The 57671-nt window shown below is 42.2% G+C and carries 42 protein-coding genes (2 of these 42 cut by a window edge); 21 read left to right on the top strand and 21 right to left on the bottom strand.

Annotated elements, in window-relative coordinates; translation table 11 throughout:
* Both DYU05_RS06595 and dinB read right to left on the bottom strand, forming a co-directional pair.
* On the bottom strand, positions 1-23 hold the 5' end (the start) of the coding sequence (locus tag DYU05_RS06595; protein WP_117382163.1) for a DNA polymerase III subunit alpha. The gene continues 2920 nt to the left of window position 1, outside the view; only the first 23 of its 2943 coding nucleotides appear in the window; it begins with the start codon at positions 21-23; its stop codon lies off the left edge, out of view.
* Positions 24-27: 4 nt separating this feature from the next.
* On the bottom strand, positions 28-1185 hold the full coding sequence (gene dinB, locus DYU05_RS06590; RefSeq protein WP_117382162.1) for a DNA polymerase IV: 1158 nt from the start codon (positions 1183-1185) through the stop codon (positions 28-30).
* 94 nt (positions 1186-1279) lie between these two features.
* Here dinB and DYU05_RS06585 point away from each other — a divergent pair, with 94 nt between their 5' ends.
* The gene (locus DYU05_RS06585; protein WP_117382161.1) at positions 1280-1768 is read left to right on the top strand and encodes a hypothetical protein; all 489 of its coding nucleotides are present in this window, start codon (positions 1280-1282) and stop codon (positions 1766-1768) included.
* A 4-nt stretch (positions 1769-1772) separates the two neighbouring features.
* A complete protein-coding gene (locus tag DYU05_RS06580; RefSeq protein WP_117382160.1) occupies positions 1773-2576 on the top strand; it encodes an SOS response-associated peptidase in 804 nt (267 codons plus the stop codon).
* Between the two features lie 43 nt (positions 2577-2619).
* Here the strand turns inward: DYU05_RS06580 and DYU05_RS06575 are convergent, their stop codons facing one another.
* The 5 genes from DYU05_RS06575 to DYU05_RS06555 form a co-directional block, all read right to left on the bottom strand.
* Positions 2620-3891, bottom strand: coding sequence for a DNA-processing protein DprA (locus DYU05_RS06575; protein WP_117382159.1), 1272 nt, complete (start codon positions 3889-3891; stop codon positions 2620-2622).
* Between the two features lie 2 nt (positions 3892-3893).
* Positions 3894-5987 (bottom strand): DEAD/DEAH box helicase, encoded by a 2094-nt coding sequence (locus DYU05_RS06570; protein WP_117382158.1) that lies wholly within the window; start codon positions 5985-5987, stop codon positions 3894-3896.
* A gap of 289 nt (positions 5988-6276) precedes the next feature.
* Positions 6277-7392: a S1/P1 nuclease gene (locus tag DYU05_RS06565; protein ID WP_117382157.1), complete on the bottom strand. Its 1116-nt coding sequence runs from the start codon at positions 7390-7392 to the stop codon at positions 6277-6279.
* Complete coding sequence (locus tag DYU05_RS06560) at positions 7392-7595, bottom strand: hypothetical protein (protein WP_133300184.1); 204 nt, start codon at positions 7593-7595, stop codon at positions 7392-7394. Before DYU05_RS06560 ends, DYU05_RS06565 begins: the two co-directional genes overlap by 1 nt.
* A 233-nt stretch (positions 7596-7828) precedes the next feature.
* Positions 7829-8425: a YceI family protein gene (locus DYU05_RS06555; RefSeq protein ID WP_117382155.1), complete on the bottom strand. Its 597-nt coding sequence runs from the start codon at positions 8423-8425 to the stop codon at positions 7829-7831.
* A 616-nt stretch (positions 8426-9041) separates the two neighbouring features.
* Here DYU05_RS06555 and DYU05_RS06550 point away from each other — a divergent pair.
* Entirely contained in the window at positions 9042-10997 is a 1956-nt protein-coding gene (locus DYU05_RS06550) for a sigma 54-interacting response regulator (protein ID WP_205771809.1), read from the top strand.
* A gap of 1 nt (position 10998) precedes the next feature.
* On the opposite strand, the gene DYU05_RS06545 is transcribed toward DYU05_RS06550, so the two are convergent.
* From DYU05_RS06545 to DYU05_RS06525, 5 genes are read right to left on the bottom strand one after another with little or no spacing between them, the layout of a single operon-like run.
* Complete coding sequence (locus tag DYU05_RS06545) at positions 10999-11679, bottom strand: YoaK family protein (protein ID WP_117382153.1); 681 nt, start codon at positions 11677-11679, stop codon at positions 10999-11001.
* Positions 11680-11685: 6 nt separating this feature from the next.
* Positions 11686-12111, bottom strand: a complete 426-nt coding sequence (locus DYU05_RS06540; protein ID WP_117382152.1) for a DoxX family protein — start codon at positions 12109-12111, stop codon at positions 11686-11688.
* A 7-nt stretch (positions 12112-12118) separates the two neighbouring features.
* Positions 12119-14014: an amidohydrolase gene (locus DYU05_RS06535; protein ID WP_117382151.1), complete on the bottom strand. Its 1896-nt coding sequence runs from the start codon at positions 14012-14014 to the stop codon at positions 12119-12121.
* 2 nt (positions 14015-14016) lie between these two features.
* Positions 14017-15372 carry an alginate export family protein gene (locus tag DYU05_RS06530; protein WP_117382150.1) on the bottom strand — a complete coding sequence of 452 codons (1356 nt, stop codon included), beginning with the start codon at positions 15370-15372 and terminating at the stop codon, positions 14017-14019.
* Positions 15373-15394: 22 nt separating this feature from the next.
* A complete protein-coding gene (locus DYU05_RS06525; RefSeq protein ID WP_205771807.1) occupies positions 15395-16060 on the bottom strand; it encodes a hydrolase in 666 nt (221 codons plus the stop codon).
* A gap of 304 nt (positions 16061-16364) precedes the next feature.
* Between DYU05_RS06525 and DYU05_RS06520 the strand changes: the two genes are divergently transcribed.
* Both DYU05_RS06520 and DYU05_RS06515 read left to right on the top strand, forming a co-directional pair.
* Positions 16365-16646 (top strand): hypothetical protein, encoded by a 282-nt coding sequence (locus tag DYU05_RS06520; RefSeq protein WP_117382149.1) that lies wholly within the window; start codon positions 16365-16367, stop codon positions 16644-16646.
* A 7-nt stretch (positions 16647-16653) separates the two neighbouring features.
* Positions 16654-17028: a hypothetical protein gene (locus DYU05_RS06515; RefSeq protein ID WP_133300183.1), complete on the top strand. Its 375-nt coding sequence runs from the start codon at positions 16654-16656 to the stop codon at positions 17026-17028.
* Here DYU05_RS06515 and DYU05_RS06510 read toward each other — a convergent pair.
* The 3 genes from DYU05_RS06510 to DYU05_RS06500 all read right to left on the bottom strand — a co-directional run bounded on the left by DYU05_RS06510 (position 17025) and on the right by DYU05_RS06500 (position 22342).
* Complete coding sequence (locus DYU05_RS06510; RefSeq protein WP_117382147.1) at positions 17025-18977, bottom strand: sigma 54-interacting transcriptional regulator; 1953 nt, start codon at positions 18975-18977, stop codon at positions 17025-17027. The two genes, DYU05_RS06515 and DYU05_RS06510, sit on opposite strands and share 4 nt — an antisense overlap.
* Before the next feature lie 8 nt (positions 18978-18985).
* On the bottom strand, positions 18986-21109 hold the full coding sequence (locus DYU05_RS06505) for a tetratricopeptide repeat-containing sensor histidine kinase (protein WP_117382146.1): 2124 nt from the start codon (positions 21107-21109) through the stop codon (positions 18986-18988).
* A gap of 132 nt (positions 21110-21241) precedes the next feature.
* Positions 21242-22342, bottom strand: coding sequence for a sensor histidine kinase (locus DYU05_RS06500; protein ID WP_165852013.1), 1101 nt, complete (start codon positions 22340-22342; stop codon positions 21242-21244).
* A gap of 285 nt (positions 22343-22627) precedes the next feature.
* On the opposite strand from DYU05_RS06500, the gene DYU05_RS06495 reads away from it, so the two are divergent.
* The 9 genes from DYU05_RS06495 (at position 22628) to DYU05_RS06455 (ending at position 37795) form a co-directional block, all read left to right on the top strand.
* Positions 22628-23383, top strand: a complete 756-nt coding sequence (locus DYU05_RS06495) for an SDR family oxidoreductase (RefSeq protein ID WP_117382144.1) — start codon at positions 22628-22630, stop codon at positions 23381-23383.
* Positions 23384-23397: 14 nt separating this feature from the next.
* Positions 23398-24174 carry an alpha/beta hydrolase gene (locus tag DYU05_RS06490; RefSeq protein ID WP_117382975.1) on the top strand — a complete coding sequence of 259 codons (777 nt, stop codon included), beginning with the start codon at positions 23398-23400 and terminating at the stop codon, positions 24172-24174.
* Between the two features lie 12 nt (positions 24175-24186).
* A complete protein-coding gene (locus DYU05_RS06485) occupies positions 24187-25959 on the top strand; it encodes an amidohydrolase (protein WP_117382143.1) in 1773 nt (590 codons plus the stop codon).
* A gap of 2 nt (positions 25960-25961) precedes the next feature.
* Complete coding sequence (locus DYU05_RS06480) at positions 25962-26960, top strand: MBL fold metallo-hydrolase (RefSeq protein ID WP_117382142.1); 999 nt, start codon at positions 25962-25964, stop codon at positions 26958-26960.
* 28 nt (positions 26961-26988) lie between these two features.
* Positions 26989-27918, top strand: a complete 930-nt coding sequence (locus tag DYU05_RS06475; protein ID WP_117382141.1) for an alpha/beta fold hydrolase — start codon at positions 26989-26991, stop codon at positions 27916-27918.
* 74 nt (positions 27919-27992) lie between these two features.
* Entirely contained in the window at positions 27993-30233 is a 2241-nt protein-coding gene (locus DYU05_RS06470; protein ID WP_165852012.1) for a tetratricopeptide repeat-containing sensor histidine kinase, read from the top strand.
* A gap of 489 nt (positions 30234-30722) precedes the next feature.
* A complete protein-coding gene (locus DYU05_RS06465; protein ID WP_117382139.1) occupies positions 30723-31517 on the top strand; it encodes an SDR family NAD(P)-dependent oxidoreductase in 795 nt (264 codons plus the stop codon).
* A gap of 731 nt (positions 31518-32248) precedes the next feature.
* On the top strand, positions 32249-34567 hold the full coding sequence (locus DYU05_RS06460; RefSeq protein ID WP_117382138.1) for a tetratricopeptide repeat-containing sensor histidine kinase: 2319 nt from the start codon (positions 32249-32251) through the stop codon (positions 34565-34567).
* A gap of 1017 nt (positions 34568-35584) precedes the next feature.
* Positions 35585-37795 carry a sensor histidine kinase gene (locus DYU05_RS06455; RefSeq protein WP_117382137.1) on the top strand — a complete coding sequence of 737 codons (2211 nt, stop codon included), beginning with the start codon at positions 35585-35587 and terminating at the stop codon, positions 37793-37795.
* Positions 37796-38383: 588 nt separating this feature from the next.
* On the opposite strand, the gene DYU05_RS06450 is transcribed toward DYU05_RS06455, so the two are convergent.
* The gene (locus DYU05_RS06450; protein WP_117382136.1) at positions 38384-39112 is read right to left on the bottom strand and encodes a GntR family transcriptional regulator; all 729 of its coding nucleotides are present in this window, start codon (positions 39110-39112) and stop codon (positions 38384-38386) included.
* A 288-nt stretch (positions 39113-39400) separates the two neighbouring features.
* Here DYU05_RS06450 and DYU05_RS06445 point away from each other — a divergent pair, with 288 nt between their 5' ends.
* From DYU05_RS06445 to DYU05_RS06415, 7 genes are all read left to right on the top strand, one after another.
* On the top strand, positions 39401-42562 hold the full coding sequence (locus DYU05_RS06445; RefSeq protein ID WP_117382135.1) for a SusC/RagA family TonB-linked outer membrane protein: 3162 nt from the start codon (positions 39401-39403) through the stop codon (positions 42560-42562).
* A 10-nt stretch (positions 42563-42572) separates the two neighbouring features.
* Positions 42573-44495: a RagB/SusD family nutrient uptake outer membrane protein gene (locus tag DYU05_RS06440; RefSeq protein ID WP_117382134.1), complete on the top strand. Its 1923-nt coding sequence runs from the start codon at positions 42573-42575 to the stop codon at positions 44493-44495.
* Positions 44496-44505: 10 nt separating this feature from the next.
* Positions 44506-45693, top strand: a complete 1188-nt coding sequence (locus DYU05_RS06435; RefSeq protein ID WP_117382133.1) for a DUF5000 domain-containing lipoprotein — start codon at positions 44506-44508, stop codon at positions 45691-45693.
* Between the two features lie 6 nt (positions 45694-45699).
* Positions 45700-46896 (top strand): DUF4998 domain-containing protein, encoded by a 1197-nt coding sequence (locus DYU05_RS06430; protein ID WP_117382132.1) that lies wholly within the window; start codon positions 45700-45702, stop codon positions 46894-46896.
* A 337-nt stretch (positions 46897-47233) separates the two neighbouring features.
* Positions 47234-47839, top strand: a complete 606-nt coding sequence (locus tag DYU05_RS20890) for a hypothetical protein (protein WP_133300182.1) — start codon at positions 47234-47236, stop codon at positions 47837-47839.
* Between the two features lie 17 nt (positions 47840-47856).
* On the top strand, positions 47857-49707 hold the full coding sequence (locus DYU05_RS06420) for a protein-disulfide reductase DsbD domain-containing protein (protein WP_165852011.1): 1851 nt from the start codon (positions 47857-47859) through the stop codon (positions 49705-49707).
* Entirely contained in the window at positions 49655-50236 is a 582-nt protein-coding gene (locus DYU05_RS06415) for a TlpA family protein disulfide reductase (RefSeq protein WP_117382129.1), read from the top strand. The genes DYU05_RS06420 and DYU05_RS06415 overlap by 53 nt, the downstream gene beginning before the upstream one ends.
* A gap of 24 nt (positions 50237-50260) precedes the next feature.
* Here the strand turns inward: DYU05_RS06415 and DYU05_RS06410 are convergent, their stop codons facing one another.
* The 5 genes from DYU05_RS06410 to DYU05_RS06390 all read right to left on the bottom strand — a co-directional run.
* Positions 50261-52795: a BamA/TamA family outer membrane protein gene (locus DYU05_RS06410; protein WP_117382128.1), complete on the bottom strand. Its 2535-nt coding sequence runs from the start codon at positions 52793-52795 to the stop codon at positions 50261-50263.
* A 10-nt stretch (positions 52796-52805) separates the two neighbouring features.
* A complete protein-coding gene (locus DYU05_RS06405; RefSeq protein ID WP_117382127.1) occupies positions 52806-53396 on the bottom strand; it encodes a Pycsar system effector family protein in 591 nt (196 codons plus the stop codon).
* 168 nt (positions 53397-53564) lie between these two features.
* Positions 53565-54092, bottom strand: a complete 528-nt coding sequence (locus DYU05_RS06400; protein ID WP_205771805.1) for a YceI family protein — start codon at positions 54090-54092, stop codon at positions 53565-53567.
* 429 nt (positions 54093-54521) lie between these two features.
* Positions 54522-55922: a sugar porter family MFS transporter gene (locus tag DYU05_RS06395; protein WP_235853964.1), complete on the bottom strand. Its 1401-nt coding sequence runs from the start codon at positions 55920-55922 to the stop codon at positions 54522-54524.
* Positions 55922-57671, bottom strand: partial view of a glycoside hydrolase family 38 N-terminal domain-containing protein gene (locus DYU05_RS06390; protein ID WP_117382126.1) — the 3' portion only. The gene runs 1130 nt beyond the window's last position; the window shows 1750 of its 2880 coding nt (coding positions 1131-2880); the start codon falls outside the window, past its right edge — the gene reads right to left on this strand; the stop codon is at positions 55922-55924. The genes DYU05_RS06395 and DYU05_RS06390 overlap by 1 nt, the downstream gene beginning before the upstream one ends.

Genomic DNA, 57671 nt, shown 5'->3' with positions numbered 1-57671 from the left:
TGGGAATGGACGTTCAGGTACATTTGCTTACAGGTTTAAATTTATGGCTGAAGCTAATTTGATCGCGTCCGTTCCGAATCGACGACGGATTTTATCCATGGCCTGGCAAAGACTGTACTGCTCTTCCGATTCGCTGTACAAAGCAATTTGCTCAAAACCGTTGACCAAATTTGAGAGCCTAACACCGACAAGCCTGATCAGCAAACGTTTTTGATAGGCCTGTTTAAAGAGTTCTTTCACTTTTTTGATCAGCGGTTCGTCCAGCGCTGTATAGGGTATAGTGGCTTGCTTGGTAACGTCCTCCCTTGTCGAATACCTGACCGTTACCGTTACGCAGGTGGTTTGCTTCTTTTTTTGTCGTAATTCAAATGCGAGGTCCATCACCATGGCGGTTAGCAAATGATTGATAGAAACGAGGTCGATGCTATCGTTCTTGAAAGTGCTTTGTGTTCCGATCGATTTTTGTTCCTGGTAAGGCACGATCGGCGAATCATCGATACCCTTAGCTTTTTGCAAAAGCCAAATACCGTTCTTTCCCAAAATACTATGCATATATTCCGGATGGACCTGCGATAATTCGTAGATACGCTTGATACCCATATCGCTCAGCTTGATAAAAGTTTTTTCGCCAAGCCCAGGGATCTTCCTGATGGAAAGCGGGTTCAGGAAAGGCTGCACGACAGCTTTTTCAATATTCAATTCACCGTTCGGCTTACATTCGTTGGTCGCCATCTTCGACACCGTCTTGTTAACAGAAAGACCAAATGAGATCGGCAGTGCTGTCGCTTTCATCACTTTTGCACGCAACTCTTTCGCATATTGTAGCGTGCCAAAATGTTTGTCCATCCCCGTCATATCGATATAATGTTCATCGATACTGGCTTTTTCGATCAGCGGAACACTCTCTTTCAAAATTTCGGTGATCTCGTGCGAAGCCTTTGAATACTCATCCATATTTCCCCTTATCCAAACACCATGAGGGCAAAGCATGCGCGCCATCCGTGCCGGCATTGCGGCGTGAATACCGAATTTCCTGGCCTCATAACTGCAGGAAGCCACCACACCACGGTCTGACAGGCTGCCGATGATAACCGGTTTGCCTGTCAGTTTAGGGTTCTTACGGACCTCGACGGAAACAAAAAATGCGTCCTGGTCCATGTGGATGATCTGGCGCTCTGCACTCATTTGAATAACTTTGATCTGATACGGACAACAAAACTAATACTAAAAATATTAGCAAAATGTTTATGTTTGAAAATATTTTTCAAGTTTGCGCTAAATGACTGATAGCTTGTTTTATAATCCGTTTCTTCGGATCAAGGAAGACACCATCCATAAATTGATGGCGGCAGGCAAGCCTTTTGTGGTCATTCAACGTTTTCAATGGCCTGGACTGCACCCGCAGCAGACCTTCATGTTATCTGCCTATGCGAGTGAACAGGAAGCTCGCTGGCATGAATCTGAATTAAGACCAAAAGAAGGCAAGATGCGAAGCCTGCTCGACCTTGATCAATACCAGACGGTAATCAAGCTTGTAAAAACCGCAAGCGGTATCGGCATGTTCTTCAATGGTACCATAGATAAAAAACATGAACAGCGCTTGCAAAAGGCTTATCAAAAAGCCGTTGCAGCTTACATTTACGCTATCCGAATGAAGAAGGAAGAGCGTTACGATGTTCGTATATTTGTGGAATACGGTCGCTTAAAAGCGGAGATCACTTCGGGGGATCAAAAGCATATGGCGTTATTTTATGACATGATCAAATAGACTGATGTGCAGAGACATAAGCTTCCATTCTGAAATAAAAGTTGTCACTGAGGATTTTAAAGGAATCCAGTTAGCGCCTAATCCCGGCCATTACCCTACAGATATGGTTCATGTGACCTGCGAGGTGCTGCCTACTTACCCGATCGTGGTTAACCGCAAAGCGCTCGCGCTGGCGAATATGGGTTGGGGCGTGATCAATACCTGGATCGATGATCCACGCGAACGACAACTGCAGCGCTCAAACATGGTCAATGCACGTTCAGAAAGGATCCTCGGTGATAAAAAATCATATTGGTACCGCATAAGACAAAATCGTTGCTTGATTCCGACGACAGGTATTTATGAACATCAGGAGGTTAAAGGTTTTAGAAATAAGATTCCTTACCATATCAGTCTGGAAGGCCGCAAGCAATTTTATGTGCCTGCTTTGTATCAGGTCAGTCAGGAAGTCGACCAGTATACCGGTGAGTTGTACAATACAGCAACATTTACCATGATCACCCGGACGGCTAACGACAAAATGAAATGGATACACAATGCAGGCGAGAACAAACACCGCATGCCTTTATTCCTGACCCCCGAGATGGAACAGGCCTGGGTGCTCGATGATCTGGGTGATGATGATATGGACGAGTTTTTTCATTTTGAAATGCCTTCCGATGCGATCGCACATCACCCTGTCTATTCTATTCGCAGCCGCAAACCAAAGCCTGAGGGGATCGTGCCTGATGCATTTTATGACTGGGGAAAGAAACTGCCTGTTTACGGAATGGAAGAGCCGCCTGCAGAGCAGAAAAGCTTGTTTTGATTGCCCTCTATGCCGTAAAAGTTGTAGTTGAACGTTGATACTGCTAATTTTTATTCAATTTTATTTGTTTTTCTAAGGCCCAGGTTGATTTTTTGTTGTCTTTTACCTTGACTGCTATTTCGTTGCAGACTGCCAAGTCTAACCAGACTTCGACTTGTTTCAGGGTAAGTTGAAATTTGTCACATAAGTCTAATTTATTGATGTGAGAGGCACCGAATGTTCCAAACCACTGTAATAAAAAGAAATCAAAGCTGGTCATAGTATTTATATCCATCCAGACCGTCTGCTTGTTGCTTTTATCTTTAATGTCCTCAGGGATTGAATCGGATAGGAAATCATTTTTCTGCTCATTGCTTTTGAGTTCTGCAGTGGTTGAAAATAAGTTTTCAGAATGTTCAATTGAATTTGTAACTAGATGTTTTACATCGAGTTTTAACGAATCGCTTAACCAGCGTCCGCCCAATTTAACAATTTCTTTATTGCCTTGGGTAGTGGATTGGCAAACCCAAAGTTTTGTCCAATTATTTTTTAAATTTTCTTTTGCACCTTCCCATGTACCCCCTTTAACATCGGAAATTACAACTATCGATGCTTTCGAAAACGCATAGATTAACTTGTTACGTCCCATGGCATTGCCGGCGTTAAAACTGGCTTCCGGATTATAGGGACTGATCAGGACTAACTGATTTTTTATTATGTAATTGCGAAAGGTGGAACTCGTAGATTTTTTGATAAGGGAATCAGCTAAGAAGCCAACAGACTTACCTCCTGATTTTAGTGCGCCAAGCATAGCGGCTTCATCGACACCTTTAGCACCACCGGATACAATCCCAAAGTTTTGTTGATTTATTTGTAAACCTATATTTTCTGACAAATGCAAATCCTCATCTGAAGCATTTCGAGATCCAATTACACCTACAAAATGCCCGTTCATTATACTTTGATCACCTATGCCGAACAGGATATTGGGTGCCGCGCCCTTCAATCGGTCTTTTAATACTTGTGGGTAAGTTCGATCACCTCTACTAATAATCCAAACGCCGGCACGTGACCATTTATCCAACGCAATTGCCAAGGCTGTCTTTCTCTCCAGTAAGCCAGCGAGACGGTTTCTGCTGATGGACTGGTCATTCCAAGAGTTTATTAATGAAAATGATTCTCCAGATAAAAAGGCTTCAGGAAAGATATTTTTTTGCTGCAGCCATTTGACCAATTTGTTCCACTCGGTTAAGGACAGGGGTTTATTTTCTTTGTCTAGGTCTTTAGAAAGGTAAGAAGTGAACAGCAATATTGCTTTTGTTCTTTCTGTGATCATAATTAATTTACTGATGTAGATGTAAGGGCGACAGGATAAACTAAGCCACTTCCTGATTGACGTAACAAAGCAGCAATTATAGTAAATGTCCAGCCAGAATCTGTCGCATCGTCAATTAATATTACCGGTTCATCACTTATATCGCCGTCAATGCCAAATACTCCATCAAGATTACGGCACTGAAATGAACTGTTTGCCTGTGCTTTCTGAGGTTCAGTTTCTTTTACTTTCACAACTACCGGAAGAAAGGGAATTCCTAATTTTTCTCCAAGTCTCCTGGCAAAGTTTGACACTAATTCGGGATGTCTATTTGAAGGAACACAAGTAATCCATCGCGGTGCAGGTTCAGGGTTCCACCTTTTTTTTATCATTTCCTCCATAGCATCAACAAGTTCATCACGAAAATGTCCTTTGTGCTTGTCGGTAGCTACCATACCTCCCCAACCAGCATCTTCCCACTGTGATAGTACCCTACCAACTTCAGCCCGTAGATGAAAAGGTAAAGCTCGTCCCCAACCATAGCTCGGCAATCCCCCTGTAATGAGCAGTTTGCGGGGTTCCAGTGGAAACTCTGAATTTCTTAAAAAAAGACCTGCTTCTAAAATATACTCCCTATTCGGCTGGCCGCTGAATATTGCTCTTTTTAAACAAGAGCTGCATCTCCCACATGGAACTTGAGATGTATCGTCCAAGGCGTTTTGTAGAAAATTCATCAAACAACCGCTATAATCGATGTATTCCTGGACTTGTTGCCATTCTAATGCTTTTTGGACAGTGAGCCGTGAGATTTTCTCCTTGTCAATTACATACTCCACAGCTGTTCTGTACCATCTCGTGCCAATTTTAGTGATAGGGGAGGGTTGTTCAACACTCAAATATTTTAATACCTGCTCTATTTGACCTTTTCTAAGATTTATATTATCTGTAAGATTGTCCACAGACAGCCCGTCGTTTTGTTCAAGTATGCTTAAAATCGTGTCAACTCTTGCTTGGGAAGGAAACGCAGATCTAATAAAAAACTGATGAATTTCTTCGTCTTCTCGCCCTGCAAGGAGAACACCATAAGCTCGATCTATAGCCCGCCCTGCACGACCAACTTGCTGGTAATATGCAATGATTGAGCCGGGTGCCTGGTAGTGAATGACAAAGCTAAGGTCTGGTTTGTCATACCCCATTCCCAGCGCAGAGGTAGATATTAATGCCTTAATTTTATTATTGTACAGCGCGTCTTCTAGATGTCTGCGGTAGTCGTCTGCAGTTTCATAATCTATGTGCGTGACACTTCCATAATAAGCGGCAACATAAATCCCGTGACTGTTTAAATAATCAGCGACATGAATCGCGTCACGAATCGTAAGTGTGTATATTATTCCGCTCCCCGATATTTTTGGCAAATTCTCCCTCAGCCAGGCAAGCCGTACCGCAGGATCATCCAAATTTATATTTTGCAGAATCAAGCTATCTCTAACAAGAGAACCTCTTATAATCTCGATATTTCCCAGTTGCTCGGAAATGTCATTCATAACCCTTTTATTGGCAGTAGCGGTTGTGCCAAGAACAGGCATGCCGTCTGGCATAAATCGTAAAATACTGGTAATCCTTCTATAATCAGTTCTGAAATCATGTCCCCAATCAGAAATGCAATGCGCTTCATCAACAACAAAAAGGCCTATTCTATTTGCTATGGGTCTCAAGATGTCATCCATAAAACCGTCGTTAGCAAGCCGTTCAGGGGATATGAGCAATGCATCAACATCATTGGCTAGTACTTGCTTTTTAATCGACTGCCATTCAGCTACATTAGTTGAATTAATAGAAACAGCCCTTATTCCCAGGCGACTAGCAGCCTCCAACTGATTCCTCATTAAGGCAAGAAGCGGTGATATGATTATTGTAGGACCTTTACCTTGGTTTCTCAATATTCGGGTGCTGATAAAATAAACTGAACTTTTGCCCCAGCCGGTTCTCTCAACAACTAACAACTTTTTTCTGTGATTAACTAATTGGTCTATAGCTTCCCATTGGTTTGTCCTGAATTGAGCAGTCGGGTTATCAAGTGCTTTCCTTAATAAAATGAGTGCCGAATTTTTGTCCATGTGATAATGTTAGGTTTTCGCTAATATATCAACTTACATGAATTATCAAAGAAGGTAACCTGCACAGTTCAACAAATTTATAACAGCAGATTTAAAACGTCGCGCCTGTACTAGTCTCTAGAGACATTTATTATATTCAAAAATGATTGAGAGGGCTCGGCTTCAGTTAAATCAACGACAGATACTATTGAACTAGCCTGAATAGAGGTCAATCAAAATTGCGTTAACAACAACTATATCGACCAGTTACAGCCGACATCCCCTAAATATCTGGATCAACAGTTGTTTATCAAAGGTTGATTTGCGACTGTTCAGAAATTATGATTTCCGGCGAACCTTTATACTCAATAACCTCACCGGTAACTGTTATCGTCTTATCTGTAAGGGTTAACCTCAGCTCTTTAGCTTTACCTTTCAAAACCACCGTTAATAACTGATTTGGGTAAGCTGCGCCAAGATTTACTAATACCATACTTCCAATATCTTTCAAATCGTAGACCTTACCTGAAACGGACACCGTTTTACCTACAAAATTACTCACATCTTTGAGAGCAACGTTTCCAACAATGATCCCTTTGGTTGCATTGTTCTCAAGCGTTTTCTTCAAATCAACATTTTCACCCCCCTTAGGCACTGTCTTAGAGGTCAATAATTTATTAAGTTCTCCGGCCAGCCGAACTCCAGCCTGGTCAATGCGCTTATGAATTACCTGTATATATTTTTCGTAGTAAGTATTGTTTATGTCTTGCCCCGATTTTGAGCTTCGGTAAAGTTCGCTACTGATTTGATAGCTTTCCCAAAGCCATTCAATCGGGCTGTCTGATTGCCATTGCCTGATTTGATTGGGAGTCGCCACATCATAATTTTTAACAATGTCGGCCTCGCTTAATCCTTCATTGTCAATTAGTTTGCTGTCCCAGAGACTGTGTAGATTAGTTCCTTTATTATCAAAACGAACTTGAATGGTGTTGCCGCCTTTATCTTCTTTTCGGCTGACATGCATAGGTTGATGTGCGTCGCCAACTAGATGAATCAGATATTTGAGGGCTTCATTTTTTTCTTCAGCAGACAATTTATTATCTCTTAAGCTTGCCTCTGTTTTAAGAATAGCCGAGTAAACATTGTTATCGCTTTGCAAAACCCGTGCTTTGAAAGCGTCACGGCTTAAATCTATGGGTAAATTTAAATAATGCCAGCCTGCAGTTTTATGATTTCTATTTTCGTCTGCCCATGTTGCTACTTCAGCCATTGGCTCACCATTTAAGTAACCGGAAACGACATAGGCCGTATTGCTGGTCAAGTGTTTTTGTGCGATGGTCGCAATGGCACGATGACCTTTATAACCCCAGGATACCAACACTAGTGGGCCAAAGCACAGTGCCACACTTAATAATTTTTTTTTCATTAAATGAATTTGATCTGCGCTAAATATGGCCCTAATTGTTGCCTGGAAGTGAAGGCTTGAATGTCGATAATTTTATTTTTTTTAACCTCGTAAAATATTTCTGCATAGAAAGCTTTTACGGAGTAAAGTTGAATGGTCAAACCATCTGCATGGCGCTCACCAAGGAACGTTCCCTGCCAAAGCGCTTCAGCTTTATCATTCATATCCAAGGTGTTGAACTCATATAAAGTCATCGGGTAAAAGTACAAAATTTTGATTGCGGCCAGTTCATAAAGGGCAAGATGGTCTTAAGTAAGCTTAATATGAACTTGCTAGTATGACTACACCGAAACTACACACTGGAAGATTGTTCTCAAAAATTTTAAGCTTCACTGAACAAGAAAAAGCCGGCCCAGAGATCCGAGCCGGCTAACCATCCTACACTAATCAACCTATTTTACTTTGTAGCGACGATGTTGATATTCAATATAAAATCGTCGTCGATCGCTTTGTCCCCGATACTATCAAAGAAGCTTTTCGAGCCATAACGGATATCATATTTGGTACGATCAACCTTAACGTTGACGGCTTTTGCAGTTAGCGTATTACCATTGATAGTATAAGCGCTCATAAATGTTATCGGCTTTGTAATTCCTTTAATTGTTAAATTTCCGGAAATATTAATGTTACCGTTTTTTGCGTCATTGATGCGGGTGATAACAAATTGTGCTGTAGGAAATTTGCTAACACCGAAAAAATCGTCCGATTTCAAATGACCAAGAAGTTTGGCATTGTATTCAGCATCGGTTAAATCTTTATTAGTGATGGTCGTCATATCAATCACAAAGATTCCTTTCGATGGAACGTTATTACTTGTTGTGATCGAACCTGATGAAAGTCTTAATTCTCCATTGTGTTGCCCACCGATCTTTTTACCATTCCATTCAATCACACTTTTCTGGGTGTCGATTTTATAAGTTTCAAATTTTACTGTCTTAAAGGCTGAAGCAATTATCATTACTGAGGCCATTATTACTAAAGTGATCTTTTTCATATTTATTTTTTTAATGAAGCAAAGGTAGCTTGAAATAAATGTTTAAACATCTAATTTTTTAAACGTGCTTTTTATTTGACAATTGAGATGAAAGTGTTAAGAAAGATAACTTTACAACAGCGATATTTCGCTGCCTTAACAACGAAATATCGATGTTTTTTCAATGGCTCAATCAAGTTGTGAATTCGTATAGGCGATTTTGGCACTATTAAAAGACTTCTTTTGCCTTAACCAGTCGAGTCATGTTAATGGCAAGCTTTGTGATAGCTGACTAACGTTTAGGCAGTAAAAGTTCTCTAGAAATGGCCCGAGCGTTTTAAATCAGGGGTTGATTAAAGCCGACCGTTATTTGATTATACGCTACTTTATAAAAAAATTGGGTACTTCAAGCCTTAATAACTTAACCGCAGACATGTCAATACTTATTGGAACTTAATCATCTGATAGCGAAGGATGCTGCCGGTCTGCCATAAGAGTATAATGTTGTAAACTTTTTCTCTGCATTGAGGCGTCAGCGTGTTCAAGCAATCAATATAAAGCGAACCAAAGTTTAAATTAAGCAGGGCTGCCAATAAATGTTATATTTAAAACTCAAATTTTAGTAGATCTGAAGATTGTGGATAGAAAACGCATACTGATCGTTGAAGACGAATTTATAATAGGGGATGTGCTGGCTAACATACTTAAACAGGCAGGTTATTCTGTCTGCGGAATCGCAGACAGTGTAAACGAAGCTCTTCAAATGTTAGAGGAATATAAACCTGAGTTTGTGCTGCTGGATATTTACCTGAAAGGAAAGCTAACGGGCATTGACCTTGCAGGGACGCTCACAGATATGAATATTCCCTTTATCTACATTTCCGCAAATTCTAACCAAAAAGTCTTAGACGCCGCAAAAATGACCAATCCTTACGGGTTTGTTATAAAACCGTTCCGGGATAAAGACGTACTGACAGCACTCGATATCGCGGTTTATCGACACGACAACCTCTTGGAGAACGGATCACGGCAAACAGCGCATCTACAAAAAAAAGCAGCAGAGATCCTTGCTTCTTCCCAAACCTGGGAACTGAAGATGCTACAGTTCGGGAAGGCGGTTCAGCCATACATACCTTTTGAATTCCTGTCTTTCGGCCTGGCACAGGACAATCATGATACTTTTTATGAGTTAGGCTTTTACAGGACAGGGTATGATGAATATCAGGTGATCGGCGTGAACGAATTAATGATGATCACAAGTTTGAAATTGAATGAACTAGTACGTTTAAAGTCAAATGACATAAAAGGCCAGATTGCGACGTGGTATGATGGAAATGAATTAGATGCTTTGCTGCAATCACCCTCCCTGAAAAAAGTTTATACTGACAAATATCATTTACGTTCGCATTTGACTCTCCCTGTGATGTTGCCGGGAGGCAGAGTAGCTTATTTCAATTTTTACAGTCGTCGTCCTGATGCCTATCAGCCGGATCATTTGCTGTTATGTAACCGGTTTCAGCCTGTGGTAGAAAATTTTACGGATAAAATGTTAAATCATGAGGATAGTCCACTGTCATCAGGCAACGAAAACTACACGAAAAAACAGCCTGCAGTCATTTCTTCTCAGCCAAATCCCTTCAGTGGCATTATCGGTAACAGTTACTTGCTGCTTAACGTATTTGACAATGTAACTCAAGTCGCCAGAGCTGACGCTTCAGTGCTGATCCTTGGGGAGAGTGGTACAGGAAAAGAGAAGATCGCAGAGCGCATTCATGCATTGTCATTACGTAAAGATAAACCATTTATAAAAATTAATTGTGCGGCGCTTCCCACATCTCTGATAGACTCTGAACTTTTCGGTCACGAGAAAGGTGCATTTACAGGTGCGCACGAAAAAAAGATCGGAAGATTCGAACAAGCCCATTCCGGTACGATATTCCTCGACGAGATAGGGGAATTGCCCCTTGAATCACAATCTAAGCTCTTACGGGTACTGCAGGAAAGAGAAATTGAACGTATCGGCGGACGTACCGTCATAAAAACGGATGTACGTATAATTGCCGCGACCAATCGTGACCTGACCAAGGAAGTTGCTGAAGGCCGTTTCAGGCTGGACCTATTTTACCGCATCAACGTTTTTCCTATCGTCATGCCGCCATTAAGGGACAGAAAGGAAGATATTCCTGACCTTGCTAATCACTTTCTTGCAATTTATGCCAGGAAAATAGGCAAAACAGTCCGAGGCATCTCTCCACAGGTCCTTGAAAATATGACTAATTATCACTGGCCCGGCAATATCCGCGAACTGGAAAACCTTATTGAAAGGAATGTACTGCTGACTAAAGATGACATGATCACCAATATGGCATTACCAACTCAATTAGAGCCTCACCAACATTCAACTTCAGCAACTCCGGAACCAGTGATCAGTACAATGAGTGATGGCGAGCGGGCTCATATTATGGCCGCCTTGAAAAAGTGTAACGGAAAAATTTGGGGTGAGGGCGGAGCAGCCAGTCTATTGAACCTGCCTCCGACCACCCTCAATTCAAAAATGAAAAAATTGGGTATCCGTAAAGACTTTGGTGCATGATCTACTGATCGGCTTGAGTTGTAAATCGCTTGCCGACAATCAGCCAGCCAAATAGCAGCCCACCTGGTAACAACACAGATGCAAGTCCGATTTGCCGTGCTATTAACGCGCCAGTCAGGCAGCCAACTAAAAAGCCAAAGATTAAGACTGTCTGTTTGCCGAAGCTTGACCAGCTTTCCGAACTTGAATTTTTATCGGTAATCCCGGTGACCAAATCCAAAGACGCTTGAGTTACGTTACCTGTCATCACCGTTGTCAGGCCATACGTGGCTTTACTGTTCAATTTGCCAAAAGTATTTTGAAAGGCCATACCGATGATAATCAAAGCTGAGATTAATTGTAATTGCCAAACAGATCCTTGGCCGACGTTCAAGACGATCGATAGGATACCGGCGATCATTAGCAGTATGCTTTCGAGGACTAGAAGGAGAAATTTATTAGATGATCGCTTTGCAATCCTTCCACCGACCATTATCGATAAAATGAATAAAGGAAAACTGAGAAGCTTGCGCCAGCTGTGCGGATCTGCATGCCGGATAAGGTCATAAGCAAAAACAATAAAGTTGCCCGTCACATGTGCAGAAAAAAGTTCACCAGCTGCAACGAAAGTTACGGTGTCACAAAAGCCCGCTGCAAAGGCGAGCAGCAATGAGGTGTTCCTGATGACGTTTTGATTTTCCATAGCGTATTATAATAATGAAGATAACTGACGGTCGATAGAAACGCTGCCTGGTCCCATAAAGAGCAGGACTAAAAAACATAATGTATAAATATAGGGGACGTCTCGTACCTCAGGTGCATCTTTACGGTGAACAACAAAGTAGCCTACTGCGGTTACTCCTATAGTAGGCAAGATAACCAGCCTGGTCGCAATTCCTAAGATCACAAAGGCAGGGACAACGGTGTCCGAAAAGGTTGCAACAAAGCTGTTCAATCTTTCGGGCAAATGGAAAGGATTGGGAACAACCTCCCGCCAGCCGTTGCTGAGCCTGAATTTCTTCATGCCGTGAACGGCAAATAGTTCGACAGAAAGCAAAACCCGAAAGCCACATAACGCCCAGTTATTGAGCTGGCTACCTGCATCTGAATACAAAAGAGATTTGATCAATTCCATTGCCTGATTAAAATGCAAAACATGAACACCCAAATACGCCCCAAAAAGCCTGAAAATCATTTACCGGAATCTCGCTTAGTCTGGCCTGGTTGTGATCGTGGCCATGAAGATTACAACTGCCTGAGCATTGATGAATTTTTGCCGTTACTAGTTGCTGCTGCAACGCCAGCTTCGCTTTCCTGACTTCGGCGAGTGCCTGTTTGCCTTTAACGTTATAATAACCATGGTTGTAGTTGTTCGGTGACCAGTCTGGAAGTATTGGAACAGACGGAGGGTCATATTTGGAAAAAAATCCTGCGGCATACACAATTTGCCCATCAACTATCGTAAGTTCCGCTTCAATTGATTTAATCTCCTCTTCATTGACAGTAAATAAATCACGGTCAAGAACAACAAGATCTGCCAGTTGTCCTTTACTGATACTGCCTTTTTTCTGCTGCTCGCCTGAAAACCAGGCGCTTCCCCGGGTATAAATTTCTAATGCGGTCGCCCGGCTGAGCCGATTTCTTTCATCATAAAGCTGCAGTCCGCCTATGGTTCTGCCCGAGGTAAGCCAGTATATACCCAGCCACGGATTGTAGCTGGATACACGTGTAGCATCTGTTCCACCGCCTACCGGGATGCCCATTTCCAGCATATTAGTGACAGGTGGGGTTTGTGCGCTTTTCTCTTTGCCATAACGATCGTAAAAGTATTCTCCCTGGAAAGCCATCCTGCTTTGAATGGCAATGCCGCCGCCCAAGGCTTTTACCCTTTCCATATTTTTTTCGTCAATTGTCTCTGCGTGATCGAATATCCAGGGAAGTCCGGCAAATGGTATCTCCTTATCAACTTTTTCGAAAACGTTTAGGAACCGGGAAATACTTTCATTGTAAGTTGCGTGAAGTCTGAATGGCCACCGGTTTTCAACAAGGAGACGAACAACACGCTCTAACTCTTCTTCCATGGTCGGAGGGAGGTCAGGCCTTGGCTGAAGAAAATTCTCAAAATCGGCCGCTGAAAAGGTGAGCATTTCTCCGGCACCATTGTGGCGATACATGTTATCGCCTTGGTAGAGCTTAACATTTTTTGTCCATTGCTCATAATCCTGTTCCTCTGCCTTTGGATGCTGGGTAAAAAGATTATAGGCAATTCGGACAGTCAGCTGCTTCTTATCATGAAGTTCACTTATGACCTTGTAATCGTCGGGATAATTTTGGAAACCTCCCCCTGCATCAATTACGCTGGTGATCCCAAACCGATTCATCTCTCTCATGTAATGCCTTGTGGAATTTACTTGATATTCATAAGAAAGTTTAGGGGCCTTAGCCAACGTAGAATAAAGTATCATGGCGTTCGGCGTCGCCAGGATCATGCCTGTAGGCTCACCATTAGCACCGAACTCGATTAGACCCCCAACCGGTGCCTTTGTTTCTTTTGTGATGCCAACTGCCCTTAAAGCGGCACCATTCAGAAATGCACGATCATACAAATGCAGAATGAATACAGGGGTGTCCGGCGATAGGTCATTTATCTCCTTTAGTGTAGGCATACGCCGTTCGGCAAATTGATATTCACTCCAGCCACCGATCACACGAACCCATTGTGGCGATGGCGTTCGCTCTACCTGATTCTTCAGCATTTGCAATGCATCCGCCAAAGAAGGAACACCGTCCCAGCGTAACTCCAGGTTATAATTTAAGCCGCCGCGTATGAGGTGCGTATGAGAATCATTGATGCCGGGTATCACCCGTTTCTTTTGCAGGTCGATCAGCATAGTGTCATCGTCGCAAAGGATAAGTATGTCTTTGTCACTTCCGACAGCTACAAATTTTCCATCTGTAATGGCAACTGCTGTTGCCTCAGGATTTTCACAATCTACGGTATGAATCTTTCCGTTGTATAAGATGGTATCGATGTTCATTTCTAAAATTTATAAGTTATAGTAGATCCTGTCATTAGAATATCCTTTCCTGGGCCTGATGCACGGATGAAATCGCCCGCATTGAACCATGTTAGTTCTTGTCGTAAATACAAATGTTTATTCGGTGAATATTCTAACGTGCTGCCGAGTTGCCAGCCGATGTATCTGGACTGCGAGGGGTTGCCGCTGTAGATTAGCTTGCCATTTACAGCATACAGGCCATCATTTTTACTCATGCGCCAGAATAGGTCACAATCTTCGGTGAATACAAGATTTTTAGAGATATTCAATTCAACATATGGATGTGCATCAAGTAAATTGGACGGTCCGATCAAGGCAGCCAATCCAAAATATGCTCCTTTTGGAAATAATGGGTTAAATGTGTTCAACCGACCGTCTCTCATTTGCCGGTCGCCGCTGATAGCTTCCGTTTTTACACCAATTTTCGGCTCCAGCCCAGAACTTTTTAGGGTATAGGATATGTTCGCAGACATGGTCCAAGCAGAAATCCTATCGTTATTAAAATTCCCAAATTGGTAAACGCCTTCCAAATCATACTGCCATAATGTTGTGCTAGCCCAGATTCGACTGCCAACGGAATGGCGCATCTCCAATCCTTTGCCTGCTTCAAAAACCGCGGTTTTTTTTCGTACTACAAGGTAGTACAGGTCAATATTACGCAAGAAGGGAATATTAGTAAAAGTGCTGTAAGCGCCCCAGAAACGCGTGCCACTGTTAATCCTGTCATCGAAAATATCGGGTCGCGCAGTCACATAATAGGAAAAGAAAAGATCAAACTTTGAGTGTCCTTTTGCGAACATAAATTTTGCCGCGTCAAAGGATTGTCGGTTATTCGGTGCCTCCCGTACCGATACCAGCCGTTGAGAGCCGTATGATAATTCCTGCCGGCCAAGTCTTAGCGTTAAATTGTCATCGCTTAGGTCAACGAAAGCCTGATGAACGTCAAGCAAGTTTTGGTCAACCGGAGAAGGGGATTCAGCTTCACCATTGGCAAGGCTGCTTTGCAATTGTACAAATGTCCTGAAATGATTTCCCGCATGAAAATCAATGTGTCCGAGATAGCGGGTCAGAATAAATCCGTCGTTCTTTTCAGGAGCGGCTCCCCAATCCTGATTGTTAAAGTGAAAATACTGGTAACGTACCTCTCCGCCAAAGCTGAAAAAAGATTCTTTATTCTTGGAAACAGGCGCGAATTTTAACCGTTTATACCAGCTATCTGAGGTATCAGTTGTGAGATAACGGTAATCCTCGTCATAACGCAACTGTTTAAAGGGTACGTTTTGCGCCAAGCAAATTTTGGACGCGAGTAGAATTAATATAAAAGCAAAGTTTTTCATTGGGCGTCGATTTAAGACCTACTCAATGACTTAAGAAATGATGGGCATACTGAATGCCCACACCATACCCACCTCCATGCTTGGTAGCTAGCGCCATCACCTCTGTGTAGGTTTCCTGTCTTGCCCAGTCGCGCTGCAACTCCAGGAGATATTGTAAAGCTGTCATAGGGCGCGCGCCTGCCTGTAACATCCTCTCTATAGCACGTTCATGCGCTTCGGCAGATACATCGCCGCAGGCGTCTGTGATGACGTATGTATCAAAGCCCTCTGCAATCGCGGACAAGGTGGGTCCAACGATACATACACTTGTCCACAGGCCGGCGAAAACCAGTTTAGTATTACCGTTTTCGTTGATCGCATTGTAGGCGGCCTTATCTTCCCAAGTATTCATTGATGTACGGTCAATGTATCCGACGGTTGCCTTTGGATAAACTTCTTCGATTTCCGGGAACACAGGTCCGCTGAAGGATTCTTCTGCTACCGTTGTTACAATTGTGTGGACGTCGAATATTTTTGACGCGCCTGCAACTAGGCCTGCATTGTTTCTCAATGTCATGATGTCTATACTTTTGGTAGCAAAAGCCATCTGGCCTTCAAAATCTATCAGTACAAGGGTGTGATTGTTTGGTGTGAGCAGTTCCGGTGATGGTTTCATACGATTAAAATTTTTATGGTTAACCTCACTCATGCTTCCATCTTTGTGCCCGGTAATTAATTACTTGTAAATCAGTTTGATATGATTCTTTAACTTTTTTTGATTGCTTTATATCATAATCGGGAGCAATCATTCTACGAAATAGCGTTGTTAGTTGACGTCTTGAAATTATGACGAAGACAAAGACGAATAGAACGACAAACTTTATTTCGTTGCGACGTCGACTGATTTACGAAATGAAGTATGATGAATTTTGTAAATAGTTATTAATAAACTGTTATTCAGATACTTGTGTTTTAGGAATGCGCATTGTATAAGTCATTTTAAAATTCAGACTATGAAGACTCAGATATTTAGAAAGATGAATTCAGAACTGACGAACTGGGTGATCCGGCTTCATCAGATTGGCTACACTGATGATTTCCTGCCCTTGAATCCCCGGGAAGTTCAGTGTGTTCAAAACGGTGAAAGCTTTTTAATAAAAGATCTTCGCGTTAATTTGATTGATTGCAATTTCGATCAGTTAACGAACACCTACCAGTATATCCACACTATCGACACCGGAATTGGGCACCGGGGCCTATTGATAACCAACGGGATATTAGGCCTTGTTAATTAGATAGCTCATGAACAGAAACTTTACCTTGTGCCGGGCAGCGTCAGCAGATCTGCGTCAACGCATGATTTCCAAGTTGAAGGCAGTTTTTGGATGCAACAACAAGATCCTTCATTATATTGCAATCAATAATTCCCAATCGTTACCGCAGTACGAAGGCACGACCGTCGAAAATGTTTTAACGTATCCCGAAACAAATCTGTGTTATCAGGTCTGGTTGGCTATGGATGTGGAGGATCGGCACACCGTACTAGCAGCATTCCAAGAATTATATTCTTCGTTGAAACTAGCCAACTACGGAAATCGAAAAACATTGATTTTCTGCACTATTTTTCTTCTCGAATTTCCCGCATTAGTAGGTCAAGAAAGGGAATGGCCAGACTAAAGGCCATTCATGTGATGTCTGGTTATACCCAGTCTTTTCATTTTGGAATTGAGCGTGGTGGATGGAATTTTCATGATTTCTGCAGCTCCACCGGGTCCGGATATCCTTCCATTACATTGTTTTAAAATCCGTAGTATGTATTCACGTTCGTTATCGTCTATGGATTTCATCCTGGTTTCTTCCACGCGTTCGATAGTCTTATTTCCTGCGTTTACAATGCTGACTTGCTCGATTACATTGCCTTTTGTCAAAAGCACGTTTCTTTCAACAACATGTTCCAGTTCCCGCACATTACCAGGCCAGTCATAGTTTCTAAGATCAGTCAGCGCTTGCGGTGAAATTGACATGCCCGGCTTCCCAACTCTCTCACTAAATTTGCTGATAAAATGTGCAGCGAGTTCGGGAATGTCTTCCTTACGGTCTCTTAAAGATGGAAGTGTTATCGGAAAGATATTCAGGCGATAATACAGATCCAGACGAAACTTTCCCGCTGCGACATCTTTTTCCAGATTACAATTAGTAGCGGCAATTACCCGGACATCCACTTTGATCGTATTTCTGCCTCCAAGCCTCTCTATTTCTTTTTCCTGTAACACTCTTAAGAGTTTAGATTGCGACTCTAATGGCAATTCGCCGATCTCATCAAGAAAAATTGTTCCGCCATCAGCTTGTTCGAATTTTCCGATCCTACGGTCAACGGCTCCTGTAAATGCACCTTTTTCATGGCCGAAAAGTTCGGATTCTATCAAGTGTGCCGGAAGGGCAGCACAATTCACCGTTACCAAGGCTTTGTTACGACGCGAGGAAAATGCATGTATGGATTTAGCAAAACGTTCCTTCCCTGTACCACTTTCACCAAGGATGAGTACCGAGGTGTCCATAGGCGCCACAAGTGTAAGGTGGTCAAGTGCGGTAAGCAACAGATGGCTTGTCCCGATTATTCCGTCAAAAGCAGGCTTAGATGAACCTTTGGATGTTAGAGTTGGAGCTTCTGTGATTTGCCTGGTGATAGCCGGTTCTGGAATATCCCTGGCCTGACGGAAGCAGTCTTCCAGCAGGCTGAGTTTGCGTTGTAACCTTTTAATGAGCGAAAGATGACGGTTGTTATAAGTATCATCCTTGCGACTGTAAAAGGAAATGGTGAAACCGTTGTGACCTTGTACAGGAACGTGTGCGTTCAGGTTTGCATTTACACCGAATGTCTTCGCAATCAAAGCCTTTTCAGGATCTTTGCTGCAAAGTTCGCGAAATGATAGACCGTTGAAAATCGCTGTAATCTGATCTGCCTGCGAAGGTTCCATGATCTTCATGAGCTCCTGGCGCCGGGTTCCGGCGACCGTTATCAGGTCATCTATTCCAATAATCTGATACTCATTGAATCCAAGTCTAAGGAAAGATCTGCCACGGTTGGCTAGATCATCGGCGTTTTTCATCCCGATAGCAAGGTAATCGTATGGAATATGTGATTGCAAAAGTTTCGCTGACTTCAAAAGCTTTTGTTCAGCCGGACCATTTTCATTTACGATATCCACCAACGCTCCCTCAAGTAAAAGCTCGCTGTTTCTTCGGGCTAGTGCGTTCTGTTCGTGAAGATAGCCGGCAATCTCCAAGCTTACCAGCACATCTTTTTCACGAAAGGGTTTTACCATAAATCCGTAGGGATTAGTGGACTTAGCCTCTTCCAAAATTTTCTGATTTGAATTTGCAGATAAGTAGACAAATGCAATATCCAATTCTCCAAGATGCCGGGCCAAATCGATGCCGGTCAGTTTGCCTTTTAAGTGGATGTCCAGGAGAACCAGTTCCGGCTGAAATTTTTTGATCATTCCTACTGCCTCATCGAAGGAATCTGCAATACCACAAACGTGATAACCTGCATGCTTCAACATAAAAGAAAGGTCATCCGCTATAATAAATTCATCTTCTACAATTAGTATCTTTTTTTCCATGCGTTTGATTAAACTGCTTTTAAAAGTTCGTCACTGTTAAATTCAACATTGACCGTCATACCATCCCCGGTTTCTATGCTTAATTCCCCACTGATCTGTTTACTCAATCCACGCATTAAACTCATACCCAATGACTTTTTTTTAAAAATATTAATGGTGTGAGGTAGTCCTACACCGTTATCCCGGATGGTTAGGACTGTGGTATTATTTGCCAAATGCCTAAGACCGATGCTGATAGCACCCTGTCTGTCATCAGGAAATGCATATTTGATGGAATTCGTAATCGCCTCGTTTAATATCAATCCCAACGGTACTGCTCTTGTCACATCCAGGCTTATAGAGGAGATCTCCATCGAAAAAATAATTCGGTCAGCAGTGAAAAAACTGTCCTGTAGGTAAAAGACAAGATCGCGGATATAGGCGTTCATGTCGACCAGCGCCAGGTTTTCCGATTGATACAACTTTTGATGAATAAGGGATATAGACTGCATCCGATGCTGACTTTCCCTGATAGCGCTGTATGCAATATCGTTATCTAGATATTTTGACTGTGTACTTAATAAGCTGATAACTATCTGAAGATTGTTTTTCACCCGGTGGTGTATCTCTTTCATTAGCCACTCTTTTTCAGCTAGTAGGGCATCCTTGACATTGATCAGACTTGTCAGTGAATCATTTTGACTGTCAATTTCCGTTCGCTGTATTTTAAGTTGCTTGTTTAAATTGCGCTTTATCAGGTAGCCACGATAACTGATGATCAGCAAAAAGATCAGTAATATCGTACTACCGGCGATTAACCATTGCATTGCCCGCTCCTGTTGAAGTGTTGTTTGTTTGAGACGAGTATGGGACCCCAGCAGGCGAATCCTTTCGTTTTGATTTTTTATTTCCTGATCCCGCCTCTCGACCTCATATTGGATATGTAATTGCGCGACCTGACGGCTTTGACGTATATTCCATAAAGAATCCTGGATCTCTGTCGCTTTGCGGTAATTACGATAGGCACTTGCATAATCATGATGAAGTGAGTCCAGCTTTGCGGCCATTGACAGCGCTGTTGACATTGCAAAAAGGCTGTGTTGTGCTTCGGCAACTGATTCAAGAATGTGGAGATGCTTTCGTGCGAGAGCATCTTTTCTGGTCGCCAGATAATAGTTGGAGAGTGTAGTCTGGATTATTTGTTGGTCATTCCCAACCATTGAAACCTTATGGCTTAATACGTTTAATCGATCTGCATAAAGTTCACCCTCCTGAAATCGTTTCAACTTAATCAGGCAATTAAGGAGGCTGTTATCCATAGACAATGGAGATGCTGCAACAGCTTTAGGAAATCTTCGTTTAACACCATTAAGCATGGATACGCATTGCTGATAATTGCCCTCATTAAAAAGTACCTGGGCAATATTGATATAAAGCCCTATCTGCGTTTCGGCATCATTTAATTTACTTGCAACAGTTAAGGATTTTTTATAGTAGCGCTGAGCTTCCTCAAATTGCTTCAATCTGAAATAAGTGATACCAACACGATTATATACTGCACAGGCTTGCATCGAGCTATCTTTAAGCCGTTCACAGATTTTTACGGCATCCAAACCATATCGAAGTCCGTTATTCAGGTTTCCTAACGCTGAATATACACTCCCTAAAAGATCGTAAAGTGCCTCCTGATCTGCGGCTTTTATAAAATCTTTCAGTTTTAGCGCCTGAAGCAGGTACTTCAAAGATTTGGAAAGATCACCTTGTATCTGATAAAAATCGCCGAGTACCTTAAGTGTAGCTTCTTCCCTTGCCTTAGCCGAAGATCTTCGGAATTCAGTCAAAGCCCATTCGTAATATTTTATCCGGACGTTCAAATCGCGACCACCAAAGTATTGATAGTATTCCTCCATATTTAAAACGGCTTCTGCAGCTTCTTTGAAGTCGCTCATTTTTACAAATTTGCCATGAGCAAGCCGCAGACAATCCATTGCCCCGACAGAGTCCTTTCTATCACGGAGAACCCTCGATCGCGTCAGAAAATAATGGGCTTGTTTACTGCCTGTTATTCCCGAATTTGTTTCCTGAGCTTCGCCATTTAAAGTAAACAGCGCAAGCATCAATCCGACGATAATTCTGGTATTCAGCTTACCCATTATTTTTGTAATTCAAGTCCTGACTTGGATAAGCAACAATTTCTCCCATTTTATAAGAACTTGATTAGTAAGTTGTTAATCTAAAAAGTTTAGTTCTTTTACGTCATTTCGTTATTGACTAACGATATATCGTCATTTGACAGAAGGGATTTGTAACTTTAGAAAAAATCCTTTATCGCGAAGAAAAACTGGGATACCCTCCATTTCTTCACACATCTTCTTGATCAGGTTGATTCCCATCGAAGAACAACTGTTAATGTCAAAATCTATGGAGAGACCTTTTCCATTGTCACCCACCAGCATGCAGAACCCCTGGGATATTGTTCCCGTCAATTCAACTGTGATTGTTCCATCGCTTTGCACATCAAAAGCATGCCGTAGAGAATTCGTGAGCATTTCATTTATGATCAGACCAAGTGGCACGGCCTTCAAAACATCCATTTCTATATCTGCTACTGAAACCTTAAATCTGGTATAGTGCGATGTTTCAAAGCTTTGACGCAGATAATGCAATAATTCTTGCACATAGTCTGCAAAGCTGATAACAGCCCGGCTTTCTGACTGATAAAGTTTGTGGTGGATGAGCGCTATAGTTTGCATACGGTGTTGACTCTGCCGGATAGCAGCAGCAGTTTCCGGGTCGTTAAGATAAGCTGACTGTGTGTTCAGCAAGCTGATAACAATCTGAAGGTTGTTTTTTACCCTGTGATGTATCTCTTTGATCAATAATTCTTTAACAACTAAAAGCTGATCTTTTTCTTTAGCGGCCTGCTCTAAAAAGATATTTTTTTCCAAAATGGCAACATGCTGGCGTTCCATGACGCGATTCCCAAGCATCTTTTGGCGATATTGCCAAATGGTACCTGACAAAATGAAGACGACAAACGATGCAGCGACCATTATGATCAATCGTATTTGTTTTGTCTGAAAAACGGATCTATCGATCATGTCATTCTCGGTATTAAGCAGCTTGATATTTCTTTCTTTTAAACGAATAATCATCTCCCTCTTTTTTGTCTGAAACTGTCTCTCCAGGCTGCTGGCCTGGCTTTTTCCATAGTCAAAAAGCAGTGAATCTTTCAGCGAACGGTAGGCATGCCATCGTTTGAGTGCATTAAGGTAATTTCCGGCCACTGAATCTGCCCGGCTTTCGGTGTATAACCGCTGTAGTCGCAATGAGTCTCCTCTCTGCGCGCCACTGCGTCCAGGCAGCACCATAATCAATAGGATCATTAGGGACCTTATCATTAAGGTGACCGTTTACACAAAGCAGGCCAATTGGTTTTCCGCTTTGAAATAACGATGTAAGCTCCATATATCAACTGTATTTCGTTGAAGCAGCGAAAGGCAACGTCATATCGTTGTTAAAGCTTGTATTACCATATATCGTGGTCAAGACTCCATTATTTGCGAGATATAGCCACCTTAAAAAGTTTGATAATCTTTAATTCACTGATTGTAAGTTGTTTATCTATTTGGTTTGTCACTTGTATCTGTTGGTCAAAAATTATTACAGCTATGAACACATTAAATGAAAAGACAGCAATTATTACTGGTGGGAACAGCGGTATAGGTTATGCTACCGCAAAAGTATTTAAAGACAATGGCGCGAACGTGATCATTACCGGACGAAACGATGCCGCGGTTAGACAGGCGGCAAATGAGCTTGGCGTAAACGGTTATGTTTCGGATCAGGGTGAGATGGAGTCGATTGGCAAGCTCGCTGCATCCGTTAAGGCGGATTTCGGATCCGTTGATATCATCTTTCTGAACGCGGGTGTCGCCAATTTTGCACCATTTGAACAATCCTCTGAAGAGCATTATGATACGATTATGAACATCAACGTAAAAGGGGTTTTCTTTACGCTTCAGGCGCTACTTCCACTCCTTAATGATGGCGGCTCGGTAATATTCAATACATCGGTGAATGCTAGCGTAGGCATGCCGAATGCAGGGGTTTACTCTGCAAGTAAAGCAGCTATCATTGGATTGAGCCGTGTGCTGGCCACTGAGCTTTCCAACCGAAGGATACGTGTAAACTGCATATCTCCGGGCCCGGTAGAGACGCCTGTTTATCAGAAACTGGGCTTAAATAACGAAGAGATCGCCGGATTCAGCAAGGTGCTTAGCGAAAAGATCTTACTAAAGCGATTTGGACAGGCAGAAGAGGTTGCTCAACTAGCCGCATTCCTCGCATCTGATAACTCCACCTTCATTACCGGAGCGGAGATGGTGATTGACGGTGGTCTTGTAGTCAACCCGGTAGTTCATTAATGATCACCACAAACATGAAAACTATTAATTCGAAGACTATTGTCTTCATCACAGGTGCGTTTGTAAGCAGCGATTGCTGGGGGGAATGGAGGACCTATTTTGAACAACGTGGATATCAGACCTTTGCACCCGCATGGCCGCATAAAGACGCTCCGGCTTGTACATTGCGACAACGTCATCCTGACGGCGATGTAGCCTCGCAGCGTTTGGACAAACTGACCGACTATTTTCGCACGTTCGTAAGTAAGTTGCCGGAAAGCCCGATTTTGATTGGGCATTCCATGGGGGGGCTGATCACACAACTATTGATTCAGGAAGGCCTCGGTGTAGCGGGTATCCTGATACATTCACTGCAACCTCAAGGGGTATTTACCTTTAAGTTTTCCTTTTATAAGGCTGGGTGGCCGGCGTTAGGATTTTTTACGGATACCCGAAAAACCTACTTGATGTCTTTTCCGGAATGGCAGTATGCGTTTACCAACGGAATGCCTTATGAAGCGCAGAAAGATGGATATTACAAATTACTTGTTCCAGAGTCGAAGTTGCTGATCCGCGATGCGACGACCGCCGCAGCAAAAGTAGACTTTTCAAAACCTCACGCACCGTTATTATTTATAGCCGGCAGCGAGGACCGCTTTATTCCCCATTCGCTTAACTACGCAAATTATAAGAAGTACAGCGATCCTAATTCGATAACTGCATATCATGAATTTCCCAGACGCAACCACTTTGTCCTTGGACAGGCGGGTTGGGAAGAGGTCGCAGATCACATCTTAAACTGGTTAAATTAATCTATGACGGTCATGAAATATATTCTTATAACAATGTTCCTGGCTGTACTTGGAACAGCGAACGCCCAGCAAAAAGCAGACTTGATCCTTTTCAATGGTAAAATCGCTACGATGACCGCCGCAGGGGATTATCGCCAGGCTGTAGCTGTGAAGGATGGCCTGATCCTGGCCACAGGAAATACTGCGTCAATCCTGAAATTGTATAAAAGCCCTTCCACAAAGTTGGTTGATGCCGGTGGCAGAACGGTTATACCCGGCTTGAATGATAGCCATATGCACGCGATCAGAGAGGGGCTCAATTTCAACATGGAACTCCGCTGGGATGGGGTAAAGACCCTGAAACGAGCTATGGAAATGTTGAAGGAACAAGCCGCAAGAACTCCACCCGGCGTATGGATAAAAGTTGTTGGCGGCTGGAACGAATTTCAGTTTGAAGAAAAACGTCAGCCGACCATTGATGAAATAAATTCCGCCGTTCCTGATAAACCGGTATTTATCACTTACCTGTATGGTAAAGCTTTTTTGAATAAAAAAGGCATTGAGGTCTTAGGTTACGACAAGAATACGAACTATCCCGGAAGCCTTGTTGAATTGGATGCCAATGGCAAACCAACCGGCCTTTTGTATGCAAAAGAAACGCCCATGGCGATTTACAAAACACTTGCACTGACCGGTAACTTGTCGCCGGAAGAACGCATTAACAGTTCGGAGCATTTTTACCGTGAGATCAATAGTTTCGGTATAACAAGCGTGGTCGACGCAGCCGGCGGCTCCCAAAATTACGATTCGGACTATCAGGCTTCACTTGCCCTTGCCAGAACTGGTAAGTTAACTACCCGGGTGTCGTACTATTTATTCGCTCAGCAAAAAGGAGCTGAGCTAACCGATTATGAGAAATGGATAAGGCAAACGTATCCAAATAAAAATGATCACCTTTTAATGGCTAACGGCTATGCGATGGAAGGCGCAGGGGAGAACCTTATTGCCTCAGGCGCGGACTTTGAAAATTTTTTGGAACCGCGGATTGTACTGGCGCCCGAAATGGAAAGTGACCTGGAACCGGTGATCCGCCTGCTGGTTAAGAACCGCTGGCCTTTCCGCCTGCATGCGACCTACGGCGAATCAATCGACCGGATGTTGAACGTCTTTGAAAAGGTAAATAAGGATACGCCATTCAATGGCTTGCGCTGGTTCTTCGATCATGCCGAAACAATCACTGACGATGAACTGGTGCGTGTTAAAGCTTTGGGCGGGGGCGTTGCAGTTCAGTTTAGGATGTACTATCAGGGCGAACTCTATATCAAAATGTATGGCCAGCCGAAATCACAATTGCCGCCTATCAAAAAAATGCTGGCAATGGGAATTCCTGTAGGTATGGGTACTGACGCGCCACGCATATCAACATATAATCCGTGGATGGCGCTGCATTGGCTGCTGACCGGTAAAACCATCGGGGGTATGCAATTCTGGCCCAAGGATCAGGTGCTTGATAAATTTACAGCATTACAGCTATATACTTCGGGCAGTGCCTGGTGCTCTGGCGAACAGGACTTAAAAGGTAAGTTGACGCCTGGAATGTACGCCGATATGGCCATTCTTTCCGATGATTACTTCAAGTCAGATCCTGAACAAGTGAAAACCATCGCTTCATTGATGACGATTGTCAACGGTAAAATCGTTTATGCAGCCGGGCCTTACGCTTCCCAGTGCCCATCCATAGCACCAGCGATACCATCGTGGTCACCTATTAATTATTTCGGCGCTTACCAAAAAAATAATAAATAAGTATGAAAACAATTAAACTCAAAATTTTACTGGTCTGTCTCCTGGTGAGCGGCGCCAGAGCTTTTGCTCAGTTACCGCCGGTGGTACCGATATGGGATGCGAATAAGGTGACTTTAAGTCTTAAAAAGGTTGCTGATGATGTCTATGCGATCATTCCTGAAACGGCTTCAACAGAAACCACTAAAGGCATACCACAAGCGACGACCGGGGGCTTTATCGTCGGTGATAAAGGCGTCCTGCTCATAGAGGTAATGATGACCAAAAGACTGTTTGATCAGGAGATCAAACTAATACGGTCTGTAACAGATAAGCCAATTCTGTACGCTGTCAATACGAGTGACCACGGAGACCACTGCTTTAGCAATTATCTCCTGCCGTCTGATACTCAAATCATTCAAAATGAATTTGCAAAGGAAAATCTTGCAAAAAATTACGATGGGATCAAGCAGTTTATGGTTGGATTGTTCGGTGCCGGCCGCGGTATTGAGAATTCAGTTTACCGGCCTGCAAATATTGTCATCCCTAAAAATAGTAATATGAAGATCGATATGGGTGGAGGTAAGGTGATCGAACTGTTGAATATCAGTCCCGCACAGTCACAGGCAGACCTTTTCGTCTGGATGCCCGCGCAAAAGGTCTTTTGGTCTGGCAATCCTTTTATAGCTGAAAGTCCAGCGATACCATGGTTGTTCGACGGGGTCTTTCTTGAACCTGCCGCTAATCTCCGGAAAGTATATGATTTTCTGCCGGAAGATGCTGTTGTCATACCCGGACACGGCCGTATTACCAACAAAGCAGGAATCAAGTATACCATCGATTATGTAGAGGAACTAAAAAAGGAAGTAAAAGAAGCAGTAACAAATGGCCTGACACTGGAGCAAACCAAATCTCTCGTGACGATGAAAGAATTTGATAAAGGTTATGTATTGTTCAACTGGCTTCATTACAATTTTAATCTTCCAAACGCCTACAAGGATATCAGTGCGAACTCTAAAAATTAATATATCCCTTATTTATAAATAGTTAATCATGAAAACAATAATTAAAATCAAACATCTGTTTTTAATGCTGCTGCTGGCAGTTACCGTATCAAATTTATTCGCCGCTACAAAGCCAGCAAATCCGCCTTCAAATTTCAAGCACCAATATGCAACCGTTAACGGTGTAAAGTTACACTACGTTATCGGCGGTAAAGGCGAGCCATTGCTATTGATCCATGGCTTTGGTCAAAACTGGTACATGTGGAATCGGTTGCTGCCTGAACTATCAAAACACTATACGGTGATTGCGCCCGATATGCGTGGTGTAGGTGAATCAGGAAAGCCGGCTGCGGGTTATGACAAAAAGAACATGGCTATAGATATGCATGAATTGACCAAAAAGTTAGGCTTCAATCATGTTAATGTTGTCGGTCATGATATCGGCTTGATGGTAGCTTACGCTTATGCCGCTCAATTTCCCAATGATGTTAAAAAATTAGCTTTGCTTGATGCGCTGCTCCCTGGCATTGAGCCGGTATGGAGCCAGGTAAAATCTCAAGCTTGGTGGTTTGGTTTTTTTGCACAGCCGCACGCCGGTGAATTGGTATCAGGTAAAGTTGGTCTTTTTTTAACGGATTTTTGGCCGGTGGTAGGCTTTAAAAACAATTCTTTTACAAAGGCTGAACGCGCTGAATTTATCCGCGCCTATTCGGTTCCCGGTGCGACCACCGGTGCTTTCCATTGGTTCGGTTATTTTAGCCAGGATGCCAAGGATAACGTGGAATTTGCAAAAAACAAAATTACAATGCCGGTGCTGACCATGGGCTCTGACCATTTTGCAGGTCCGTTCCTGGCTACGCACACAAGGCTGGTGGCCACCAATGTCCAGGAGTCAGTCATTAAGGATTCTGGTCACTGGGTCGTACAGGAAAATACGGCTCAGGTTCAAAAGGATCTCCTGGCATTCTTGGTTAAATAATAGGTATTCTCATAAGAAACTTGTAAGGCATTCTGCATAACATGCGGGATGCCTCTTTGCGTATTACACTCATAATGACCGTTATGCTAAAAAAATTACTCATCATCTTTACCTTTTTGATCTACGTTGTCAATTCCTCATTCGGGCAACAAAAATTGATCCGGCAACTACAAAACACACAATCGGACACCGCCCGGTTAAGATTATTTCAACAGTTAGGAGACTTGTATCAAAATAGACGGCACGGCAAGAACTTCCCGGATCTTGACACTGCAAGTAGTTATTATTTGAAAGCGCTTGCACTGAGTGACCGGGTTTCAGATACATCGAAATATAGCAAATATGAGTTGCTCATGCGGTTGGGTGAGATTGCCATCAGTCGGAACGATGTGACAAAAGGGACCACCTACTTTAAACAGTCTGCGGATCATTATCATCAAAAGGGAATCCCTGAATTTGAAGCTAAGGTCTGGGAAAGGTTAGGAACCAAACTGAATTATCCAACCGATGCTGATCTCCATGTGCCGCAGTATTATTTGAAAGCGATTAACATCTATCAAAAGCTTCATAACATCGACAAAGTGATTCGGCTATATTTCGCGATCGCGATAAACCACTACTATAAGAAGAATACTGCTGGATCAGAAAAACTATGCCTCGAGGTTATCTCCAAATATAAAGATACAAAATACCGGAATCTGGAACTACTGTATCATCAGCTAGCACTGATCAACCGATATAATGGTAATCTCAATAAAGCTTTGGCCTATTCCCTAAACGGAATAAAACGCATGGAATCAACCAAAGATTCTACTTATGCACACGTAATGTTCGGTGAAGTTGCGCAGGTTTATCAAGCGATCGGCGACCAAAATGAGAGCATATATTATTATAAAAAGACAATCGCGATCAGAGAGCGGTTGAATATGCCCCAACAATTCATTTTCAGGACGGCCGGATTTGTTGTTCAAATGTTAGTCTCGCAAAACAAGGCAGCTGAAGGTCTATCTTATATCCAGAGCCTTGAAAAAAAGCATACACCGGATAGCGATTATGAAGCCGGGATGATCGCGCAAGCGAAGGCTTATTGCTATGATGCTTTAGGAAAGACCAGCATGGCCGAAAAAAATTATCTGATCATGATGTATGGTCTTGGCCGTGACTCAACAGATCTTGGTGCGATAGCGCATTTGGACATAGCGAAATTTTATGCTGATCATAAGAAGTTCACGCAAGCTGCCAAATACCTTGAAAAATTAGTTCCTATAGACGCTTTTATGTCAAGGGATAAGGAAGGATTGTTGGCTAAAGTAGACTCTTTCAACAACCAATACGTTTCTGCTATTGACCATTTTCAACGTTATAAAGTGATCAATGATTCGATATTTAACATCGCAAAGACCAAACAAATCCAGCAGCTTCAAGTTGAATACGAGACCGAAAACAAGGATAAGGATATCAAGCTACTTAAAAGTAATAATTTGATCCAGCAGGGAAAGGTCCAACAGGCTAATTATGTCCGCAACGTGACGCTTGCCGGGATACTTTTGCTCGCACTTTTTTTGGCTTTTCTCTATAAAGGTTACCGCTTCAAACAGCGTAAGAATGAATCTTTGAACCAATTGATCACCGAAAAAGATGGATTACTTGTTGAGAAAGATAAGCTTTTGGTGGAGAAGCAATGGCTTTTAAAAGAGATTCATCATCGCGTTAAAAATAACCTGGCAATCGTAATGGGATTATTGAACCGCCAATCAGCCTATATTGATAATGAGGTAGCACTTGCTGCAATAAAAAACAGTCAGAACCGGATGCGTTCCATCGCCCTGATCCATCAAAAACTTTATCAATCGGAATGTTTAGATTTAATTCAGATGCCGGAATATATCGAGGAACTGATCGGTCATTTAAAAGATAGCTTCGACCTGGGTTCTCGTATTATATTCGAAAAGACTATCGATCCAATAGCTTTAGATGTTTCGCAAGCGGTTCCGATAGGCCTTATCATTAATGAAGCCGTAACCAATGCTATAAAATATGCATTTCCCAACAATGTGGAAGGGGTAATATACATCAGCCTAATACAAACCGGCACAAAGCAGAATGAACTTAGAATTAAAGATTGTGGACCTGGGTTTAATAGGGGCATCAATCCTACAAAGTTTAATTCTCTTGGTATGAATTTGATGAAGGGATTAAGCAAACAGATCAACGGCAGATTCGCGCTAGAGGAGGACAATGGAATTACCATCAAAATCGTTTTTGAAACCGAAGAATTTGTCGCAACCGCCAGTTCTTCAAGCAAACCGGGTTAAATCCCATACTGTTTGCTCTCACTTATTGATTTAAGCCAGATGTAGTCAAATTTTCGACATATCGTTATCCGTTCGACAATCTTTTGATATATAGCTATACCGTTTTTAAAGCTTAAAATTATAATGCTGTATATCAGTTGATTAAGTAATTGGTATTCTATTGGTTATCCAAAGTGAAAAGAATATCATGAAAAATATTTCGGAACGGGTAATGACAAATCGTACTTGGAGCAAGTTTAAGTTGCTAATGTTAAGCCTATATCTGCAGGCGCTGCAAGTAATCTGCATTCTATATAGATAAACCCACTGGCAAAACTTCGACTTTCGTTCACCTTTCTTCTTAATTAAGCCTGACAGTCGTCTGTGTGAGATTACAAAAAAGAACAGGTGAGTAATCTGGTTGGTATCGATGGTACTATTGAGAAATATTTTATGTGCAAGAAATGCATAGGTAAACGATACTATTATTTAATAAACAAATATATCATCATGGATTTACAATTAAAAAACAAGAAAGCACTGGTTACCGGCTCAACTGCTGGAATTGGTTATGCCACAGCCTTACAACTTGCAAAAGAAGGCGCAGAAGTGATCGTTAACGGGCGTACAGCGGAAAGAGTGAACCTCGCAGTAGACCGTATCAAGACAGAATCAGGGAACGAGAAAGTCACAGGGATCGCCGCAGATTTCTCTGATGTCAAATCCATCAGTAATTTGATCAGCTCGTTGCCGCAGGTTGATATACTGGTCAACAATGTTGCTATTTTTGAACCAAAAGCCTTCGTAGACATTGATGACGAGGATTGGCTTCGGTTCTACGAAATTAACGTCATGAGTGGCATACGCTTATCTCGCGCATATTTTCCCGAAATGCTTGCTCAAGGATGGGGCAGAATCATTTTTATATCAAGTGAATCTGCAGTTCAGATCCCTGACGAAATGATTCATTACGGCATGACCAAGACTGCACAACTGGCGATAGCCCGTGGTCTGGCTGAGCTGACTAAGGGTACAGCGGTCACCGTTAATTCAGTGATGCCGGGTCCCACCATGTCGGAAGGGGTGGGCGGTTTTATAGAAAATCTCGCTAAAGACCAGAATACAACAACCTCTAAGGTACAGGAGGACTTCTTCAAAACTGTCCGGCCAACTTCCATCATTCAGCGTTTTCTTGAAACCAGTGAGATTGCCAATATCGTGACTTACCTATCTAGCCCACTCGCTTCGGCCACTAATGGCGCGGCTATCCGAGCAGAGGGTGGTTTACTCAAAGGTATGCTTTAATAGGGCTTTCAATTATTCAGAAAAGGCTAAGGATAGAAACTTGGCCTTTTCTGTTTGTAGATTTTGATGTGCTCATATGTGAGCATAATCACTTTTGCAAAATGTGTGAACCGAAGCTAGAAATGTAATTTTCGCTGAATGTCACCCGACAAATAATTGGCGATGATGATTTGATTTAACCGCTGAGGGAACCTATTTATAAAATGTCATCTCTAGGTTGCAGCAGTCATAGAATTGCAGCAAAGCTGGATTTGTATGCCAATGAACAATATATCAGCGCACTAAAGCTGTTTTGTATCACTACTTATTTAAAAAAGTAACGGAATAGCGTTGCCTAATAAAAAACTACGAAATATCGCTGTAGAGTTTTAAAAAAAAAATTTGTATATTGCTGTTAATGAGGATAATATAAATATGGCATCCTTTTGGACGTGAAAAGCATATAAACCAAGACCATAATGAAATTGTTTCCTTGAAAAAATCTTGATAGCTTGTCTGGAAGCTATGGTTATTTCTTATTAGCAAAACTTTTTGTAAATATTCTAAGAGCAAACCAAACTCGTTTCCCCTTACTACTGACTTATAATGTCGCAAAAGGGATGTTCATTGGGCGGGTGATAGAGAGTTGCCGGAGCAATATGATCAACAACTATCATGACTCGGTTTAAATGGTAAACATTTTTCTTGTGCAAGAATTTTGGCATTTTTATGCAACGATAAATAAATCTTGAATGATAAGATATTCATTCTTATATCTCCTGATTGCGTTTCCTGTACTTTGCTTTGCGCAGGAACCTCGGGAAAAATTATTTAAAAGGCTAAAAGACGCGCAAATTGACAGCATTCGTTCTGATTTATACATTCGTATAGCCAACGACTATTACCTGCCGAATCGCAATAGAAGTAATTTAGATTCAGACATCTATTATCGTATCCCTAAAGATTTTTACCTGACCGACAAACATAAGCTGAAAGATCTGGACAGTGCAATTTTCTATTTCCAAAAAACGATCTTGCTAAGCAATAGACTAAGCTTAAACAAAAGGTTATATGATGCATATCTGGGTATGGGAAAAGCGTATCTGGCAAAAAACGACATAAGGGAATGCGAAAAAAATTACGCTAAAGCAGCAAATTCTGCATTTATAAATCATGACCCGGGAAAGGAAGCCATGGTTTGGCTTGATTTAGTTGATGGCCTTTTGAGAGCCCGGCATTCCAGTAAAAAAGAGAAATGGAAGGAATTGAGCATGATCGCAAGTGCCTATTTCAAAAAGATCAAAAAGCTCGCCGAACAAATCAAAAATGATGACAGAACATCCATTACGGTGCTGGGTGATATGGCAATAATCTATGACAGATATCGCTATACCAATCTAGCAGAAAAGGAGTACATCGGTATTATCAATAAATTCCAAAATTCCAATGCTAGCAACATAAACATGGTCTATCTCTTCCTGTCACAACTTTACCGTGAACATGGAAGCCCAGATAAGGCACTATTTTATGCCCTGAAAGGTCTCAAAAGTGTAAAACGAATGAAGGACACAACTAATACGCATTGGATTTATGGTGAATTAGGATTGGTTTATTCAGAGTTGGGGCAAATCGATAGCAGCATGACATGGTATAAACGAGCGCTTAAAATACGCGAACGGATACCAGGTTTACCGCAGGAACATTTATACAGAACGGCCGGTTTCATAATTGACCAGTTAAATAGCCAACATAAACCGATTGAAGGATTAAGTTTGATCAACGGACTTGAAAAAAGCAATCCGCCGATAAACAACTTAGGCAAAGCTTTGATCGCACAGGTAAAAGCCTATTGTTATTCAGGTTTGAAACAATATAAACTAGCGGAAAAGTCTTATTTACTTTCTTTGCATTTATATCCGAAAGATTCGACCGAATCATTTTTCTATTGGTCCCTTAAATGCGATATCGGGGAGTTTTACCTTAAACAGAAACAATTCAAAGAGGCTGCTTACTATCTCCGGGCACAGGATGATTTTCCATACTCTGATATCACAAAGCGAAGGGACATTCAATTTTTGCTTTTTAAATTAGATTCTATATCAGGTCATTTAAATACTTCAATACGGCATTTTCAACTATATAAATTACTGAATGACTCCATTTTTAACACGACGAAAAGTAAACAAATAGCTGAATTACAAATAAAGTATGCGAGCGAAAAGAAAGAAGCCGCTTTTAAATCCTTACAGAAGGATAGTCAAATACAATTTGACAAGTTAAAGCAATCTGACCAAGAGCGTAAAATTTTCTATATGGTAATAAGCTTCATGTTAGCTTTAACAGGATTACTATATTTCGTTTACTATAACAACCGAAAAAAAACGAGGCTGATCAACATTAAGAATATATCATTAGGCCGCTTAATCGCCGAAAAGGATACACTATTAAAGGAGAAGGAAACTTTGGTGAAGGAGGTGCATCACCGCGTAAAGAATAACCTACAAATCGTCATGAGCCTTTTACAACGCCAATCATTATTTATAGCTAATGAGGAAGCATTAATGGCGATACGTAATAGCGAACATCGACTTTATTCCATTGCATTAATCCACCAAAAGCTATATCAATCTGAAAACTTTACTTTGGTGCACATGTTTGAATATATCAACGAACTGATAGGATATTTACAGGAGAGCTTTGATTTAAATGGACGCATCATATTTGATAAGCTTGTAGATAAGAGCGATATGAACATCAATATTGCCGTACCGCTCGGACTGATCCTGAACGAAGCGATAACTAACTCAATCAAATACGCCTTTAAAGAACACAAAAATGCAGTTATCAAAATAATTTTTCAGAAAATATCCGACAATGATTATTTGCTGCAGATCAGTGATAATGGCACTGGGCTACCAAATGGTCTGAATCATAAACAGACGGATTCTATGGGCTTTAATTTGATGCGAGGCTTAAGTAAGCAGGTAGGTGGCAGTCTTGTTGTTGAAAATAGTTGTGGTGTAACAATAAGTGTTCAATTTCAACCCGCATGGTCTCTTCATCACCTTTAAAAATTATTTTGAACTTGTTTAGATCAATGTTATCCACTCATGGAATCGGTACTTCTGAATCTTGAGTTATATTTCAAAAATTTCTTGACAGGAACGAAAGCGACCATGCAGAACTCGATAACACTTACAATGACAAAGTGCAACCTTCTCTTGCAGACGCTACAGATCCTGTTGCCGGATATGAAAGCCGATAGGTGCTGCGGATAACGAGTTTAAGAATACTCCGCCGTAAGATATGTTTAGGTAGCAATTACTTGACCAGGGAATTTGCCAAATCATTTGAGCGGATGCTATCTAGAGGTCGTGGCGCTCTTTACTCGGTATATGAATAGTATACATGATGGCCAGTAAGCTGCCAAGCAGCGCTATTCTTGTGATGATGAATATGATTGTCTCCATTGTGAGTTAAATTTTTAATTCTCATACCATTCATAAGCCAATATTATAAATAATTGAAAATCAATTGTTTAAAATATGTCGAATGTGAGGGTCTTTCTATTTCGTTGATATCGCTGGTCTGCAGCGAAATGCCGTCGTAATTGTGTAGTCTTGATAAGCGACCTAAATCAACATTATGTTCGGCGAGAAAGGCCCAATTAACCGAACTCATTAGTAATAGTCGAAAATCATTATTATCTCAAAATGATTATAACCGATTCAGTCCCGAAAGTGATTGATAAATAAAATAAACCCGTCCTCCGCTTTCATCTCAAAGTTTTATTGTATATATAAACCTGAATTTTCCGACTGAAGTTGCCTTTTTGATTCTTGCCTTCAATATAAGTACAAACTATCTGTGCAATAAGATGTGGATTTTCGTTGCAGAGTAACAAAATGGCGTAGCAGCTAATTAAGGTTATGATACTAGGGCTAAAAGAGGCGGCTTATGCGTCATGGCATGCGTTTTTTTCTTCATGGATAGAATGCTCATTACTAACGGATTTATTTTAAGGAAACAAATCTTTAAATTAGTACAACATGGTGTTGGCGGGTGGATTTGTTAAAAGATAGATCTTTATGTTTAAACGGCGACTTATAATATGTACTATCGTCATCTTAATTCGGGGAACGGCAAGTAATGCGCAGCAATTTGATCCTTATGCAGCCGTTAAACTTGAACAACTACTTAAGAGGGAAAAATCCGTTTACAAAACAATAGATATCCTACAAAAACTTGGGAGCTATCATACGGATCGCTATCAAATTACGCTAAACGTCCGCGAGCTCAATATTGCTTTATCAAATTATCAGAGAGCGATCAATATCAACCGAATCGCTAAAGATGACAAAAGAAGGTTTGAAACAATCAGGCTCATGGCTAACACCTATCTGTTCCTTAAAGATACGTCACGGGCTTTGCGTTGTATAAATGCAGCGGTAAATAATTTGCAAAATAAAGGTGAATTCTTAAGGGTAATAAAAGCATATGCGGTTTTCGGCAAATACGCTTATATTTCAAATTACCTGAATATCAGTAAAGACTGCTTTGTAAAGGCACTTAACATCGCTGAATCAAATCATATGCAAGATCAGATTGTTTTCAGCCGTTCGTGGATCTTATTTGTTGATGGAGTGGCCGGTCGTGAAGTTTTGCCAGACCTTTTAAAAATGGTTGCCGAGTATAAAGGACTAAACCAGAATCTTGATCGCGTCTACGTTGAGTTGGCCCAGACATACCGTTATCATGGCGATTTAAGAAAAGCATTGAATTATGCGCTTTTGGGCGTCCGGGACATGGAACATTTTAGGGATTCTGGATACGTAGCTGCTTGCTATGCCGAACTTGCCCTTAATTACGATGTTCTCGGTCAATATCAGAATAGTATAAATTACTATCGTAAAACTCTGAAGGCCCGCGCGAAACTTGCACAGCGCGAAGAATACAAATACAGAACCCTTGGTTTCATTGTAAAAAATTTGATCAAACTCGGTCGGCCCAGGGAAGCCCTGAGCGAAGTGAAGGAATATGAAAAGATGATCCCGCCTCAAAGTAATGCTGGTAAGGCTTTTTGTGATCAGAATAAGGCATATTGTTACGAAGCGCTGAAAGACTATCTCACCGCCGAGCGCTACTATCTGCGGTTACTAAGAAGTCCAGTGATGGCTGACATGACTGAAATCTCTTGCATCGCTTTTTACGATATAAGTAAGTTTTATATTTTAAAAAGAGAGTTTAAAAAGGCACAGTATTATATAACAAAAAGTAATTGCATGACCTCTGCATTCGACAACGTCAAAAATCGGGAGCAAATACTTTATAGGGTTGATTCTGCACTTGGAAACTACCGTTCGGCCATGGAACACTTTGTACTTTATCAGAGAGCTAAAGATTCCATATTTAATCGGTCCACATTGAAAGAGATATCCGCAATGCAGTTAAATTATGCAACGTCTCAGAAAGAGAAAGATATTGCTTTGTTAAAGAAAGATGGACAAATTCAACGTTACAGGTTGCGACAGGCCGACAGGGTACGTGACTTGACGTTCATAGGGCTGGGATTATTGACCATTGCCTTGATAATCTTATTTGGCGTATTTGTAAATAACAGGAAGAAGTCAAAAGTTATCGATCATAAAAATTTAACCCTGAATTACCTATTGGAAGAGAAGGAATGGCTGATCAAAGAAATTCATCATCGGGTAAAAAACAATCTCCAGATAGTGATCGGATTACTTCAGCGCCAATCAGCCTTTGTTGATAATGACATTGCTTTACAAGCGCTGCAAAACAGTGAAAACCGAATGCATGCTATCGCACTTATTCATCAAAAACTTCATCAGGTTGATACATTGGACAAAATAAACATGCAGGAATATATCAATGACCTGATCTTACATTTGAAGGAAACCATGGATTCCGATGCTAATATAGACTTTGTAAAAGAGGTCGAGTTGATCTTTCTTGATGTTACACAGGCCGTTCCTCTTGCCCTAATTATGAACGAGGCCATAACAAACGCTATAAAATATGCGTACACCGGTGTAAATAATGGGAAAATTTATATTCAATTTATGCAACTAGCAAATGGTTGCAATCTCCTGAAAATTTGGGATAACGGAAAAGGGTTTGATGATAATCTAGATATTAAAACGATCAACTCAATGGGGATTACGCTAATGAAGGGCTTAAGCAAACAGATTGGCGGATCGTTTGACCTTTATTCCAACAATGGGGTTACGATTGAAATCAAATTTAAAACGGACCGTTCTGCAAAACAATCACAGTAATGTGTTACCTGCAGAAAACAATCCGCTTAAGCAATTATATTCGACGGGTCATGAATCATTTGCGAATCGGATTGATGACATATCGCTAAAAAATAATGTAATATCGTTATCTCTATCACTTTAATTTGGCAAATAATTGATTTTCAGTAAATTATTTATTTGGTATGACTTTTAAGTTAGATATAATCATGACAACGATTGTATCCTGCGCCAAAACACAGAAAAGTCTTTCAGAAAGTATAACCGACCTGCACCATCAGGGATACGTAAATGACTATAAGTTATCTTCTGACCATTTCATTAATTGTCGGGACCGATCAACGTATAGCTATGAACAGGTGACAATACGCCTTGTCGGACATGGTAGTAATCGAGGGGGAGGTCGTAATTATTACATCCATACTGTTACGACTTGTAACGGCGAGAAGGGGATTCTGATAACCTACACAGCATCGGGGAGCAGTGAAATTCGCAAGCGCATAACTTCCTTTAATATGATCGACGCATTTTGGGATGCTTTTTAGGCAATTAAGTCATCTATTATGATGAAACCATTCCGATTACTGATATTGTACTCATAAACGCGTTCTAACGCCTGCTTTCGACAGTGTATGTAAAACATTCAGCATTATAGTAACCAAGATTAAATTCAACTGGGCGTTCGCCTTGATCGAATACGAATCGCTTCCGGACCAAGATAGCACTGTTTAATTCGATTTCCAGCTTTCCTGCAATCAGCTTGTCGGCAAGTTTAGCCTTTATTTCTTCCCTAGAAAGGTCAACAGCAACGTGATAATCTCTTTCTAAAATATCGTATAACGGGCGTTTAAAATCTTCTTCGCCAGTAAGGCCGGTGCGAGGGTGAAAATAAGAAATGAAGTAAACAAATGGTTTGTCAGTGTCTCCACGCAATCTTTCTAATTTTAAGATTTTCTTGTCTAATCCGATCTCAAAAAAACTGGCAAGTTGTTCATCCGGAAAAACCCAACTGACATGCAACTCGTAATTTTTAATCACGGTGCCTCTCGCATTCATTTCTTGTGAAAAACTAAGCCAGTTCATCGATTTAGAACTGACTTTTGTCCTTGCGACCTTCGTGCCTGATTTCTGTTTCCTGACCAGGAGTTCCTCGTAAACCAGCTTATTGATGGCTTGACGGAGCGTTGACCGCGATATGTCCAGCTCCCGTGCAAGCTCAACTTCTTTGGGCAACGTCTTGCCGTTCTGATACTCTGGCAGTTTGATCATCTCACGCAATAGTGCTTCAACCTGCAAATGCAAGGGAACGGAACTCTTATGGTCGATAGATAGCTTCATCAATTGCAAGTGTTTGAAGTCAAATTTAAAGATTTATATCTCAAATGCGCCGGAAAGCAGACTAATCCGCTAGATTAACTTAATTATGTATGGACAAATAATTTTGTATTATTAAATTTTTGACCATTACCACTTATTAAAAATATTTAAAAACATTTTATTGCTTTGATAAATGTGCCAATTCGTCGTCAAAATGGCTTTAAATAGCAGATTTTACTAATTTAATTTTTTGTTTATATGTTTTTAATATGTAATTATGTCTGAACAAAAGAAAACTAAACTAAATCTATGGTCAGAAAAAATTTTACTTTAATCTTCCTTAAATTTCTCGGCTGCTGTATCTGTTTTCTGCTAGCGAACTTCGCAGCGTTAGGACAGGGCAGCCTAAAAATTACCGGCAGGGTTGTCGACAACAAGGGACAGCCCCTCCCAGGTGTTACGGTAGCAATTAAGAGTACCACCACTGGAGTGTCTACCGACACCCTGGGAAAATTTTCAATTAAAGCTTCTAGTCCGGATCAGGTAATTGTCTTCTCTATGATAGGCTTTACCAAGCAGGAGTTGGAGATCAAAGACACAAGGGTATTTAACATAACCCTTCTTGAGGATCAGAACTCGCTTAAGGAAGTTGTCGTCGTGGCTTATGGCGAACAAAAAAAGGAAAGTCTAGTAAGTGCAATCACGACCGTTAAGGTCAAAGACTTGAAGGGTCCCACCAGTAACCTGACGACAATGCTTGCCGGAAAGATTTCCGGTGTTGTTGCTTATCAGCGCAGCGGTGAGCCCGGAGCCGATAACGCACAATTCTTTATCAGGGGCATAACTTCATTTGGCTCCGGCAAGATCGATCCATTGATTTTAATCGATGGAATGGAATCTACACCCAGCACGCTTGCGAGGCTCCAGCCGGATGATATATCAGGCTTTTCGATTCTTAAAGATGCCGCGGCATCATCGCTGTATGGTGCAAGAGGTGCCAACGGTGTTATTCTTGTTACCACCAAGTCAGGTGTAAGCGGCAAAACGCAGCTGAACTTCCGGTTTGAAAATTCCATTTCTCAAAATGCCAGGGATTTTCAACTGGCAGATAATATTACGTACATGGAACTTGCTAACGAAGCTGCCCTAACCAGAAATCCGCTCGCATCATTACCGTATTCGCAAACCAAAATCGATCATACCAAAGCAGGTGATAATCCCTATCTGTACCCTAGTAACAACTGGATGGAGCAACTCATCAAGAGTAGCACGACAAATCAACGATTTAATATGAATATATCCGGTGGAGGCAATGCGGCTCAATATTATGTCGCAGGAACCTTCAACCAAGATAACGGTATCCTTCGTTCTAATCCCGGCAGTAACTTTAACAACAATGTTAACCTCAAAAGTTATGAGGTAAGATCAAATGTCAATGTTAAGCTTACTTCGACAACGGAGGCCATCATCAGGACATCGGGTAATTTTGATGATTACAATGGCCCTATCGGCACTACATCACTTAGTGGGGGCGCCATTGTCTTTAACAACGCTCTTACAGCAAATCCAGTGTTATTCCCCGCGCAGTTTCCATCGTCAAAGTTGCCCAATGTATCACACCCGTTATTTGGTAATGCCGCATTTGGTACCAATGGTCAGACCTACCTAAATCCTTACGCCGAAATGGTATCCGGTTTCCAGCAATACAACACATCGACCCTGAATGTTCAGCTGGAGCTTAAACAAGATCTTGGATTTTTTATTAAGGGCCTCTCTGGTGGTATAATGGCTTATTCAAAACGCTATTCTTATTTCGACGTGTCGAGGAAATACACACCATTTTACTATGCTGCGAGCCCGGTTATCGGCGATCCCAATGGCTATAACCTTACATTGCTAAATGAAGATACCGCTACCGAATATCTGACTTATAAGGAAGGGGGTAAGATCGTTAACACGAATACTTATGGTCAGGCCTCGCTTAACTATACGAATACGTTCGCAAAAAAACATGCGGTTTCAGGATTATTAGTGGGCATCTTTAGAAGCTATCTTACCGGTAACGCAGGGGATCTTCAATCCTCTCTTCCATTTAGAAATCTTGGCCTGAGCGGTCGTTTCACATACGGCTACGATGGCCGATACCTTTTTGAGACGAATTTTGGCTATAATGGTTCTGAACGTTTCGCAAAAAATAACCGATTCGGTTTCTTCCCATCTGTTGGGGTTGCATGGAATGTTTCCAGTGAAAAATTCTTTAAGCCACTTAGCGATGTAGTTACAAGGCTTAAGCTACGTGCCACTTACGGTTTGGTCGGCAACGATCAGATCGGAGCAGCCAATGACAGGTTTTTTTACCTTTCTAATGTCAACCTTAACGATCCACTTTATCACGCGCAATTTGGCGAGAACTTCGGGTATTCCCGTAATGGCGTATCAATTTCGCGGTATGCGAATAATGGGATAACCTGGGAGAAATCTCAAAAGTCAAATGTTGGGATGGATCTCGAACTGTTCAACAGTCTTAACCTTATCGTAGATGTTTATAAAGAGCGCAGGACAAATATCCTGATGCAGCGCAGCTACATTCCGACCACGCTTGGACTTACCGCACCGGTAGGGGCGAACGTTGGCGTAGCGGAAGGTAAGGGCGTTGATGTTTCAATGGATTATAATAAAACGTTCAATAATGCATGGCTGCAACTACGGGGCACTTTTACTTATGCAACAAGTAAACTGCTGGTCAATGAACAACCTGATTACCCTTCCAACGAGCAGTATCTATCAGCTCTCGGTTATTCACTTAACCAGTCCTCCGGCCTTATAGCAGAAAGACTTTTTGTTGATGACGAAGATGTGAAAAATTCGCCGAAACAAACATTCGGCGAAGTGCGGGGAGGGGACATTAAGTACCGCGACATGAACGGCGACGGTCAGATAACAAATCTGGACAAGGTGAATAATCTCGGATACCCTACTGTTCCTGAAATAGTTTATGGCTTTGGCTTTTCGACAGGATATAAAAACTTTGATTTCAGCACTTTTTTCCAAGGAAGTGCACGGTCGTCGTTCTTTATAGATCCTACTGCAATATCGCCATTTATACAGTCAGCCGGGGCCCAAACCGGTTTACTGGATGCGATCGCTAAGGACCACTGGTCAGAGGATAACCGGAATATATACGCTTTCTGGCCTCGTCTAGGGTCAACAGTAAGTGTAAACAATACACAGCCGTCTACCTGGTGGATGCGCAACGGTTCCTTTCTCAGAATGAAATCAGCAGAATTAGCTTACAATTTTAAAGGAGGACTGCTATCTAAACTGCACATGAGAAGCCTCAGACTTTATGTAAACGGCACCAATCTATTTGTATGGAGCGGTTTTAAGTTGTGGGACCCGGAACAAGGAGGGCTTGGACTCACTTATCCTGTACAGAAAGTTTATAACCTTGGCATAAGGGCTGAACTATAAAATTTAAATTATGAATGCAAATTTTACAAGAAATAAAAACCTAAACCTTATCCTTTTTTCCTGCTGCGTAGTATTAGTTACGGCCGGAATGACTTCCTGCAAAAAATACTTGGACGTCGTTCCTGATAATGTCGCGACGATAGAACATGCATTTGCAAATCGTACAGAAGCCGAAAAGGTGTTATTCACCTGTTATTCCTATCTACCCGATGACGGACATCCTGACCTTAGTGCAGGGCTGAACGGGGGGGATGAATTGTGGACGTACTGGCCGATTACCCAGGATGCATATTATTTGGACCCTTATAACATTGCCAGGGGTTTACAGAATCCAACAACCCCAAACCTGAATTATTGGGACGATGTTGGCGGGAAAAATTTATGGCAGGCTATCCGAATGTGTAATATTTTCCTGGAAAACATCAACAAGGTCAGCGATATTGACCCATTCCTGAAAAATCGCTGGATCTCAGAGGCAAAATTCTTAAAGGCTTACTATCACTGGTACATGTTCCGGCAATATGGTCCGATACCGGTAATGGACAAGAATCTTGAGATTACAGCTTCACCTGGAGCAGTAAAGGTATACCGGTTGCCGGTAGACTCTGTTGTTCACTATATATCTGATCTGATAGACGATGCTGTTAGCGGAAAGGATGCAAACTTGCCGGATAAAATAGCAAATCAAACCACCGAGCTCGGACGTGTGACCAAGCCCGCAGCCTTAGCGATCAAGGCAAGGTTGCTGGTAACAGCAGCAAGCCCGCTCTTTAACGGTAACAGTGATTTTAGCGGCCTGAAAAATAACAACGGCCAGGTATTGTTCAATGCAACATATGATCCTTCCAAATGGCAAAAGGCCGCGACCGCCTGCAAGGCTGCGATCGATGCAGCAGAAAAGGCAGGAAGCACACTCTATCATTTTAATGCGGTCGGTTACAACTTAGATGATGCCACTAAAACGGAGATGAGTATAAGAAATGCGATGTGTGAAAAGTGGAACAACGAATTGATATGGGGCGGGACAAGCGGTACCATCACAGATAATCTTCAATTATATGCCTGTCCGCAGATCAATCCTAATGAGATCAATCTTGATCTGAAAGGAAAACTGGCGCCTACCTTAAAAATGGCAGAGTTGTTTTACACTAACCATGGTGTTCCGATTGATGAAGACAAAACATGGGACTATGCAGGTCGCTACCAACTACGGGCTACCCAGGCTACTGATACGCTGCTGCAACCCAATTACCGTACAGCCGCGCTTCACTTTGACCGGGAGCCAAGATTTTATGCTGATCTGGGCTTTGACGGTGCCAAATGGTTTATGAAGAACGGCCTTTTCAATATTCAAAGTAAAGCCGAGGAGTACTCCGGAAAAAAGCAAAGCCGCCTTTATTCTGTAACCGGGTATTTCGCAAAGAAGGTAGTGAACTGGAACCTGGTTGAAAGTAAAACGTCGGTAACCTTGGAAACCTACCCCTGGCCGATCATGCGTCTATCAGATCTTTATCTGCTGTATGCCGAAGCGCTTAATGAAAGCGGCCAGGGTGCCGCAGCATTGCCTTACCTCAACAGGATACGTGAAAGGGCAGGTTTGAACTCTGTAGAGTCATCCTGGACAACCTACTCTAAAAATCCCGGAAAATTCAATTCAATGACCGGTCTCCGTTCCATCATACAGCAGGAGCGGGGAATTGAACTGGCTTTTGAGGGCAGTAGGTTTTGGGACCTCAGAAGATGGAAAACAGCGCCGCAGGTCTTGAGTCAGCCGGTTTATGGCTGGGACGTCAATCAAAAGTCTTTCGAAGACTATAACAGGCGTGTGCTTTTGTTCACCCAGCGTTTTGAGGGGCCCAAAGATTACTTGTGGCCAATAAAAGAATCAGATCTCCAAATCAATCCTAACCTGGTTCAAAATCCGGGTTGGTAAAACAAAAATCATGAAAAGAAAGCTTAAATATTTTTTATCAATGTGCCTGCTGGGCGGTATCGCCTGTTTTATAGCTTGCAAACAGGATAAGTTAGAGCCCGCAGTAAAAGACGCGACAGCCCCCGGGCCGGTAACTGACCCGGTCGTAAGAAATTTGAATGGAGCTGCTGTCATCAGCTTTACTCCGCCTGCAGATGAGGACCTGCTGTATGTTCGCGCGGTCTATCAAACAAAAACCGGCACTAAACATGAAACAAAGGTTAGCAAATATAACCGGGAGCTTACAGTAGATGGATTTCCCGATACCGTTGCTTATGACGTCAGCCTTTATGCCGTTGACAAATCGGAAAACGCGTCCACAGCCGTGACCGTAACTGTTCATCCCGGGCGTCCGATATTTCAACTGGTAAGGGATAGCATTTCATATACTGCGGACTTTGGCGGTATCAATGTCAGATATAAAAACCGGACGGAAAGTTCCATTGCGGTGGTATTACTGACAAATGATTCTACTGGAAGTTTCGTTCCTGTTAATACTGCCTATACGAAATTGAAGCAGGGCGATTTTTCAACGCGCAACCTGAAAGCCGTTGATACGAAATTCGGGATCTATGTCAGGGACCGCTGGGGAAATATATCAGATACGTTGCTATTTCACCTGACCCCACTTTTTGAAGAGCAGCTTGACAGGACGAAGATACACCCGGTTATATTACCTACTGACGCACAATTGGGTCCTCAATATGGTGGCGGTGTAGAAAAACTGTTCGACGGTAACACGACAAATGCCGCAGGATACTACCATACCGGCGACGACGCCAAGATGCCGCAATGGTTCACCATTGACCTGGGAGTCCAGGCAAAGCTAAGCAGGTTGAGCTGGTTCATGCGCGAAGGCTTTTTCTACGATCTTCATAACCCTAAGGTAGTTGAAATCTGGGGTACCAATTCACCTGCCAGTGACGGTAGTTTCAATGGCTGGACCCTTCTGGCTTCTCATACGCAGGTAAAACCATCAGGCCTGCCGGCAGGTCAGAATTCTCAGGCAGACATTGATGCAGCAGTTGCGGGTGAGAACGTAACCTTTCCTTTAGACGCTCCCAAAGTTCGCTACCTGCGCTTCAAGACCCTAAAGAACTGGTCTAACGGTACTTATGTCAATTTCAACGAAATAATGATTTGGGGCGACACAAAATAAACAATAATGAAAAGATATAAATTATTAGGAAGCCTTTTCCTTTTAGCGGCAATGTTTTTCTCCTGTGTAAAAAAGGACGAATACAAAAAGTTTTTGGTGAATGGTGAGATCGTTTATCCCGGAAGACCTGATTCTGTAATTGTCAGGTCAGGGCACAACAGGGTGCAGATCGCGGTAGCTTTAGCTAACGACCCTTTGGTGACCAGTATAAAGGTTTTCTGGAAGAACTTTCAGGATTCCGTAGTGGTAAGCGTTAAGGGTGTGTCAAGAAAGGATACAGTCAGGATCGATGTACCCAATCTTTCCGAGGGTAATTATAATTTCACATTATACACCTATGATGAAAAGGGAAACCGTTCAGTAGGCATCACCACTGCGGGTATGGCCTATGGTGAAGCTTACATTAATTCTTTAAATACACGAACGTTAAGATCTATTGAAGCTTCAGCTGACGGAACTGATGTAAACCTTACCTGGGGAGCTCCGTCTTCAGGTGAAACCGGAACTGAGATTACCTACACTGCTGCAGACGGAAAGTTAAAGCAGTTGACACTCAAGCCGGATTCCTCGCATATCACCCTGCAAGGCTTTAAAGACAACACAGATATTTCCTACAGATCAGTTTTTGTGCCGGATTCTTTATCAATCGATCACTATTATTCCGTTGCACAAACCGCGAAACTTCCGGCTTTCGAGCGTTTGATGAATAAGGCACTATTTACGGCGCTTCTGCTTCCTACCGATGTCAATGAGGGCGGATACGGATGGCTCGAGCAATATCTTTGGGATGACAACTATAATCCTCCCGGCTTTGCCACTGAATCGATCCTGCCGTGCTGGTTTACCCTGGATATGGGACAATCCGTATCCTTGAGCCGCATAAAATACTGGCAACCTGCAGACCGTCTTTATGATCAGCAAAGTGTTAAAGTTTTTGAGGTTTACGGCAGCAACAACCCGAATCCGGATGGAAGCTGGGCAGGCTGGATAAAGTTATCAACCTGTACTTCAACTAAACCTTCCGGACTGCCAACCGGACAGATCGGCCCTAATGATGCCGCATATGCCATGGCCGGAGAATCGTTTCCTTTACCGGATCATTTACCAAAATTTCGGTACATCCGCATAAAGGTTCTTGAGGTTTGGGGAAGCGGCGATTTTGCCGCAATGGAAGAGTTTAATTTTTATACACATGATCATTAAAATCGGTTTGCTGTGTCGCAACCTAGTATATATGAAAAATCGTTTTTCGCATCTGGCTATTTTACTACTCGCATGTCTTCAGCTAAGTGCGGGGGCAAGTTCTATTGGAGCTCACGGCCGTTCCGCTCATGACACCATACCTCCACTCGCATGGAAGGAACACTGGTTTCAGCATAACCTTACATTAAAGCGGGTCTATTACGATAATAATATAGCGGTCTATTATGATAAGAATGTGAGCGATACGACCAAATGGCCCTTTCAAATTCTTTCAGATGCCTGGGCGTACGCAAAAAATAATTATGGGAGCTTAGGCGCAAAAAGACTATATGTCGTTTTGCATAAGGGCACCTATGGAGGCGGCCACCCGTCAGGTTTTTACTCTAAATCTCACGACTTCCGTAATACGATCGACTGCGGCCTCAATGACTGGGACGGCAGTACTGACGAACAAATACTGATGCCTATACACGAGATGGGGCATTTGGTTAACGACGTCAGCCACGGTACGTTCGGCTCACCTTCGGATGCTATCTGGGGAGATAGTAAGTTTATGGAAATATTCAATTATGATGTTCTTATGCATATTGGTCACCAGGACATGGCCCAAAGGTATAAGGCTGCAATGCTCAATCAGGCTGACAATTTTCCAAACGCTTCCACATACTGGTTCCGGGATTGGTTTCTGCCTATTTATGAAAATTATGGAAGGGAGCAGCTACTGAACAGATATTTCGAGGTCCTTTCTGAAAATTTTCCAAAAGGTAAGGACAGGCGCTTTACCCGTGATCTCAACATGGGTGAATTTGCTCATTTCTGGAGCATTGCAGCAGGTACGGACCTAAGTGATCGTGCCAGACATATTTTTCACTGGGGCAAGACTGAAAATGATCAGTTTATCAAGGCGAAAAAAGATTTTCCATCACCATATATCTCAAGATGATCAGCAAAATGACATTGATGAAAAGGACTTTAATTTTCTTGTTAACGTGTTTGGCCTTGTCAGGTTTTGCAATACGGGGGGCTGCACAGAAAATAGATCTGAAAGTGCTTTATGTTGGTTATGACCCGGAACGGCCGCAGCCCGAGAAACTCGTATACTACAGTACCTGGGAACCGGCTGTTACAGCGGGTTACAAAACCCGCATGGCCGATTTCAAATCCTATCTCAATGGAAGATTCACAGGCGTCAAGGTCATGGATGTCAGGGATTATAAACCGGCTGAATCTGAAACTGCTGATGTAACTATTTTTGATGCAGGTCCGGTTAACCTGCCGGCAGACTTTGACCGTCCTGCAATCCTTTTACATGCCATGGCGCCCAATATTGGAATCCCAATTAAATTAAAATTTGACTGGTATTGCCAATGTCTTGAAGACGAAGCCCTCAATGTCAACACCCGTCATCAAATATTTAACAAACCAATTAAGGTTATTCCGACGATGATTGAAAAACCGACACCATCATCCTTTTTCAACGGTCATCAGGCAGCCAATACACCCAAGACGATGAAAATGTGGCGGGTGGTAAAGGAAAGCGCCTCATTGCCGGGAAAATACCTGATCGGCATGGTGTCACACGGTGAAGGGTTTGCAGACTCACCTGATGCCGAAGTGATCTCGGGAGGGGATTGTCTTAAGAATGCCGAAGCAGTAGCTATCGGTCGTCATGGGAACTATCTGATGTGGGGGTTCTCAGCGTCCCCACAATATATGACGGATGAAGGGAAAAACGTTTTTATAAATGCCATATGCTACATCAAAAAATATGATCACAAGCCTGTGCTCGTAAGAAAACTGCAAACGGCTACCCGCTCGGAAATCGATGAATTGATCTACAGGATCGATGAAGATCTGTATAAAAAAGCGCTGATCTCAAGAAAAGAAGGAAATCAACGATTGCTAAAAATGCAGGAGGAACTGCGTGCGAAAAAGGCAGCGGGTGAAGACATTGGAAAAAGTAATGAAATGTTCTTGCTGATGCCGGTTTCAAACGAGGTACAATCATTCGATGATTACCTGAAGCAATTTGCGGGAGTCCAACTATTCGCCAAATATGGTACTGATGTAGGCAAGTATCACCAATATTTCCGTGACAACTATGAATACTTTTTTCCTGAAAACGAGATGGCGTTGAAGCTTGACACAGACGCCAGGACGCTGGGAGTGTCGAACAGAAATCCGTCAATGTTGGAAAAGTGTGTTGTAATGCTGGAAAACCATGATAGGGAAGACCTCGCTGAGAGGTTGTTGACCCGCTATACAAATGAAAAATTCACAACCGCCGCTGAATGGCGGCATTGGCTTGACCATAATAGCACCAAGCTGTTTTTTAGTGAATCAGGAGGTTTCAAATTTTACGCTGACACATCGGGTATGAAGGCTAACCCTGTTGCCGGACTTAGCCAAAAAAATGATTCTCAAAAATCTTTTTCCGATCCGGTGAGTGTGAGTTGGCGGATTGAAAAAGGCAAAGCCCCTGACACTATTAATCTTGTCGTATCTGCGAAGATTTTATCAGGATGGCATATTTATGCATACGTTCCACCCGAAAGTCCTTTCATTCAAACTAACTTAAATCTAAAGATCAAAAATAAACCGGTCAAAATAAGCTGGCAGTCTACACCAGGGGTTGCCTTAGCCGGCACAAGCCAAACCTTTGTTTATGAGCAAACAGCAGAGTTTTCCGCTAAACTTTCAAAAAATCAAATAAAAGGTGTCAGAAACGCTACACTCGGCTTCTATTATCAGGTATGCAATGACAATAAATGTTTGCAGCCGACCGAAAAGAAAATACTTATTGCTTTTTAAAGCCCTTATCATGCGAAAAAATAAAAAAAAGATTATTGTTCCCTTCATTATAATCTTAACATTTGTTTGTGGTCTGATCTGTCATGGCCAGCCATTGAAAAATAATCACATTCAAACCGGAACTCTCCCTGATTTTCGACTAAGGACGGTGAAAGGAAATGAATTCAGGTTGTCTTCATTAAAGGGCCGTTATATTCTACTGGATTTTTGGGCTAGCTGGTGCATGCCTTGTATAGCATCCCTTCCAAAAGTGGACAGTATATATCAACGATATCAAAAGGAGAACTTCGCGATCGTAAGTATTTCAATCGATCAAAAACCTTCAGCCTGGTTGAAAGAACAAAGCAAACACAAATTCTACTGGAATAATACCCTTGCGACCGACACCGCCATTATAAAGTATTATCATGTTGACGCTGTTCCGCATACCGTCCTGATCGATCCGGAGGGTAAAATATTACTGACAGAAGAGGGTCTTTCATCTGAAAGCGCAATAGAACGCAAGCTTAAAGAGCTTTTTTCAAAATAATTAGATAATCTATTTTATTTTATTTTATATCCTGAAGCTAAAAGAAATGTAGGGGTACCACCCCTCGTCCGAATGCCCGGCCAAAAGCTGGATTACGGTCAATCCTGCAGGCATGAAATATAAGCCGCCACCTGTACCGTGATGCCATCCGTTATTACCTCCTGAAGAAGGCCAAACACGGCCTGTGTCATAGAACCCGGAGACACCAAGTTGCCCTGGCAGGATATAACCGGCAATATTGCAGAGCTTCAGGCGTGCCTGCAGATTATTATATAACATATGACGTCCAGAAAAACGGTTTTGTAAAAATCCTAATAGATTGCCTTGCCCGCCTAAAAACATAGACTGATAAAAAGCAGGTTGACCTGTACTCAATCCTCCGCCGATACGGTCACTGAGAACGATCCTCGCCTTTTTATCAAGTTTTTGGTATATGGTAAACTCTGGACGAAATTGCGTATAACCGGCGGAATAGCTGTTAAGGCCTTTATTTGCGAGGAATGTTATATCAAGGTAGAAACCAGCGTCAGGCAAAAGTTTATTTGATCTACGGTCGACGGTTAGTCTCAATACACCGCCAATATGCGCCTTGTCTTTGCCGGTTGTTAAGCTGTCATATGATCCAACGAGCGAGGGATCGGCAATAATACGGTCCTGGTTGCCCTTGGTGTCGAAATGATAAAACTGAAAGGCAGCACCAGTATATATTGTACTTCCTTTACCAAGATGCCAGCGCAGCCCCGGTTCAAATCTGTAAAGATCAAATCTTGCACGATAAAAGTGGTGATAATCCCCGGTTTTATTAAGAATAGAGCTATTTCCATAACCAAAGTAATTCATGGTATTGTCCGGTGCATCAGCTGAGGCCTGCAGCATAATATCCGCCTTTCCCAGCGCTTTGATCCAGTCGCCTGAATACCTTATCCTGAAGGCATCGGTTGCAAATGAGTGTGTCAGCATCACCTGCTGTGAACTCGTATAGGGAAATTTTCTGAAGCCATCATTTTTCCTGTAGTTGAAACCAAGTCCTAACAGGAAGCCATCATCTGCATTTATGTTTGCGGTTGCTAATGGCATCCAAATGTTGTAAAGATTGGTTTGAACGAATTTTGTATTCAAGGAGTCGGTGGAGCCATTAAAATTGATAAGTCTGCTTTTTTGATAACTGGCCTGCGGAATGTCGTAAACATTTATTTTATTCGACCCTGAATGGTTATAAATTTTTTTTCCATCACCGCCAATGATTCTTATCTGGATTGGTGAATTCCCGTTATGAACAAATACAGTATCATTGCCGCCTTGTAAATATATTCGCAGTTCTGTGGTTATAGACGGGTGATAATCCATCTTCCATATCTTATTATTCTTTTCAGTTAGCTGCCTTTTCAAAACAGATACTTTAAGACCGCCATCCCCTGACCTGTTGATATTGATCTTTTCATCCTGATTTGTTAGCCGCAGATCCACGATGCGATAGATAAAGCGATAATATTCATCCATAATTTGGGGAATATGATCTCTCCTGTACTTTAAGGTCTTTAATAATTCGTCATGGCGAAGCAGGTAGGTTTCGGAGGGTAGCCGCTGTAGGCTGGCTTCCAATACGCTGTCTGTTTCTGCTTTAACAAAACCATGGGCCAGCTTCATCCAATTATCGTGACTTATCTGAAAATCAGGTAACATATTCAAAAACCTGCTTTTGAAGATCAGGTATTTTGCAGTCGTACCATCAGTAGCAAAATCACCAAGTACCGGATTGACGAATGGTAAGGAAGCAACTTCAGGAAATATTCCTTGGGAAAGATGAAAGACCTGATCACGGTCTCTCGGTACCGCCACATATTGCTTTAAGTTTCCATTCCTTTGTTCTGCCCAGCGCCATTGATCCTCATGCCTGTCCCAGTCACCTGTTAGAATGTCAAGCATTCGAGCTTTTATAAAAGCAATACCATCCAATTGGCCGCTATTACCTTGTATAAGATTAAACAGCATTTTTTCAGTATTTACCGACTTACCCAAAGGTTCTCTTTCTTCAAGCAGACATACCGTTCCTGCAAATATTTTTCTGTAAGAACCTAGCTGCGGGTCATCTGCAATGATGCCGATTATAGGATTGGCGTGAGCTACACCTGCTGCCTCTGCAATTGGTGGAACAATGAGTGCGGAAAAAGGGTGTTGCCCGCTTAAGGCATCGTCAAGCCAATCTACGGTAAAAGTTTGTCTCAGCTCTTCCGGTACTAATTTTTCAGGGCTTTTTTCTACACTACGTAAGACCCACTCTTTTCCGCTGCTGTCGACCAATCGCAGCGATTTGGATTGCATGCCACCGCCCTCCTTGATTGGTCTCATACCACCATGCAGGAGGGATAATTTTAGCACCGGAAGATTTACCTCCTCAGCCCACTCTTTACGGTAGTTTTCGCCAAAAAGCCAGCGGTGCACTTTACTTACATTGTCGTATGAAGGATGCACCCTAACCTTAACACTGTCCCGGCTTTGCCCGAAGGCATAAGAACAGAAGATCAAAACGATCAAAATGTATATCAGCAAAGTTTTCATTGGAAGGCTCTTAAGCAATTGATTGTGTGTGTATTAAAACGGCGGATAGAAAGGCGAAAGTTGAAACAATCAGTCCTACCATGAATAAATTATAGGCGACCCGTAGCTGACGATATTTTTTTCCTAGTACGATTCCCTGTCCATAGTTGTCATAGATAAGGTTCCTGTAAAGTAATTCACCGTCGTTCATCACTTTTAACATTGCTTCATGGTAAGCCTCCGGTTGCATGTTATAAAAATTGCCGAAGAAGAGCAGATTGACGGGGCCATTTTTCAGTTGTTCAGGGGTAAACTTACCTTTAGGAATATTAGGGCGGGTGGCAAGGATCGCGAACGTCATGGTTGTCAGGCTAACCATAATAAGTATGATGGTCGGCACAGCAAGATATGGCTGTTCATTAAGCCTGCGGAGCAGGAGACTTATGATTGCTGAAAGAATTATTGCATTGACTGTGATAAGTATGTGGGCTTTCTTGTCGGCCATATCACTCAAGCGCTGGTGATTTGACGAGCTCACACGAAACATTGTCTCAATCCCCCTGTCTGGTTTCGATGTATTATTTTTTCCGTTAGCCTTTGAGGTCTTTGCTCGTTTCGACATATGAATTTATTTTTGAAAGGCAGCATGAATAAAATTTCATGCTGCCTTGGCGCAGATCTTGTATCGCCGCTAAGGTCGTTTAAGCTGCATCGCAATCCATTTCGCAATAATGGTATAGTAGAGATTTCTCAATTGCGCATTTAAGGACACACGAAACGGCCGTAACATTTATCCTTTGATCAACTGGATGTCGCAGCTGATCCTGATTTCATCCGATACAACAATGCTGCCTGCCTCTGTGACCGCGTCCCAGGTTAATCCAAATTCCTTACGACTGATCTTTCCGTTTACTGTAAAACCGGCCTTTGTTTGTCCGTATGGATCTGTTACAATTCCCCCGAATTCAACATCGACGGTCATAGGTTTGGTAATGCCCTTAATTGTCAGGTCACCATGTAACAGGTAGTCTTCGCCATCCGGTTCGAAGGACCTGCCGGTAAATACGATTGCACCGTGACGTTCAGTATCAAAAAATTCGGCAGACTTTAAATGATTGTCACGCTGCTCATTTTTTGTGTAAATTGAACTTGCATCAGCACTGAACTCAATACTTGCAGCTTTTGTAAAATCATCACCTTCCGTTTCCACATCCAGATGATAGTCTGTGAAGTTGCCCGTGATGGTTGTGATCATAAGGTGCTTTACTTTGAATAGGACCTCGCTGTGAGCAGGGTCGATCGTCCATTTTGTTGTCATAATTTGCGTTTTCAACATCCAATGCCAAATGTTTGCCGCTATTACAACGTATTGATTATTAATCGATTAATCTATTAAGTAAGGTTTTTTTTGACGAGATTTCGTGATAGTCAACTATATATGGTGGTATCCGCATCACCAAGCGTGATTTCTCTCGAAATAATTAAAGATGATTCAGTAGGTAAGGCTATGTCCGGGTTTTCTTAATTATAAGCACAGATTAAAAGGAGTATTTTTAATCGCGCTACCTACGCCGGCCACTTGTCAATGTTTGTTGATGATTACTTGGAAATAGCTTTTTCGCTACCTCAACAAATTTGATTTTAATATCGCCAATCTGTCTTGATCGGACTTTAGAAATGGTCACGAACTGAAAGTCCCTATTTTCGTGTAATATATGATCTGTGTTACTGATCAATAATGGCATCTTCAATGGCCGGACCAAAATCCTTGCATCTCTTCAAGCGATTTTCCTTTTGTTTCAGGTACTAATTTGAGAACGACAAAAAATGAGAGAATACAGCAAAATGAAAAGGTCCAAAACGTCCAGGTAGTTCCTAATGTATTCAACATAATAGGTGTCAACTGGCCGACAACGGTATCTGCTATCCACATCACCATAATGCTGATACCCATAGCCCGGCCGCGAATGGCAGTAGGAAAGATCTCTGCTGCGATAACAAACTTCAGCGGCCCTATAGAGAAGGCAAAACAAGCCAGAAATGCAAGTATGCAAAGGATCAAAATGAAGCCACCGGACATTCCGATATAAAAGCAAAGGCCCGTAAAAAATAAAGATAATGCAGCTCCGACGGAACCAATAAGGTATAGAGGTCTTCGTCCCAGATTATCAACTTTCCATATCGCGATTACAGTGAAGAAAAAATTTGCTGCGCCAAAAATGATTTGACTTACAAAGGCATTACTGATGTCAATACCGGCGCTATTTAAGATTCTCGGCCCATAATAGATTACTGCATTTATGCCGCTGAGCTGAGAAAATAGCGGCAAAAGTATGCCTATGAGTAAAGGCCTTCTCAGCTTGCTGGTGAAAAGCTCCAGTATAGAAACTTTATTTTGATCGTCTTTTAACACGTATGGCGATTCAGCTGCTTCATCGTACACGCCTTCCAGTTTATTGATCTCGGCTAAACCTTTGGCCCTTCTGCCGTTGTATATAAGCCAGCGGGGACTTTCAGGAACGAACCATAAGCCAAATAAAAATAGAAGGGAGGGTATCACCCCGATGCCCAGCATTCCCCGCCAAATTTCTTTCTCAAAAATTTTCCCCCAGAGCGTTCCCTGGTTGAAGCGGTTGGTCATACCATAATGAAGTAGAGCCGCATTGGTGATATAAGCAATCAATATTCCTGCGGTTATTGCTAATTGATAAAATGTCACTAAACGGCCCCGTATTGGAGCCGGCGATATTTCGGAAAGATAAAGGGGGGCTACAATAGAAGCAACCCCTACACCGGTACCACCTAACATCCTGGTCAGCACCAGCCAAGAAAAACTCCCGGCGAGTGTTGTTCCGGCCGCGGAAAGGAAAAAAAGCATTCCGGCGGTCACCATCATTTTTTTTCGGCCAACTGCGTCACTCAAGCTTCCTGAGAACGATACCCCGATAATACAGCCAATCAGTGCAGATGATACAAACCAGCCTTCCTCTGCGGCAGAAAGCGAAAACTGCTTCTTAATGAACGGCAATACGCCCGATATTACCGCCATATCAAATCCGAATAAGAAACCTCCGGTAGCAGCGATTGCGGCAGCAACCATTAAATAACGCGTGATACGCGCTGATTTCTGATTTGCTTGGTCCATCATTATAAATTTTCAATGCGTATTGTCATCACACCTTTGCCCGGAATAGTAAAATTCTGATCAATTCGCTTCAGCTTATCTTCCATCAGGTTACTTTCAAAAAGCTGAAAGCTTTTTCCTTTGTCGGAGATCACTGATGCGTGATTTGGTTCTTCACTGGTATTGACAATTATTGCGATGTATCCCTGTTGGTCATCTGCAGGCTTTAAAACTTCAGTGTAAATGTTTTTACCTTTTACCACTATTCCGGAAAGCTCATCTGTACTTGCAGATGTCACCAATAACGGTTGATGATTATATATTCCCGCCTGGCTGGCTTTGAACGAATCATAACCACCATCGTGCGCCTGTATAAAATAATGGAATGTAGTTTTCCCCTGCTGGTCCGCCCTGAAATTGGTATGCCATAGATTATTCATTACCCATGAGTAAATTATGGACGATTGAGAAGTAAAATCCACCCAATAAGGGGAATGCTGCAGCCCTCCCAAAAGGTTGGCCGTTTTGATCTTTCCTATTTCGAAAAGCGGCGCATCAGGACTGCTCCAGGTCAATCCGTAATTTGCATTGGAAATGTCAACCCATCGCTGCATGGTATACCAGTTACGATTGGAATTCGGCAACTGATCAGATTCAGCTGTAACCGCCGCCCATGGTATATTATATCTTACTTGTCCGCCGGGAATCGAGAACGGAAATGCAAAGTGAACACTTTCCTTTGACCTTACTGCAGTTTTGTCAATGGTGTTAATAATCTCTATACGATCAACATTGGAAATCAACTTAATTTCCCGCTCGAGTCCTTTAGTGCCGGGTGCATCAGATCTCACCATTAAGCTTTGCACCAATGGTCCGTTCTCTTTGTAAGTGATCGTGGCAGTCCCGCTGCTTTCCATATTTTTAAGCAGATCTCCCGGCATATAAAGATATTGGTTAAGAGAGACCGAATCATTCGCATAATTCTTATTGTTTCTAATCAATTTTTTGATATCGCCGGTTTTGTTATCAAGAACAATCGTATAAATCCCATTAGTGATCGTGTTCTTAAAAGTAGGGCTATTTTTGATTTGTGGATTCCTGCCCTTATTAATAATGAAAGTGCTTTTACCGAATGGGGGAACATCTGTCGCAATGAATACGAGTTCTCCGCTTGATAAACGTTGAGACGGGATTTTTCTGCCCGACAGATCTTTTACGATATCTCCGGATTTGCTTAAAGATGCAGGAACAACAACGATATCAGTCCTTTTCCACATGTTGGTATTATACACATCTATATAACCTTCCCGAGGCCTCAGGGGAGATAAGGACGATGCTAGTAGAGAATCTGATTTTTTTTCTGCCCGTAAAGCAAAAGCCTGCTTATATGACCATTGGCTTTTTACTTTAGCATCGTCGGGATCATCTGTACTGTTGTAAGCTCCCCAGGTGTGTTCGTTGAAAAGTAACATATTCTTCCACGTCTCTGAAAAGTCGATTCTGGAATAATTCGGCACGTTACGAATAGCCCAGATAGCATCAGCTTGTTTTAAAACTTCTGATGCATGTCTGTTCTTCGCTGTTTCGCTTGCACCGGATGATACACCATCGGTCCAATATTCGGTATAATCACCAGAATAGGTGGGGATTTCTTTGGCATATTTCTTTTCGAAATCGTTGAAGAACTGTTTGACGCTCGTTATCACCAGTTTCGGTGAAACATAATGCTGGTTCCAAAGTTGAACAGCGTCCGGAAGTTCGGGGTCGATGGGA

This window comes from Mucilaginibacter terrenus (assembly GCF_003432065.1).
Classification (GTDB): domain Bacteria; phylum Bacteroidota; class Bacteroidia; order Sphingobacteriales; family Sphingobacteriaceae; genus Mucilaginibacter; species Mucilaginibacter terrenus.
This window is presented reverse-complemented; position numbering and strand designations above follow the sequence as displayed.

Excerpts from the sequence above, each read along its gene's own strand:
- dinB (WP_117382162.1), bottom strand. The coding sequence starts at position 1,185 with ATGAGTGCAGAGCGCCAGATCATCCACATGGACCAGGACGCATTTTTT.
- DYU05_RS06585 (WP_117382161.1), top strand. The coding sequence starts at position 1,280 with ATGACTGATAGCTTGTTTTATAATCCGTTTCTTCGGATCAAGGAAGAC.
- DYU05_RS06580 (WP_117382160.1), top strand. The coding sequence starts at position 1,773 with ATGTGCAGAGACATAAGCTTCCATTCTGAAATAAAAGTTGTCACTGAG.
- DYU05_RS06575 (WP_117382159.1), bottom strand. The coding sequence starts at position 3,891 with ATGATCACAGAAAGAACAAAAGCAATATTGCTGTTCACTTCTTACCTT.
- DYU05_RS06570 (WP_117382158.1), bottom strand. The coding sequence starts at position 5,987 with ATGGACAAAAATTCGGCACTCATTTTATTAAGGAAAGCACTTGATAAC.
- DYU05_RS06565 (WP_117382157.1), bottom strand. The coding sequence starts at position 7,392 with ATGAAAAAAAAATTATTAAGTGTGGCACTGTGCTTTGGCCCACTAGTG.
- DYU05_RS06560 (WP_133300184.1), bottom strand. The coding sequence starts at position 7,595 with ATGAATGATAAAGCTGAAGCGCTTTGGCAGGGAACGTTCCTTGGTGAG.
- DYU05_RS06555 (WP_117382155.1), bottom strand. The coding sequence starts at position 8,425 with ATGAAAAAGATCACTTTAGTAATAATGGCCTCAGTAATGATAATTGCT.
- DYU05_RS06545 (WP_117382153.1), bottom strand. The coding sequence starts at position 11,679 with ATGGAAAATCAAAACGTCATCAGGAACACCTCATTGCTGCTCGCCTTT.
- DYU05_RS06540 (WP_117382152.1), bottom strand. The coding sequence starts at position 12,111 with ATGGAATTGATCAAATCTCTTTTGTATTCAGATGCAGGTAGCCAGCTC.
- DYU05_RS06535 (WP_117382151.1), bottom strand. The coding sequence starts at position 14,014 with ATGAACATCGATACCATCTTATACAACGGAAAGATTCATACCGTAGAT.
- DYU05_RS06530 (WP_117382150.1), bottom strand. The coding sequence starts at position 15,372 with ATGAAAAACTTTGCTTTTATATTAATTCTACTCGCGTCCAAAATTTGC.
- DYU05_RS06525 (WP_205771807.1), bottom strand. The coding sequence starts at position 16,060 with ATGAGTGAGGTTAACCATAAAAATTTTAATCGTATGAAACCATCACCG.
- DYU05_RS06520 (WP_117382149.1), top strand. The coding sequence starts at position 16,365 with ATGAAGACTCAGATATTTAGAAAGATGAATTCAGAACTGACGAACTGG.
- DYU05_RS06515 (WP_133300183.1), top strand. The coding sequence starts at position 16,654 with ATGAACAGAAACTTTACCTTGTGCCGGGCAGCGTCAGCAGATCTGCGT.
- DYU05_RS06510 (WP_117382147.1), bottom strand. The coding sequence starts at position 18,977 with ATGGAAAAAAAGATACTAATTGTAGAAGATGAATTTATTATAGCGGAT.
- DYU05_RS06505 (WP_117382146.1), bottom strand. The coding sequence starts at position 21,109 with ATGGGTAAGCTGAATACCAGAATTATCGTCGGATTGATGCTTGCGCTG.
- DYU05_RS06500 (WP_165852013.1), bottom strand. The coding sequence starts at position 22,342 with ATGATCCTATTGATTATGGTGCTGCCTGGACGCAGTGGCGCGCAGAGA.
- DYU05_RS06495 (WP_117382144.1), top strand. The coding sequence starts at position 22,628 with ATGAACACATTAAATGAAAAGACAGCAATTATTACTGGTGGGAACAGC.
- DYU05_RS06490 (WP_117382975.1), top strand. The coding sequence starts at position 23,398 with ATGAAAACTATTAATTCGAAGACTATTGTCTTCATCACAGGTGCGTTT.
- DYU05_RS06485 (WP_117382143.1), top strand. The coding sequence starts at position 24,187 with ATGAAATATATTCTTATAACAATGTTCCTGGCTGTACTTGGAACAGCG.
- DYU05_RS06480 (WP_117382142.1), top strand. The coding sequence starts at position 25,962 with ATGAAAACAATTAAACTCAAAATTTTACTGGTCTGTCTCCTGGTGAGC.
- DYU05_RS06475 (WP_117382141.1), top strand. The coding sequence starts at position 26,989 with ATGAAAACAATAATTAAAATCAAACATCTGTTTTTAATGCTGCTGCTG.
- DYU05_RS06470 (WP_165852012.1), top strand. The coding sequence starts at position 27,993 with ATGACCGTTATGCTAAAAAAATTACTCATCATCTTTACCTTTTTGATC.
- DYU05_RS06465 (WP_117382139.1), top strand. The coding sequence starts at position 30,723 with ATGGATTTACAATTAAAAAACAAGAAAGCACTGGTTACCGGCTCAACT.
- DYU05_RS06460 (WP_117382138.1), top strand. The coding sequence starts at position 32,249 with ATGATAAGATATTCATTCTTATATCTCCTGATTGCGTTTCCTGTACTT.
- DYU05_RS06455 (WP_117382137.1), top strand. The coding sequence starts at position 35,585 with ATGTTTAAACGGCGACTTATAATATGTACTATCGTCATCTTAATTCGG.
- DYU05_RS06450 (WP_117382136.1), bottom strand. The coding sequence starts at position 39,112 with ATGAAGCTATCTATCGACCATAAGAGTTCCGTTCCCTTGCATTTGCAG.
- DYU05_RS06445 (WP_117382135.1), top strand. The coding sequence starts at position 39,401 with ATGGTCAGAAAAAATTTTACTTTAATCTTCCTTAAATTTCTCGGCTGC.
- DYU05_RS06440 (WP_117382134.1), top strand. The coding sequence starts at position 42,573 with ATGAATGCAAATTTTACAAGAAATAAAAACCTAAACCTTATCCTTTTT.
- DYU05_RS06435 (WP_117382133.1), top strand. The coding sequence starts at position 44,506 with ATGAAAAGAAAGCTTAAATATTTTTTATCAATGTGCCTGCTGGGCGGT.
- DYU05_RS06430 (WP_117382132.1), top strand. The coding sequence starts at position 45,700 with ATGAAAAGATATAAATTATTAGGAAGCCTTTTCCTTTTAGCGGCAATG.
- DYU05_RS06420 (WP_165852011.1), top strand. The coding sequence starts at position 47,857 with ATGAAAAGGACTTTAATTTTCTTGTTAACGTGTTTGGCCTTGTCAGGT.
- DYU05_RS06415 (WP_117382129.1), top strand. The coding sequence starts at position 49,655 with ATGACAATAAATGTTTGCAGCCGACCGAAAAGAAAATACTTATTGCTT.
- DYU05_RS06410 (WP_117382128.1), bottom strand. The coding sequence starts at position 52,795 with ATGAAAACTTTGCTGATATACATTTTGATCGTTTTGATCTTCTGTTCT.
- DYU05_RS06405 (WP_117382127.1), bottom strand. The coding sequence starts at position 53,396 with ATGTCGAAACGAGCAAAGACCTCAAAGGCTAACGGAAAAAATAATACA.
- DYU05_RS06400 (WP_205771805.1), bottom strand. The coding sequence starts at position 54,092 with ATGACAACAAAATGGACGATCGACCCTGCTCACAGCGAGGTCCTATTC.
- DYU05_RS06395 (WP_235853964.1), bottom strand. The coding sequence starts at position 55,922 with ATGATGGACCAAGCAAATCAGAAATCAGCGCGTATCACGCGTTATTTA.